The sequence below is a fragment of the Lacinutrix mariniflava genome (assembly GCF_001418015.1).
Taxonomy (GTDB): domain Bacteria; phylum Bacteroidota; class Bacteroidia; order Flavobacteriales; family Flavobacteriaceae; genus Lacinutrix; species Lacinutrix mariniflava.
Window position 1 is genome coordinate 1 of record NZ_LIQG01000016.1, and the last position, 57,671, is coordinate 57,671.

General features: G+C 31.0%; 47 protein-coding genes. 27 read left to right on the plus strand and 20 right to left on the minus strand.

The window, feature by feature from the left end:
* Positions 1-21: 21 nt before the first annotated feature.
* Together ASC44_RS01190 and ASC44_RS01195 are read right to left on the minus strand one after the other, a co-directional pair.
* Positions 22-237, minus strand: coding sequence for a hypothetical protein (locus ASC44_RS01190; protein WP_055445801.1), 216 nt, complete (start codon positions 235-237; stop codon positions 22-24).
* Positions 238-279: 42 nt separating this feature from the next.
* A complete protein-coding gene (locus ASC44_RS01195) occupies positions 280-1,059 on the minus strand; it encodes an MBL fold metallo-hydrolase (protein WP_055445802.1) in 780 nt (259 codons plus the stop codon).
* Positions 1,060-1,237: 178 nt separating this feature from the next.
* On the opposite strand from ASC44_RS01195, the gene ASC44_RS01200 reads away from it, so the two are divergent.
* From ASC44_RS01200 to ASC44_RS01245, 10 genes are all read left to right on the plus strand, one after another.
* A complete protein-coding gene (locus tag ASC44_RS01200) occupies positions 1,238-2,581 on the plus strand; it encodes a coiled-coil domain-containing protein (protein ID WP_055445803.1) in 1,344 nt (447 codons plus the stop codon).
* 284 nt (positions 2,582-2,865) lie between these two features.
* Positions 2,866-3,927 (plus strand): hypothetical protein, encoded by a 1,062-nt coding sequence (locus ASC44_RS01205; protein WP_055445804.1) that lies wholly within the window; start codon positions 2,866-2,868, stop codon positions 3,925-3,927.
* A gap of 62 nt (positions 3,928-3,989) precedes the next feature.
* A complete protein-coding gene (locus ASC44_RS01210; protein ID WP_055445805.1) occupies positions 3,990-5,000 on the plus strand; it encodes a hypothetical protein in 1,011 nt (336 codons plus the stop codon).
* Positions 4,997-7,354: a hypothetical protein gene (locus ASC44_RS01215; RefSeq protein WP_055445806.1), complete on the plus strand. Its 2,358-nt coding sequence runs from the start codon at positions 4,997-4,999 to the stop codon at positions 7,352-7,354. Before ASC44_RS01210 ends, ASC44_RS01215 begins: the two co-directional genes overlap by 4 nt.
* 34 nt (positions 7,355-7,388) lie before the next feature.
* Positions 7,389-9,347, plus strand: coding sequence for an AAA family ATPase (locus tag ASC44_RS01220; protein WP_055445807.1), 1,959 nt, complete (start codon positions 7,389-7,391; stop codon positions 9,345-9,347).
* Positions 9,348-9,364: 17 nt separating this feature from the next.
* Positions 9,365-9,943: an NUDIX domain-containing protein gene (locus ASC44_RS01225; protein WP_055445808.1), complete on the plus strand. Its 579-nt coding sequence runs from the start codon at positions 9,365-9,367 to the stop codon at positions 9,941-9,943.
* A 78-nt stretch (positions 9,944-10,021) separates the two neighbouring features.
* Positions 10,022-11,257 carry a DUF6638 family protein gene (locus ASC44_RS01230; RefSeq protein WP_055445809.1) on the plus strand — a complete coding sequence of 412 codons (1,236 nt, stop codon included), beginning with the start codon at positions 10,022-10,024 and terminating at the stop codon, positions 11,255-11,257.
* 129 nt (positions 11,258-11,386) lie between these two features.
* Entirely contained in the window at positions 11,387-11,908 is a 522-nt protein-coding gene (locus ASC44_RS01235) for a hypothetical protein (protein WP_055445810.1), read from the plus strand.
* A gap of 244 nt (positions 11,909-12,152) precedes the next feature.
* Positions 12,153-13,895, plus strand: coding sequence for a hypothetical protein (locus ASC44_RS01240; protein ID WP_055445811.1), 1,743 nt, complete (start codon positions 12,153-12,155; stop codon positions 13,893-13,895).
* 94 nt (positions 13,896-13,989) lie between these two features.
* The gene (locus ASC44_RS01245; protein ID WP_083476216.1) at positions 13,990-15,042 is read left to right on the plus strand and encodes a T9SS type A sorting domain-containing protein; all 1,053 of its coding nucleotides are present in this window, start codon (positions 13,990-13,992) and stop codon (positions 15,040-15,042) included.
* A 383-nt stretch (positions 15,043-15,425) separates the two neighbouring features.
* Here ASC44_RS01245 and ASC44_RS01250 read toward each other — a convergent pair whose 3' ends face one another.
* From ASC44_RS01250 to ASC44_RS01260, 3 genes are read right to left on the minus strand one after another with little or no spacing between them, the layout of a single operon-like run.
* On the minus strand, positions 15,426-15,893 hold the full coding sequence (locus ASC44_RS01250) for a GNAT family N-acetyltransferase (protein ID WP_055445813.1): 468 nt from the start codon (positions 15,891-15,893) through the stop codon (positions 15,426-15,428).
* Position 15,894: 1 nt separating this feature from the next.
* Complete coding sequence (locus ASC44_RS01255; protein WP_055445814.1) at positions 15,895-16,188, minus strand: hypothetical protein; 294 nt, start codon at positions 16,186-16,188, stop codon at positions 15,895-15,897.
* Between the two features lie 2 nt (positions 16,189-16,190).
* The gene (locus tag ASC44_RS01260; protein ID WP_241491386.1) at positions 16,191-17,195 is read right to left on the minus strand and encodes a formimidoylglutamase; all 1,005 of its coding nucleotides are present in this window, start codon (positions 17,193-17,195) and stop codon (positions 16,191-16,193) included.
* 125 nt (positions 17,196-17,320) lie between these two features.
* On the opposite strand from ASC44_RS01260, the gene ASC44_RS01265 reads away from it, so the two are divergent.
* Complete coding sequence (locus ASC44_RS01265) at positions 17,321-18,208, plus strand: coiled-coil domain-containing protein (protein WP_055445816.1); 888 nt, start codon at positions 17,321-17,323, stop codon at positions 18,206-18,208.
* 188 nt (positions 18,209-18,396) lie between these two features.
* Here ASC44_RS01265 and hutI read toward each other — a convergent pair whose 3' ends face one another.
* Both hutI and ASC44_RS01275 read right to left on the minus strand, forming a co-directional pair.
* Positions 18,397-19,632, minus strand: a complete 1,236-nt coding sequence (gene hutI, locus ASC44_RS01270; protein ID WP_055445817.1) for an imidazolonepropionase — start codon at positions 19,630-19,632, stop codon at positions 18,397-18,399.
* Between the two features lies 1 nt (position 19,633).
* Positions 19,634-19,918 carry a hypothetical protein gene (locus ASC44_RS01275; protein ID WP_055445818.1) on the minus strand — a complete coding sequence of 95 codons (285 nt, stop codon included), beginning with the start codon at positions 19,916-19,918 and terminating at the stop codon, positions 19,634-19,636.
* Positions 19,919-20,095: 177 nt separating this feature from the next.
* On the opposite strand from ASC44_RS01275, the gene ASC44_RS01280 reads away from it, so the two are divergent.
* Complete coding sequence (locus ASC44_RS01280; RefSeq protein ID WP_055445819.1) at positions 20,096-20,674, plus strand: Crp/Fnr family transcriptional regulator; 579 nt, start codon at positions 20,096-20,098, stop codon at positions 20,672-20,674.
* A 153-nt stretch (positions 20,675-20,827) separates the two neighbouring features.
* Here ASC44_RS01280 and fumC read toward each other — a convergent pair whose 3' ends face one another.
* Positions 20,828-22,225, minus strand: coding sequence for a class II fumarate hydratase (gene fumC / locus ASC44_RS01285; protein WP_055445820.1), 1,398 nt, complete (start codon positions 22,223-22,225; stop codon positions 20,828-20,830).
* A gap of 166 nt (positions 22,226-22,391) precedes the next feature.
* Here fumC and ASC44_RS01290 point away from each other — a divergent pair, with 166 nt between their 5' ends.
* Positions 22,392-22,811 carry a hypothetical protein gene (locus ASC44_RS01290; RefSeq protein WP_055445821.1) on the plus strand — a complete coding sequence of 140 codons (420 nt, stop codon included), beginning with the start codon at positions 22,392-22,394 and terminating at the stop codon, positions 22,809-22,811.
* Positions 22,812-22,939: 128 nt separating this feature from the next.
* On the opposite strand, the gene ASC44_RS01295 is transcribed toward ASC44_RS01290, so the two are convergent.
* The gene (locus ASC44_RS01295; RefSeq protein WP_055445822.1) at positions 22,940-23,899 is read right to left on the minus strand and encodes a lipid A deacylase LpxR family protein; all 960 of its coding nucleotides are present in this window, start codon (positions 23,897-23,899) and stop codon (positions 22,940-22,942) included.
* Positions 23,900-24,071: 172 nt separating this feature from the next.
* On the opposite strand from ASC44_RS01295, the gene ASC44_RS18145 reads away from it, so the two are divergent.
* The gene (locus tag ASC44_RS18145; protein ID WP_169787483.1) at positions 24,072-24,245 is read left to right on the plus strand and encodes a hypothetical protein; all 174 of its coding nucleotides are present in this window, start codon (positions 24,072-24,074) and stop codon (positions 24,243-24,245) included.
* 59 nt (positions 24,246-24,304) lie between these two features.
* Here ASC44_RS18145 and ASC44_RS01300 read toward each other — a convergent pair whose 3' ends face one another.
* The 4 genes from ASC44_RS01300 to prfB all read right to left on the minus strand — a co-directional run bounded on the left by ASC44_RS01300 (position 24,305) and on the right by prfB (position 28,668).
* Positions 24,305-24,559 carry a DUF3781 domain-containing protein gene (locus ASC44_RS01300; RefSeq protein ID WP_206542775.1) on the minus strand — a complete coding sequence of 85 codons (255 nt, stop codon included), beginning with the start codon at positions 24,557-24,559 and terminating at the stop codon, positions 24,305-24,307.
* A gap of 49 nt (positions 24,560-24,608) precedes the next feature.
* Positions 24,609-27,014 (minus strand): TonB-dependent receptor, encoded by a 2,406-nt coding sequence (locus ASC44_RS01305; RefSeq protein WP_055445823.1) that lies wholly within the window; start codon positions 27,012-27,014, stop codon positions 24,609-24,611.
* 109 nt (positions 27,015-27,123) lie between these two features.
* Positions 27,124-27,465 (minus strand): arsenate reductase (glutaredoxin), encoded by a 342-nt coding sequence (gene arsC, locus ASC44_RS01310; protein ID WP_055445824.1) that lies wholly within the window; start codon positions 27,463-27,465, stop codon positions 27,124-27,126.
* 92 nt (positions 27,466-27,557) lie between these two features.
* Positions 27,558-28,668, minus strand: a protein-coding gene (prfB, locus tag ASC44_RS01315) for a peptide chain release factor 2 (RefSeq protein WP_152973246.1) whose coding sequence is annotated in 2 segments (ribosomal slippage) — positions 27,558-28,604 and positions 28,606-28,668 — 1,110 coding nt in all. Because the reading frame shifts where the segments join, the coding sequence is not laid out codon by codon here.
* Positions 28,669-28,850: 182 nt separating this feature from the next.
* Here prfB and ASC44_RS01320 point away from each other — a divergent pair.
* Both ASC44_RS01320 and ASC44_RS01325 read left to right on the plus strand, forming a co-directional pair.
* Positions 28,851-29,870 carry a threonine aldolase family protein gene (locus ASC44_RS01320; RefSeq protein WP_055445826.1) on the plus strand — a complete coding sequence of 340 codons (1,020 nt, stop codon included), beginning with the start codon at positions 28,851-28,853 and terminating at the stop codon, positions 29,868-29,870.
* A 206-nt stretch (positions 29,871-30,076) separates the two neighbouring features.
* Entirely contained in the window at positions 30,077-32,308 is a 2,232-nt protein-coding gene (locus ASC44_RS01325) for an OmpA family protein (protein WP_055445853.1), read from the plus strand.
* 223 nt (positions 32,309-32,531) lie between these two features.
* Here ASC44_RS01325 and ASC44_RS01330 read toward each other — a convergent pair whose 3' ends face one another.
* A complete protein-coding gene (locus ASC44_RS01330; protein WP_055445827.1) occupies positions 32,532-32,855 on the minus strand; it encodes a YbaB/EbfC family nucleoid-associated protein in 324 nt (107 codons plus the stop codon).
* Between the two features lie 170 nt (positions 32,856-33,025).
* On the opposite strand from ASC44_RS01330, the gene ASC44_RS01335 reads away from it, so the two are divergent.
* The 4 genes from ASC44_RS01335 to ASC44_RS01350 all read left to right on the plus strand — a co-directional run bounded on the left by ASC44_RS01335 (position 33,026) and on the right by ASC44_RS01350 (position 41,295).
* Positions 33,026-35,095, plus strand: a complete 2,070-nt coding sequence (locus tag ASC44_RS01335; protein WP_055445828.1) for a S9 family peptidase — start codon at positions 33,026-33,028, stop codon at positions 35,093-35,095.
* Between the two features lie 70 nt (positions 35,096-35,165).
* On the plus strand, positions 35,166-36,206 hold the full coding sequence (gene capA, locus ASC44_RS01340; RefSeq protein ID WP_055445829.1) for a cysteate synthase: 1,041 nt from the start codon (positions 35,166-35,168) through the stop codon (positions 36,204-36,206).
* Positions 36,207-36,349: 143 nt separating this feature from the next.
* Positions 36,350-37,609 (plus strand): cysteate-C-fatty acyltransferase, encoded by a 1,260-nt coding sequence (gene capB / locus ASC44_RS01345; RefSeq protein ID WP_055445830.1) that lies wholly within the window; start codon positions 36,350-36,352, stop codon positions 37,607-37,609.
* A 281-nt stretch (positions 37,610-37,890) separates the two neighbouring features.
* Positions 37,891-41,295, plus strand: a complete 3,405-nt coding sequence (locus ASC44_RS01350; RefSeq protein WP_055445831.1) for a DUF7619 domain-containing protein — start codon at positions 37,891-37,893, stop codon at positions 41,293-41,295.
* Positions 41,296-41,367: 72 nt separating this feature from the next.
* Here ASC44_RS01350 and ASC44_RS01355 read toward each other — a convergent pair whose 3' ends face one another.
* Both ASC44_RS01355 and ASC44_RS01360 read right to left on the minus strand, forming a co-directional pair.
* A complete protein-coding gene (locus ASC44_RS01355; RefSeq protein WP_055445854.1) occupies positions 41,368-42,489 on the minus strand; it encodes a GNAT family N-acetyltransferase in 1,122 nt (373 codons plus the stop codon).
* Positions 42,490-42,511: 22 nt separating this feature from the next.
* The gene (locus tag ASC44_RS01360; RefSeq protein WP_241491387.1) at positions 42,512-43,522 is read right to left on the minus strand and encodes a transporter; all 1,011 of its coding nucleotides are present in this window, start codon (positions 43,520-43,522) and stop codon (positions 42,512-42,514) included.
* 118 nt (positions 43,523-43,640) lie between these two features.
* Here ASC44_RS01360 and ASC44_RS01365 point away from each other — a divergent pair, with 118 nt between their 5' ends.
* The 4 genes from ASC44_RS01365 (at position 43,641) to ASC44_RS01380 (ending at position 49,290) form a co-directional block, all read left to right on the plus strand.
* The gene (locus tag ASC44_RS01365; protein ID WP_055445832.1) at positions 43,641-43,904 is read left to right on the plus strand and encodes a DUF4834 family protein; all 264 of its coding nucleotides are present in this window, start codon (positions 43,641-43,643) and stop codon (positions 43,902-43,904) included.
* A 30-nt stretch (positions 43,905-43,934) separates the two neighbouring features.
* A complete protein-coding gene (locus ASC44_RS01370; RefSeq protein ID WP_055445833.1) occupies positions 43,935-46,406 on the plus strand; it encodes a YfhO family protein in 2,472 nt (823 codons plus the stop codon).
* 103 nt (positions 46,407-46,509) lie between these two features.
* Positions 46,510-47,796 (plus strand): glycosyltransferase, encoded by a 1,287-nt coding sequence (locus ASC44_RS01375; RefSeq protein ID WP_055445834.1) that lies wholly within the window; start codon positions 46,510-46,512, stop codon positions 47,794-47,796.
* 30 nt (positions 47,797-47,826) lie between these two features.
* On the plus strand, positions 47,827-49,290 hold the full coding sequence (locus ASC44_RS01380) for a lipopolysaccharide biosynthesis protein (RefSeq protein WP_055445835.1): 1,464 nt from the start codon (positions 47,827-47,829) through the stop codon (positions 49,288-49,290).
* A 75-nt stretch (positions 49,291-49,365) separates the two neighbouring features.
* Here the strand turns inward: ASC44_RS01380 and ASC44_RS01385 are convergent, their stop codons facing one another.
* Positions 49,366-50,436: a hypothetical protein gene (locus ASC44_RS01385; protein WP_055445855.1), complete on the minus strand. Its 1,071-nt coding sequence runs from the start codon at positions 50,434-50,436 to the stop codon at positions 49,366-49,368.
* A 127-nt stretch (positions 50,437-50,563) separates the two neighbouring features.
* Here ASC44_RS01385 and ASC44_RS01390 point away from each other — a divergent pair, with 127 nt between their 5' ends.
* Positions 50,564-51,175: a DEAD/DEAH box helicase gene (locus tag ASC44_RS01390; RefSeq protein WP_055445836.1), complete on the plus strand. Its 612-nt coding sequence runs from the start codon at positions 50,564-50,566 to the stop codon at positions 51,173-51,175.
* A gap of 107 nt (positions 51,176-51,282) precedes the next feature.
* On the opposite strand, the gene ASC44_RS01395 is transcribed toward ASC44_RS01390, so the two are convergent.
* Positions 51,283-52,017: a hypothetical protein gene (locus tag ASC44_RS01395; RefSeq protein ID WP_055445837.1), complete on the minus strand. Its 735-nt coding sequence runs from the start codon at positions 52,015-52,017 to the stop codon at positions 51,283-51,285.
* Between the two features lie 217 nt (positions 52,018-52,234).
* Here ASC44_RS01395 and ASC44_RS01400 point away from each other — a divergent pair, with 217 nt between their 5' ends.
* Positions 52,235-53,302 (plus strand): DUF3667 domain-containing protein, encoded by a 1,068-nt coding sequence (locus ASC44_RS01400; protein WP_055445838.1) that lies wholly within the window; start codon positions 52,235-52,237, stop codon positions 53,300-53,302.
* Here the strand turns inward: ASC44_RS01400 and ASC44_RS01405 are convergent.
* Positions 53,289-53,876, minus strand: coding sequence for a hypothetical protein (locus ASC44_RS01405; protein ID WP_055445839.1), 588 nt, complete (start codon positions 53,874-53,876; stop codon positions 53,289-53,291). The two genes, ASC44_RS01400 and ASC44_RS01405, sit on opposite strands and share 14 nt — an antisense overlap.
* 1 nt (position 53,877) lies before the next feature.
* Entirely contained in the window at positions 53,878-56,664 is a 2,787-nt protein-coding gene (uvrA, locus tag ASC44_RS01410) for an excinuclease ABC subunit UvrA (RefSeq protein ID WP_055445840.1), read from the minus strand.
* 233 nt (positions 56,665-56,897) lie between these two features.
* Between uvrA and ASC44_RS01415 the strand changes: the two genes are divergently transcribed.
* Positions 56,898-57,482, plus strand: coding sequence for an RNA polymerase sigma factor (locus ASC44_RS01415; protein WP_055445856.1), 585 nt, complete (start codon positions 56,898-56,900; stop codon positions 57,480-57,482).
* The last annotated feature ends 189 nt before the right edge of the window (positions 57,483-57,671 follow it).

A 57,671-nucleotide genomic window follows, 5' to 3' on the forward strand; every position in this document is an offset into this window, starting at 1 on the left:
CTTTTTTTATGCTTTTAAAATTTATTTTTGATACAAATGTCCATCGGTAAAATCGTTATACTCAACGTTGTTCTTTTGTTTATCATCCATTTCTTGTATCTTTTTATCTTGAGCCTCAAGAGCTTTTAAACCTTTAAAAAACTTAATTTCTTGCTTAAAAAGAGGGACGAAAAAAATAATAGCGACTACGACAACAAGTAAAATTATAGGAAATACTTCAATTAATGTTGTTGTCATGATTATTTTTCGCTTGATAATATCAAATATATAAATTACTAATTACTTTTTGCTAATATTTGGATACCAATTTAATTCGGTAACCTCAATAGCTTTTGAGTTCTCATTAATAATAGACTTAAATTTTTCAATATCACTATAGCCTTCAGTACCACGGTAATGATATGGGTAAACTTGCTTTGGTTTAAAATCTAGAACTGCTTTAGCTGCATTTTCAACTGTCATAGTATACGGTAAATTCATACAAATAAAAGCTTTGTCTATATTTTTAAGTTCACGCATTTCCGAAATGTCTTCAGTATCACCAGAAATATAAACACGTTCTTTTCCAAAAGTCAAAACATAACCATTTCCTCTGCCTTTAGGATGGTATTTTAAAGCTTCATCTCGTAAGTTATACATAGGTATAGCTTCCACAGAAAAAACATCATAATCCACTTTGCTACCATTAATCATAGCATTTGTATGCTTTCTAAAGTCTTTTGGAAGTAATTCGTAAACAGCCTCTGGCGCAATAATTTGAGCATTGTTTAAGCTTAAACCCTCTAAAGTCTTTAGGTGCATATGGTCACTATGTATATCTGTAATTAATACATAGTCGGCTTTTGGAAAACCTTCAAAAGCTTCTTTTCCACCTGTTGGATCTACATAAATAGTTTTTCCGTTATACTCTAAAACCATCGTAGCGTGCTCAATAGGTGTAATCTTTAATTGAGAAATAACAGATTCGTTATCAGGTGTGTTATCTAATATCGTTGTTTGTGTATCGTTTTTACAAGCTGAAATGCAGATGATTAAAGCAATAATAAGGTAGTGTTTCATTTCTATTTTAATTAAATTATAATTTTGGTTAAAGGTAATTTCTTTATTTCGTATAATAAAATTGTAACATTTAAATAAAAGTTACCACATATAAGTAGGTAATTTATTTTAAAAGTTAGATTTTTTAACGAAATTGCTTATTCAAAATAACGTACAACTTTAAAACACGATATATCCAATGGCTGATGATTTTGACTTATTAGAAACGAATTCTCAAGAGAAAACCGAAAAAGTAGATGTTAATTGGGGAAAAGCAATAGATACCATGAAATCTAAGCTAGCCCAAGAAGACGATCCCGAAAGTCGCCAGAAAATCCTTAACGCAACTTTAGACGATGTTGTGGATATGGCCGAAAAAGACAGATCAACACTTTTGGATGCGATTAAAGATTTAACAGACTATCAAGACGAAGTTGGTATTCTTTTCGAACGTTTTTCTTCACTTAACGAAAAGGAACAAAAAGTTATTGACGATGCTCAAAAAGCATTAGAACGTAAAAAAATAGAATTAGAAGATGCTCTAAACAAACCAGACACTTGGTGGAATAACCTTTGGGGAAGAAAAAGCAAAATTAAAGCAGCAGAAACGTCTCTAAAAGAAGCCGAGAAAGTACGTGCAGGTGCAGATAATAAAGCCAAGGCAATGTTTCAGGAACGTATTGAAAGTGCAGATATTCAAACACTTTTAAGCGAATTATCATACAAATCTCAAGCAGCTGTAACACGTTTAAAAAACCGTGAAGTAGAAATAAAAGAAGTAGAAGAGAAACTTAAAGATGCTATTGTAGAGGCTTCTAAAAACCATACAAAAGCATTAGAGAAAAAGAAAGAGACAGAAGATAAGCTAGAAGAGCAATACGCTTTACTAAAACAAGCGCGTCAAGCACTAGAAGATGTTTCAGATAAGCAATCAGCAGAATATTCAGAAGCTTTATCTAAAGTAACAACATTAGAGCAAAAAGTAGAAGAATTAGAAGGTCTTAAAAATGCTTATACAACATTAGCAGCCTCAAAAGATAGTTTCGTACACAAGCATAACTTAACTATTAAAGTATTAACATCTTTACGTTCAAACTTACAAACGCATCGTGCAAAATTAAAGAGTGATACAGACGAGCGTCTTAAATATTACGACGGTTATGTTGTGGCATTAAAAGCAAGAACAGATCAAGAATTTGCTGCTATTTTAGAACATTTAGGTGTTAAAACCGATGAGCATATTGGTGCAACATTAGCGTCTATGCATACTGCAAGTGCTAAAGCAAGACAAGAAATGATGGATAATATTCCAGTTCACGAAAAAGTTATGCAAGGCGTTTATGGTAGTTACGCAGAGGCTTTACAAGAGATTAGAGCAAAAGATAGCGACATCCAAAAGAACTTTGCAGAGCGTTACGGTATCGACATGAAAGAAATGTTCGAAGACTATTACGCGGCAGATGCAAACGCACCTTCTGGTGAAGGTGATGCCGCTCCAGCTCCAAAAAAAGAAGAGTCTAGCGACGACGATTTATTAGGGTAATTGTCACGTCGAGTGATTTTTGAGGCACAAAAAAAATGTATCGAGAAGCATTATGACGTTTCCTACTTTTGCTTACAATAGCAAAAGTAGGTCAGGCTTTCCGCTATATCTTTTTGTAGAAAAAACAAAAAGGATGCCGCTACAATCCTTAACGCACGCACTCAAGTAAAACAATTATAAGAGTAAGTCATCCGTGAAAATCTGTAAAAATCCGTGTCTTTAAGTCAGGGATAATCACATAAAGAGTAGTTTAAATTAGTGTAATTCGTGTCAAAAGAAAAGAAATGTCATTAAATCACATAGTAACACCATTAGATTCTGCTGTTTTAGACAGTAAAGAACAATACGTGTTCTATCATAAAAAAGTAGATTTTGCCTTAAAAGAACTCATTACAAGTGTACAATTTAATAAGCTGTGTACAGAACATGAGATGACCTATTTTAAGCAATATTGCGATTTGCTGTTGTATTCCATAGAAGCCATGCGTGTAAAATACATGTACGACGAAGAGGATAACATGAAAATTGATGTAACAGAATCTGGTTTTCCAAATTATTTAGAGTTTCGTTATCTATATAACGACTTGTCATTAAGAGATAATTATTTAGACAAGTTAAAAGACGTTTCCGAATTACAAGAAGAATTCCTAACGCAGTTAATGCATAAAAAAGAGCCTATAAGACGCGATAAACTTTTTCAAGCAGCATCAATTGTTTACTATACATCTGTAGAACAAAAGTATATTTTTAATCGTTTTGTACAAGGTAAAATTATACAAGCAGCAGCAGGAAGCCAAGCAGAATATATGGTAAGTTGGAGCTTTTACGATGTGTCTTTAAACAGACCATTTGTGTGCTTTATGTATTTCTATTTCGACGGGAAAAATCCTGAAGACCAAAAAGAAGAAATTTACGAGGTTCTAAAAACCGTAGCAGATAGAAAAATGGCACTAGACACTATGGCTTATGGTATAGACAGACGCTTAAAAAACTTAAAACCAAAACACATAAAACGTATAGATTTAGGGCCATTTCATAATATTTTTGCCAAAGACGAAAACATTTTAACACACAGTATTTTAGAAAGTATTGCTAAAAAAGAGGTGCCTTTAGAATCTTATGCGCTATCCTTTAAAATAGACGAAGTATTTTCTGGTAGCGAATTTACCGAAGGTGGTTATTTTTCTAAACAAACATTACAAAAATGGAGCGATGTTGTAAAACAAAATTATGTATTTGCACCACATCGCATCATTCAATTATTATACAATAAGAATCCTGAAATTATGAACAAGCTGGCAAAACCACCTTTTCAAGTCGCAGATTTAAAAATGAAAAATATATAAAAAGTAGAGTAAATAAATCGATATGTATAAAATAAAAAACAGATAAGAATAGATAAAATTATATGAAAACAAAGACAACTTTTTCTATTTTATTTTTGTTTGTATTGTTTTTTTCTTGTCAAGAAAAAGCATCAAAAAAAGCGTCCTTTTACCATTGGAAAACAAAAGCAGTTTTTTCAAAACAATATGAAACAGCAATAAATATAGCACAATCCAATGCTATTTACTTACATTATTTTGATATAGAATCGACCCAAAAATCTAACTGGCAAAGCGATGGTGTTTTCCCAACATACGTTTTACAAGACGTTGCAAAACAGTATAAAGATTTTAAAATTATTCCTGTTGTTTTTATTTCAAATAAAATATTTAAAACTAAAGACTTAAATATCAATAGTTTGTCAAACAGAATTAAAACACTTATAAATCAAATAAGTCAAAAGCATTTTAATAAAAAAATAACAGAAATTCAAATAGATTGCGATTGGACAGAAAGCAGTAAAAACGCTTATTTTAAACTTTTAGAATCATTAAATACAGAGTATAGCATTAACGCAACCATTAGATTGCATCAAATAAAATTTAAAGATAAAACAGGAGTTCCGCCAGTACAAAGTGGTACGTTAATGGTCTACAATATTGGAGATTTAAAAGACCAAAAACAAAATTCAATTTTAGAAAACAACATAGTCAAACAGTATATTAATCCAGAATCAACTTACCCTTTAAAATTAAATATTGCTTTACCATTGTTTTCGCAAACGGTTGTGTTTAATAACGATAACCAAATAAAGCTAATTAAAGATTCAGATCGTTCAGTTTTAGAATCAGATTTTCATTTTAAAAAAGTAGATAAAACTAATTTTCAGGTTGTTAAAGACACACTTTATAAGGGTTTTTATTTAAGTAAAGGTTATAACTTGAAAATTGAAGAGTTAAATGAAACAGAAGTAATAAATTCATATAAAACAATTAAAGACAGTAAACTTGATGTTAATGAGCTAATTATTTATCATTTAGATCAAAACTCATTATCAAACATTAATCTAAAGTCAATGTTAAAACAATTATGAAAAGCACATTAAAATATCTTTTTGTACTAATTTCATTTAGTTTATTTGCTAAAATAGATAAAGGGAATGAAAACATGTTTTACTGTGGAGGTGGAGAATGGTATGACTGGATGCAATTTTATAACCTATTTGAGCAAACAAATATTTCTGCAGAAGCCTATTATCCTTTTTTAAGAGATGAAGATGATACTTTTTATGGAGAAGAAGACACATACTATAATGAAGATAGAACAATTGTTTACCCAAAAGGAAATATAAGCTTATGGAATACAATTTTAAAAGGCTGGACTAATCAAGAGGTAACAGATGCTATTTATAAATCGGACCATTTTGATTGGAGTAGTAAGACTACAGAATTAGAAAAAAGAGCAAAATTATATATTGATTTTGCTAAAAAATGTAGTACCAGTTTTAACTATAGAAACAATAGTAACTCATGGGATTACGATGTAATTTTAAAAGATAAAAGTATTGATAAAACGGAATTATTAACCGAATTAAATACACTACTTAAAACAGAAAAAAACCAACAGTTAAAAGCAAGATATTATTATCAGATTATTAGAATTCTCCATTACTCTAAATCATGGAATGAGGCTGTGCAATTTTATGAGTCAACTATTGAAGGTAAGTTACCTAAAAACGAAATTTACTATTATATAGTAGATCAAGTAGCAGGTTGTTACTATTCTATTAAAAAATATGATAAAGCTGCCTATTTGTTTACTAAAGTACTTAATAATAGTATTGATAGAAAAAAATCTGCGTACCTAAGTTTTAACTTTTGTTCTAATAAAAGTGCAGAAGGAAAATCTTTTTTTAAAAATATTGAAGACGAAAAAGATTTGTTACTTATTAAAAGTCTAAGAGGGTTTTCTGACGAAATTAATAATATAAATAAATTTATCAAACTTGATAATAATGATAATAGAGTAGAGTTATTGTTTATGCGTGCTTTAAGCAATGTAGAGCGTAATGTTTGGCCAAAACATATTGGTTTAGATAATAAAACACTTCCATATTTAGAAGAAGATAAAAAACGAGACAAACTATTGCTAATAGCAGAACAGCAAGCAAATGCAGCTAATATTAAAAACAAAGATTTTTGGAAAATATCAAGTTCTTATTTGTCTTTTATAAACAAGGATTTAGAAAAGGCAAAAATTAAATTAGCAGAAGTTAATTCGTTTTCCAATCAAAAAAAGGTACTGTCAATAATTTATGAGGTTTTTAGTTGGGATAGTATTAAGTCAAAGGATGAGGATTATATTTATAAAGTACTTAAAGACTACCCTATAAATGATACTAATGACTGGGTAAATGATTCAGAAAATGATGATTTCAGAAATTTTATTTTAGATAAAATTGCACATACTTATTATAAAAATGGTGAATTAGCAAAAGCTTTTTTGGTTCATAATAATTTAGATGTACTTGTTAATACAAGTTCATTACAACTTTTAAATGCCTTAAATGATTTTTATTATAAGCAAAACAAAAGCGCTTTTGAAACCCAATTACTAAACCAAGCTTCAGAGAACACAAATTTTATAGATTATATAAATGTTCAGAAAGGGATTTATTACTTATATAACGCAAACCCAGAACAAGCTGTAGTTTACTTTAATAAAAGTAGTAGCTATTTAAGTAATGCTTATATTCCGGATACTATTTTTAGTAATAATATTAAGGAATGTTTTGATTGTGAAGAGGAAAAAGTTATGGTCGATAAAGTGTATAAAGCCAAACTGTTTTCTTTTATAAAACCTAGCTTTACTAAAAAACAATTGGCAAGTAATTTACTAGAATTAATACAGTTAACTAAAGGCACTAAACAAAGCGAAGCTAAATTAGCAAACTATTTACTAGCAAACTACTATTATAACATCTCAAATACTGGCTATTACAGAGGTTTAATATCAGGTAGAAATTCTAATTGTTGTGATTATAATTATATAAGTTATGCAGATGATAATTATAGAGAAACTAAAGTAGGATCTGATGTAATACAAAAGCAATCGGGTTACAATTTGTATAATCTTACTAATTACGGAAAGCTTTATTTTGAGACTAGTAAAACAGCACACAAATATTATCAACAAACAATTGACATGTCTAACGATAATGAGTTAAATGCAAGATGTAGCTATTTAATTGCAAAATGCGAATTAAATAAATATTATAATGAAGGATCAAATGATGTTTACACAATGACGATAAGTAAATATTCTGACATAGAATTACCTAAAAGTAAAGGCTTTAAATTGCTTAAAGAAAATTATTCTGACACAGAATTTCATAAATTAATTATTAAAGAATGTAGCTATTATAAATATTATAGTTCAACATTTTAAATCAAGATATAGTAATATAGAATACTAAAAAAACATGGAACACAACTCAACTTTCCCAATAAAAAAGAATGAACTAGACATGCTTCGCGACGAAGCAAGTGGTTATCTTAAAAGTATACAATGGGAACAAGGAGCAAGAGCCAAAAATAAAGATAAAGACGCAAAAGACGAATCTATTTTATTGTATTTGTCAAGAGCAAATAATGGAAGTGGAGCTACAGAAATTACTTCGGTTTCTAAAACAATTTTAGCTTTAAAAAAGCGATTATTACCAGATTCTATCGCTATTCCTGTGCATTTAAACCAAACGCTTTTTGCTGTGCAAGAAGGTATTGCTTTAGGTATTTGGGTAAAAGATAGTTATTATGATGGTTCAGGATTATCAAACTTAAATGAGCGTAAATCTAGTTTAGATTCTAACGGAAAACGAGAATATGAAAGTAAGATGCATACCTCTACAGCATTTATGTTGTTTGCTATGGCTTACAATATTCTTCATAATTTAAAACCATTGGCATCAGACGATTTATCTGTTATGAAACAGAAATTCGCTGGCTTACCAGAAGTCTCTTTTATTACGCCTCTAAAAGGAATTGCTTGTAGTTTGTTTTATTACGATAAATATTTAGGGCATCCAGATATTGTAAAAACAGATAAAGACGTCATTGACTTTACGGTAGTATATTATGAAGCTTTAATAGCCGAAATTCAACTACGTAAAAGTAGCTTAGAATACACCGAAACTATTATAGATAGAACCTATAAACTAGAAAATAGTGAGTTTGCAATTTCAGGTTGGGATAATGTGTTTTCTGGAACTGCAAAAAGCATTGAATTTAATAAAATTAAGTTCGAGCAAATTGTAGGTAACAGAGATGCAAAACACTTTGCAAGACGTTTAACTGAGCGTATGCTGAGTTACGATTTCGAGGTAAAAAAGAATCCATTTCAAGAACTTGGTGGTTTCATGCCAGTTTTCATGGGTTATGGTATTCCAGGTACAGGAAAAAGTATGTTAATTGCAGCAATCGCTACACGATTAAAAGAACATGCAGATAATTTAGATATTCCGTTTTTATTTCATCCAATGCCAGATACTTTAATTAGTACCTTTCAAGGTGGATCTGCCGAAAAAATGGTAGAATGGATGAAGCCAATGCAAGATCCTTCAAAATTAATTTTTGCACCTATTGATGATGCAGAGAATAATTTACAAGAACGTACAGCACAAGGTGTATCAGCTGGTGTAAAAGAGGTTATAGGTGTTTTTCTTCGTTACACAGAAGGAGCTTACGCAGTAAATTATGGTAATAGTTCTATTGGATTATTTACCAATTTGCCAGAAATGTTAGATAAAGCGATAATCTCTCGCGTGCAAGGTCGTTTTAAAATTGATGGAGCACGAACAGAGCACGATTTCTTAGATCAAGATCATTTATGGTGGAGAAAATTGGAGAAAACAATGCCAGATTTCGTAAATATGTCAAGTCCAAAAGATTACGAATATCTAAAAGATCAAGGCTTAGCTAAAAACATGGGAGATATTTTGAATAGTGTCGAAAAACCAAGTGAAGTGAGAGTTTTAGAAGCTTATGACAAGGCCGAAAAATTGCATAGTACAAACGATCATTTATTCTACGCAGGCTTATATAAAGAGATTCAAAAAATATTTCCATTCTTCTCTTCTAGAGATGTTAGAAACATTCAATCTGCAATTTCGTTACGTTTAACAGATTTCGATTTAGAACAAGATTGGTTCGATAAACCTGAGGTTTACTTTAAGCAGAATTACGAAACAAAATTTAATATGCTTCAAGAACTAATGAAAGGAAATATGAAAGGTTTAAACTTTTCAGAGATTAGAAGACAAGAAGTTGTACGTTACTTAGATAACGTGGCAACCATTGCAGATACAGACTTTAAACGTAAAGTTGATGCAAAAGTAAACCAAATGAATATTGATTTAAAGGCAAGAGAAACGTTTGGTAATTAGAAAAAACTAAAATAGAAGTGACAAATAGAATAAAAAATATAGTAGACGAAACGTTGCATAAAGGATGGGCAAAGTTAAGTGAAATCGCATTCGATTATAAAATGAGCGCAGGTAATTGGGTTCATAAAAAAAGAGAATCTTACAATCGCGGTGATGGTGCTACAATTCTATTATATAATAAAAAAAAGAAGACGGTAATTTTAGTAAAACAATTTAGAATTTCTGCTTTTTTAAATGGTTGTAAACCAGGTTTTGTTATAGAATCATGTGCTGGAATGTTAGATGTAGATAGTCCTGAAAAGTGCATTATTAGGGAAACTGAAGAAGAAACGGGTTATAGAATAAAAGAAGTAAAGAAAATTTATGAAGCCTACTCTTCACCCGGAGCTTTAACCGAAAAACTATACTATTTTGTCGCAGAGTATACCGATGAAATGAAAGTAAGTAAAGGTGGTGGTTTAGAAAGTGAACAGGAAGATATTGAAGTTTTAGAAATGCCATTTAAAGAGGCATTTCAAAAAATTGAAACTGGAGAAATTATTGATGCAAAAACCATAATATTATTACAATATGCACAGATTAATAATTTAGTATAATTAATATTCTATTCTCAGTTTAAGGACTAAGAATCTCAATGAAATAAAATTAAAGATTACCGCTTTTGCGGAAACAAGATGCAAAAACTAAAAGAAGCAAATCTATACAGAAGCGAACTTATTCCAATTAGTGGAAAATTAGTAGAACGTTATAATAAATGCTTAGTAAAGCTTGGATTTATGCCAACTAAACTAAAAATATTTTCTATAGATGGAAAGGGATGGAGTCCAGAGATTGCTGAAGAAAAAAAGACTTTACATTATTTAAATAATGGTGAAGCAAATCCGCATGCTATAATAATTTCTCCTTTACAAAAAGGGAAACCTGTATATGTTCCGTTTCATACTTTCGATCGTGAAATGATGCAATATATTTTTAAAACTCACGAAGCAAAGATTAATAATATTACACGAGATAGCGCCATTTGCATAGATTTCGACCAAAATATTGATGCGTTTTACGAGCCTTTAGATGTTTTAAAATACGATACAGTAAATATTAGTTTTCATTTAATTGATAACTTAGATAATGTTAGAAAAGAACAATTAGATCTTATTCATAAATTTAAACAAGGCAATAATTTTATAGATGAAACATTACATGCTCAACTATTAAAATCGGCTATAACTTATGGCGATTTAAGGCATAGAGATTTAGAATTGCACGAACTTCAGTATACTACCAATTCCTTTTATACAAAGGCATTTGGAGGTGTTTATGTGCTAAGAGATTTTATAAAAGAAATTGTAGTTTTCGAGGATAAAAAATGGCATAAAGAAGCCATAAAAGATACAACGCACGACGTGTTGATTTATCATATTTTACAACCAGAATTAATGGATAAGTTAAGAGATCATGTTATTATAGAATGTGATCTTGAAGTTGAAGTAAAAACAGAACGATACGAGCGTATTAAAAAGTTTGTTTTTGCAGAGACTATAAAAAATCCGCAACATTCATTTATAGCTATTTTAAATGATAAAGTATTAACTAAGAGTTATTTAAATAAGTTGCCAATTGAAGATAGAAAACGAGTAATGAGTGTTGAGCGTTATCTTGAAAAACTTGAAGTTAGTAACGAATATAAAATTTCTGATATTGTAGATTTAAAGTTTTTTGAAGCGCTGCATAAACCACATTCGTCGTTAGACGCAAAACATCAAGATTTAATTTGGAAGCTATTAATTAATGTTTCTGCCAAAGATGTTTTATTTTTATACTGGTATGATAAAGAACAGTTTTATAAAACGTACGATACTTGGAATACTTCATTAAAGGAGTGGGTAATCCAGGAGATTAGTAATAATATCTAAATTTATTATAAAATAAATGTAGTTTTCAAATCCTTTGAAGTCAGGAATAAAAAACAGCAAATTAAAGATTAACTAGCAAGAGTATGAAACTTATAATTTCTAACTTGAAGCTTCAAACAAAGCAAAACTATGACAATAGAGATAATAATATTTATAGCCTCAATTCTTTTCGGAATTGTATTGTATTGGAGAGAATCTAAATCTAATAAAGTATATAGTTTTTTTAATAAATTATTTTATTCAAAAGAACTTCAAATTAAGACAGGAAGTAAAAAAGGCTTTCTATACCAGCAATCATTCTTAATGCGTTTGGTTTATATTGGTGTTTTGTTTTTATTAGGAATAATAATACTTAGGTTTATTATACCAATAGATGTTTATACAATACAATTATTTGTAGCAAGTATTTCGGGTACTTTAGTTGGAACTTATTTAGCAAATTTCGTCTTTAAATCGTCTGAAGTATTAGACGAAAAAGGAGACTCTTTAGTAGATGCTGTAAAAGATACTGTAGAAAAAGGAAAAGATTTTATAAAAGATCTAGAAACAAAAGATACTGAAGCGATACAAGAAGCAAAAAAAGAAATTAAAGAACCAGAAGCACCAAAGAAGAGTGCTAGACAAAGGTTAAAGGATAAAGGGCATTTGTAGATTAGTTAAAAGAGAGAAGAATTAAGAGTGAAGAGTGAAGAGTAAGTTGAACATTAGCAATTAAATTCGTAAAATAATAGTAGCAACCAACACATGAGTAATCACGAACAATCTGTGAAAATCAGTGTAATCTGTGTCAAAGAAAACAAGAGTAATCACGTAAGATAAGTGAAAATTTGTGTCATTCGTGGAAAAAAAATATAAGTTTAATTAAAAAGAGATTCCTGCCTACGCAGGAAATGTTATGATAAAAAATTACTGGAATAAAGGAGGGAAACAAAAGCGAATAGTAATTGTTTTAAGTTTAATAATAATTGGATTATTATTTTTTATGCGAGATGATTACCAACCAGCTTTACTGTTTGTAAGAAAATTTATATTCATAATATTACTTTGTGTTATAGTACTTTTCTTTGGGTTAAGAACTTTTAGAAAGCAAGCGTCTACAGGGAAACGTATTTTTATGCTTGCAATTATGGGAGTGTTTTTTGGAGCCTTATATTTTGTGGGATGGAAAATGGAATTATACGACTATATGAAAACGTATAATGTCTTCAACGATTTAAATAAGGTTAATATTTCTGAATTACCATTAACACAAAATGAACGCATTCAGCCATTAAAAAATATTCATTCTATGGGAAATGAAAGTGTTGGTGAAACAAAAGATGTTTCATTACCACATTTAGTTCGCGTAGATGGAGAAAATAAATGGACAATGGCAATTCAACCTACCGAAAAATATTATTGGCAAGGAATGCGAGATAATACCGAAGAGGTGTTTTCTGTATCGAGTACAACGCCATTTCCACGCTTTTCTAACGAGAATAGAATTCCTGTAACATTCTCCATTGGTGAGTCTCTAAAATTTAGTAGAAACACATACAATGCGGTTGTACAACGTTTTAATCCTTGGATGCTTGTTAATTACGAACCAAGCGATACGTTTTACATGAAAAATGATACAGGACAATGGGTAGAAGTAGTTAGTTTAATAAAATGGAAAGGGTTCTTTTTTCCTTATCCTTCTTTTGGAGGTGTTATGCTTATAGAAAATGGTGAACACGATGCTAACGATTATTTAGAACGTATTACTATTGGAAAAGGAAAATATATAGCTCCAGACGAAATGAAAAACTTTCCTTTTCTAACCAAGCAAAATACATTAGCAGAAAAAATATCGCGCTTACAGGCAGAATCTTTAAAGTTCTTAGGTGGGTTTAGCGATCCATTACCTTGGAATATGGAGACAGCTGTTAAGATTCCAGATTTAGCAGATGACCAAAACCAACAACCATTCGTAACCGATTTTAATTTTGAAGATACAAAAATAGGTGCTTACAGTGGTTTATACCATTGGTTTGGTTTAGAACCAGTAGGAGATGAGCGCACAAGTTTAACGTATAGTGTTTTTGTACCTGCAGATGGAACAGATAAATTATATTACTACGATCATGCAGCAAAAAAACAAGGTTATGCGGGCGTTTCTGCAATGCCTTTAAAAGTAATAGAATCTCGTAAAGAATTCGATTGGTCTGTAAATAAGCCTGTAGAGTTTAGACCATATATAAAGGATATTGCGGGACGTAGAAGACTCTTTTTTATAGGAACAATTTCTGCAATAAGAGAAGGTTCAGATAACTTTGATGGTGCTGCAACTCCAGATTTAGCTATAATTGATAGCGAATATAGAGATGTAGTTTGGATAGATGTTAAACACCCAAGTGGTTGGGAAAAAGAGATTTATAACCAATTAAGCGAAGCTTGGCGTTCTAGCGAAGGTATTGGAGATTATTTTGTCGAGGATACAAAAATTATTGATGTAGTTGGAGATAGCTTAAACGGAATAAACATTAAACCTTTTGAAGAAAAAACAGATGATGACCTATCTATAGAAACACTACAGCATAAAATAGATTCAATTAAAAAACTTGAAGAAATTAAACATTTAAAACGTGAGTTAGACTCGTTGAAGCGTTTGAAATAAAGACTTCAATTTAAATATATTAGATAAAGTAATAATAATTAACTAGTTTTGCATTCGCTATTTACTAAATTATTACCAAATCTAACTTACTATTATGAAATCTACTTTTACTTTTGCATCGATTTTGATGCTTTTTGTTATGTCTTTAACTGCGCAAACAACTGTTGTAACAACAGGTACTGCAGATCCATACAGATTAGCACTTTCAGGAGATAATTTATTTGTATCAGAATTTAATAACGGACTAATATCTGTTATAGATGTTACAGCTCCATTTCCAACAACTAAGTCTAACGTTATTTTTGGATTAACTAACCCAATGGGTTTAGCTATTAAAGATAATTTTCTATACATAGCTGAATCTGGTGCTAACAAAATTTCTAAATTTGATATTACGTTGTCTTCACCTGTATTAATAGATGTTGTTACAGGTTTAAATCAACCTTCAGGTTTAACATTTGTTGGAAATGATTTATACTTTGCCGAATTAGGAGTAAATAGTATTTCTAAATTAGATGTAACTATGGTTTCTCCAACAGTATCTTTAGTTAAATCAGGACTTTCTGCTCCATTCGATATAGAGCGTGTTGCAAATGAGTTGTTTATAGCAGAGTCTGGTGCTAATAAAGTGTCTAAAATAGATATTTCTACTCCTGCTTATGTAAAGACAGATGTAGTTACTACAGGCTTAAATTATCCAGTAGCTTTATCTTTAAATGGAAACAATTTATATATTGCTGAATACATTGGAGATGAAATTTCAAAAATAGATATTTCTAGTGGGAGTCCAGAAGCTACTGTTGTAACTGCAGTAACTACACCAAACGGCTTGGTAGCAAGTGTGAGTGGTTTATATATAGCTGAATTTGATACTAACAGAATTTCAAAATATGAATTTCCAACTTTAGCTACAAGTAGCTTTAATCTTCAATCAAGTTTTAGAGTGTATCCAAATCCTTCACGTGATTTTATTAGCGTTTCTGGATTAATTAACACAACAAACTATGCTATTTATAATAGTTTGGGTGCAGAAATATTGAAAGGGAAAATTTCTAAAAATGAAAAAATAGATGTTAAAAATCTAAGTAGCGATCTGTATTTTTTGAGTTTAAATAGTGGTCATTCCTTTAAATTTTTAAAGCAATAAGCTAAAATAAATTATATAAAAAAAGCACTAAAGTTCTCTTTAGTGCTTTTTTTTTACCAATAATATTAGTTAAAACAGCCTTGTCTATAAAGCAGTATTATGAATGTTTACATGGGTTTTGGTATGTAAAGTTGAATTTATAAGTATAAAAAAGAAGCCTTTTCTAAACACATAAAAGTGTTAATACATTAGGCATTGAGCTTATTTGCTAGAGTATATAAATTGTAGCTATCTTTAAAGAATAATAAAAACCAAATACAGTTTTAATATGGTTTGTTACACTCTTTTTTCTAATTCTAGGTGTTCTTACTTTTAATAAGATTTTAAATATAACTAACTTGGTAAGAATGTTTTTGTGAGAATAGCGGCTTTAGGTTTATAACTTACCTAAAAAAATACTCCATCTTTATATCGCAACGTTGGTAAAGACAATTATCCTCAACATCAATTTCTACAAACCCGAATTTTCTATATAAATAGATTGCATTTTCGAGCTTCGTACTAGAATAGAGTAGTAGTCTGTTAAATTCTTTTCTTTTTGCAAAAGCTATACAATGTTCCAGCAATTGCTGACCAATTTTTAATCCTCTATGCTCTGGTGAAACTGCCATTTTTGTTAGTTCGTAAGCGTTTTGTTTAGGCAATGGCATTAAAGCGTAAGTGCCAACTATAGTATTGTTTAATTTAGCAAAAAAGATGAATCCTCCTGTATTAATAATGTACTTTTCTGGATTAGAAAGCACTTCTTCATCATAAGGTTCTACATAAAAAAAGGTTTTTAGCCATTCTATATTTAGGTTGTAAAAATCTTGAGAATACTTATTGTTGTATGGGATAATTTCTAAACTCATTTTAGCTAGAATAAGAATTTGCAATTAATAGCATCGCCATTGTTATTAAGGATATAAATAGGGTTAAAATGTAAGTAGATTGATTGTTGTTTTTCTTTCGCAAGCTATCGATAAATGCCCAAATTGGTATAAAAACAAGTCCTAACAGTGCAGGAATAGTTAGTAATTGACCAATGACCATAATAAATTGGTATTCTAATTTAAAATAGTAAGCTAAAAGTATTAAACAGAAATATAGGAATATTACAATAGTTACAATAAGCCTAATTTTTTCTAATTTGAGTCTATTTTCCATAATTAATTACTATTAGCTCTAATAAAATCTGTTATTAAATATGTAATAAATTTACCTACTTGAGAGGCTGTCTTTTTTGTTGGTGCAGCTTCACAAATATGAAGATATTGTACGGATGGATTACTACCAAAAAAGTGAACGAATTGTCGTGCTTGATTTACTGAAAAGCCAGAAGGCGTTTGTGCGCTACTTGGTATATTTGCAATAGCATCGCAATCTATCTCTATACCAAAAGTACCTTTAGAAATATATCTTAAGGCTTCTTTCATTTCATACTTAAATTCTAAGGTTTTTTCAACTTCAATAGCTTCAAATGTATTATATTTTATGCTGTTGTCAGCGTTTAAGGTGTCGTTTAAAATACTCTGTGACGTGTAGTTTTTATGAATTCCGAAGATAAAATAGCGATTCAGGAATCCTTCCGCGAAAGCGTAACTAAAACCATTTCCACTATGCCTGCCTTCGAGTGCTCGAAAATCTGTATGGGCGTCTAAATTAACAACGTTTATTTTCTTGTTTAAAGCTAAGGATGTTCCTTTTATATTACCGTAAGCGTTGTTGTGTCCTCCTCCAATTACAATTGGAATTTTACCTGCTTTAACAATATTGTAAATTAGATTACTTACCTCTTTATCTATCTCAGAGACTAAGGCTCTAGCTTTTTTTATGTGTTTTACATTGTTTTGATCCCATTTTGATAGCTGTTCTTGTTCTTCGGAAAAGTCTAAATGACCTAATACACACAATTGTGTTGCTTGATTTAGCGTGCTATTTTGTGTATTTAACAAAACTTTAATGGTTGCATCCCAAGCATTGCAAGCTCCTGATTTACCGTGATTTGCAAAAACGCCAACATCTTCAGGTAAACCAATTAATACATACTTAACGTCTAAATTTATTAAGTCGTCGTATATATTTGTAATTGATGGTAGTACAATTATTTGTTCTCCAAACTTAGACTCACCAGAGCGTGTAACAACACTTTCTTCGATTTTAGATTTGGACATTAAAACAAGTTTACTCATAACATATAAATGCGTTTAAAAAACTAAAATTAATGTTTTAAAAGTAAATAAAATGTATTCTAGCAAATAAAAAGAAATATATTTGAACCCTTAAAAACAAAACAATTATGGCAAACAACACAGTAAGCACAGGTTTAAAAGTTGCTTTAGGAATCGCACTCGCTTTATTTATTGGATTAGGCGTATTTTCATCTTCTTTATATAAAGAGAAGCAAGAAAATGAAAAAGTTTTAATTAGTGAAAAAACGAAAGTTTTAAACGAATTAAACCAAATGGCAACGCAGTATGATGTTGCAATGAGTGAAAATAGTGTTGTTAATCAGAATTTAGTAGATGCTAAAGAACGCATTGGAGGTTTAATAGAATCTTTAGAAGCGTCTGAAACTAATTTAAAGAGCCTATGGAAATACAAAAAGAAGTATTTAGCATTGCAAGATGAAATGAATTATATTTTATCTGAGAATGATAAACTTAAAGTTGAAAACCAAATGCTTGCTACAACTTTAGATAGTACTAAAGTTCAATTGGTAGAGCGTGTTATGTTTACAGACTCGCTTTTAGTACAAAATACTGCTTTAGCAGATGTTGTTGAGAGTGCCGCAATATTATCGGCAAATAGTATGAAGGCTTTTGGTGTTTTAGAACGTTCTTCTGGAAAACAAATACCAATGGAAAAGGCGAGCCGTAGTGATAAAATTAAAATATGTTTTACAGTAGCTAAAAATAAATTAGTAGAATCTGGAGATAAAGAATTGTTTGTTCAAGTTATCGATCCTAAAAACAATATTTTAGGTTCTAACGAACAGGTTATGTTTGGTGAGGAAGCTTTAAATTATAGTTTAATTAGTAAGTTTAATTACGAAAACCAAAGCTTACCAATTTGTGAGTATATTGCGAAGAAAGATAAGAAGGATGATTTTGAAAAAGGAACGTATAAAGTTAATGTTTTTAACGGTAAAGAGTTAATTACAAGTACGCAGTTCTCAATGAGATAAGATTAACTATTTAGAATATAAAAAAAAGCTTGAAAATTTAAATTTTCAGGCTTTTTTATGTGTTTAATTCAGTAATATAAAGTTCTTGTAATTTATTTAAATAGTATTTCTAGTAATTTTTAATGTTGTTAGAAAGTGAATTAGCTTTATAAATTGTGGCGCATTACAAGTTACCTTCAGTATTAAAATTAAATTTGGGCGCCGTTAATTATTACTTGATCAATATTGTTTTCTCCAAATGCATAAGGTAAGTAGTTGTAACTAGGCACATTTTTAGTGATGATTATATTTGCTTTTTTACCTTTTGTAATGCTGCCATATTGATTGCTAATTCCCATGGCATAAGCGCCATTTAATGTTGCCGCGTTTATGGCTTCCTCTGGTGTTAATTTCATTTTTATACAAGCAGTACTTACTACAAAGTTCATGTTTCCAGATGGCGTAGAGCCAGGATTATAGTCTGTTGCTAGGGCTAAAGGTAGGCCTGCATCAATAATTTGTCTTCCTGGTGTATATGGAATACTTAAAAAGTAAGAACAAGATGGTAGAGCCACTGGCATTGTATCGCTACCTTTTAGAGCATTAATATCGTCTGGGCTTAATTGTTCTAAATGATCTACACTTATGGCCTTATGTTTTACAGCTAAAGCAACGCCTCCAAAAGCATTAAATTGATTAACATGTATTTTAGGTGTTAAATGATACTCTTTTGCGGCTTCAAGAATTTGCTCGGTATCCTCTAAAGAAAAGTAACCTTTTTCGCAAAAAACATCTACGTAATCTGCTAAATTATCTTTTGCAATTTTAGGTATCATGTCTTTGATAATAAGATCTAAGTAGCCTTGTTTATTATCCTTAAATTCTTTTGGGAAAGCATGTGCACCAAGAAAGGTTGCTTTTATCTTTATAGGAAACTCCTTTTTTATGCGTTTTATAACACGAAGCATTTTTATTTCGGATGCTGTAGTTAAGCCGTATCCAGACTTTATTTCTAAAGCTCCAGAACCTAATTGCATTACTTTTTTAACGCGAGCAATAGATTGTTGATATAAATCTTCTTCGGTAGTGTTTTTAAGCGTTTTTGCGCTATTTAAAATACCACCACCTCTGTTCGCTATCTCTTCGTAAGATAATCCGTTAATTCTATCTACAAACTCTTGTTCTCGATTTCCAGCGTACACAATGTGTGTGTGTGAATCACACCAGGTTGGTAGCACTATTTTTCCAGTAGCATCAATAACTTTATCTACATTTTCATATTTGCAGTTTTCCATAATACCAAAATCTACAATAGTATCATGCTCGATAAATACATATGCGTTTTTAAGAGAAGGAAGTGTTTTCATTTCTTGCCCAGAAACTTTTAAAACATCATGTGCTCTAATTTGTAATAATTCTTTTATGTTTTTTATTAATAAAGACATGTTAAAGTGTTTGTGAGTAATCGGTTATATAAAGATTATAAGCAGCAATGCACATAAATACTATACCAAGGAGGCTAATAATCCAATTGTACCTTTTTATAAATAGACGTGATATAAAATAGAGTAGAAGCGTGGTAATACCAATAAAAGCAGGAACCCATTTTAGTATAATTGATGCTATTCCAGTACCGGAATAATTTGCTGTAAACGAAATAGATAGTGTAATTATTTCAACAATAATTATGGCTATAATGTTGTTTTTAGGATTGTTTAAAAGCTTAATCATAATTCAAATATAGATAAAATGGATAAGGTTGAACAATAAAGTTCTGTTAGTTTTATATCGTTTAATGTGCAATTTATAGCGAAAATATAGTTTTAGTTTCTTAATAATTAATTACATTCCCAAAGTAAATGTGTAATTGAAATATAGTGTGCTACTTATATTTCGTAAAAAATATGTATGAAACCATACTATAAAGAAGCTTTTGATTTTATCAATACATTTCAGCCTGTACCTAAACCGGTATATGATACTTTGTATAAAATAGCAAGTTATAAAGAAATTAAGCAAGGTGAAAAACTTCTTGATTTAGGCGTAGTGCCGCAAAAAATTTATTTTATAGCTAGCGGTGTTATTCGTTCTTATATTTTGCTTACTAGTGGAAAAGAAGTCACCACAGCTTTATATAATCCATTAATGTTTTTTGCTTCTTTTAGAGCTTTGTTAAAAAAAGAACCTACTAATTTAATTTTTGAGGCATTAACAGATTGTCATGTTTTTGAAATTGATTTCGGTGTGTTTTATAATTTATGTAAAAAGGATATTAATTTAATGACACTTTATAGTAAGTTTTTAGGATACTTAATTTTAAGAAGTGAAGCACGATTTATAGAAATGTCTTCGAATGATGCAAAAGAGCGATACCTTTTACTAAGAGAACGTATTCCTAATTTAGATAATACTATTGCACAGTATCAAATTGCTTCAAGTTTGGGTATTACACCAGTGCAATTAAGTAGGATAAGGGCAAAACTTTAACGTTATTAACCTATGTTAATGGTTGTTATGATTCATTGTTTTAAACTTGCATCAGATTAAAATATTTCCCTATATAATAACTAACTAGCTACAAAGCAAAAAACCGATTAGTATAACACTAATCGGTTTTTTCGATTTTATTAAGTTTAGAAATTATTTTAAACCTCCAACCATATTCTCTGGTTTTACCCAAGCATCATAATCTTCGGCAGTAACATAGCCTAAATTAACAGCTTCTGTTTTTAAGGTTGTTCCGTTTTTATGAGCAGTATTTGCTATTTCGGCGGCTTTATAATAACCAATTTTAGTATTTAATGCAGTAACTAACATTAAAGAGTTGTTTAATAACTCTTTAATAACATCGTGATTTGGTTCTATACCAGCAGCACAATTTTCTTCGAAACTTACACAAGCATCACCAATTAATTGAGCACTTTGTAAAATGTTTGCAGCCATCATTGGTTTAAAAACATTAAGCTCGTAATGACCTTGAGTTCCACCTACAGTTATAGCAACATCATTACCCATAACTTGAGCACAAACCATGGTTAATGCCTCACATTGTGTTGGGTTTACTTTTCCAGGCATAATAGAACTTCCTGGTTCGTTTGCAGGAATAATAATTTCTCCAATTCCAGAACGTGGTCCAGAAGCCATCATACGTATATCGTTAGCTATTTTGTTTAAAGAAACAGCAAGTTGCTTTAAAGCGCCATGAGATTCTACGATAGCGTCGTGCGCAGCTAAAGCTTCAAATTTATTTTCTGCAGTTATAAAAGGTAAGTTTGTAAATTTAGCAATGTATTGTGCAACTAAAACATCGTATCCTTTTGGTGTATTTAAACCGGTACCAACAGCTGTTCCACCAAGTGCTAATTCAGATAAATGTGGTAATGTGTTTTGTAACGCTTTTAAGCCATGATCTAATTGTGATACATAACCAGAAAACTCTTGACCTAATGTTAAAGGTGTAGCATCCATAAGGTGTGTACGACCTATTTTCACAACATCTTTAAAGTCTTGAACTTTATCGTTAAGTGTATTTCTAAGTTTAATTACTCCTGGAATAGTGTTTTCTACAATCTTTTTATAGGCTGCAATATGCATTCCTGTTGGAAACGTATCGTTAGAAGATTGCGATTTGTTTACATCATCGTTAGGTGCAATTGCTTTTTCACCTTCTCCTACAATTCTACCTGCTAATTGTTGTGCTCTATTTGCAACAACTTCATTAACATTCATGTTAGATTGTGTTCCAGAACCTGTTTGCCAGATTACTAAAGGAAATTGGTCGTCATGTTTACCTTCTAAAATCTCGTCGCAAGCCGCAGCTATTAAATCTCTTTTATCTTCTGGTAAAACACCTAATTCGCAGTTAGTGTATGCTGCTGCTTTTTTTAAGTATGCAAAGCCGTAAACAACTTCTAAAGGCATAGAAGCTGCTGCGCCAATTTTAAAATTATTTCTTGAACGCTCAGTTTGTGCTCCCCAAAGTTTATCTGAAGGTACTTTTACTTCGCCCATTGTGTCTTTTTCTATTCTAAATTCCATCTGTTATTTGGTTTGTTTTAGGTTTGCTAAAATACGAAATTTTGTGTGATATTTTTGATTGGGTTGTTATATGTTTTTTAATTGAAATGATTTGATTCGGAATTTTATAAAAAGTAACTTAACTTAAGATTTTTTTCGCAATAAAGTGTAACTAATAATTTAAAACATGGCTAGACAGAGTAAAGCAATTACTAAAGGATTTATTATTTCTGGATTAATGAATGCATCAGTTTTAATCTTTTCAAGATTGTTCTCTAATGATACCATTCCTGAATTCGATCCAATAGTAATGTCTAATTTTGGGTTGTTAATGATTCTTATTTGGGGATTAGCTTACATAGCTATTGCACAAAACTATGAAAAAGTAAAATGGCTTGTTGCTGTTTTCGCTATAGAGAAACTTGTTTATGGTTGTATTTGGGTAAATTGGATTTTAAATAATAATGTTTTAGATGTTTATGAAAAAGATGTAATGGCAGGTGTGTTTTATTCAATTTACGGAATAAATGATTGGGTGTTCTTTATCTTCTTTATTCTAGTATTCTTTCGCATAAATAAATTGAAGAATAATGGTTTGGCTCGATAATAAAAGTTAATTATAGTGAAGATTGATTAATAAGGTTTTACTAACCAAGTGCTCTAACACCGTTTTTTAATAAGCTGAAATTTTGTATGATATAAATGAAAATAATTTAGGCTAACTTCTAAATTCACCTAAAAAGTAAACCCAATTTTAATACCTCCATATTTTGCAGAACTTCCAGATTTAAATTCGCGTGTTATGGCAGAACGAGAATATTCAAAATAGAGTGTTTTTGTCTTTAAAACCAATCCATAATTGTATTGTGCAGTTATTCGTTCTATATTATTGGAGCTAATAGTATATGGGCTCTTATTGTTAAAAACACCTCCTTGTAAAGTAGCATCGTATCCAATAATATTTAGCGTAGGTTGTACGTATGCGTACAATTTAAAGCGCTTTGTGTTTTCGGGTTTAGAAAAAGGTGTATCTATAATTCCAATTACAGTATTTAAACCAACAGCTGCATTAGTAAAAAGTGTACCAAATTTAAGATTACTATGCGCTTGAATAGCTATGAGTTTATTATAACGAAATAATTGTTTTTCGTAACCAACTTCGTAATTAATGACGAAGTCGTTTTTTATTTGATTTTTCCATCCTTTTGGTATTTTATTTCCTGTAGCTTCATGAATACCAACTTGCATTTCTTCACCAAAAGCTCCAGGTCCAATAATACCTAGGCTAAAAGAAGACGTAAAGCGTGTTTTTTTTGCAAAGTTAGTAGAGATAACGAAACTTTTAAGCATTATTGCTGCGGAAAAAGGTCGATCTCCAATTTGAATGTCTTCACTAACATAATCGTTAGGAGTAAAACCAATATGCTCTATCGCTAAGCCATATTTTGTAGTTGAAGATTCCGTTTTTAAAAAAAGTTTATTAATTGGGTTCTTTTCTAGACTTTTTAAAACGAGTTCAAAATTATAACCTTGTGTATAATTCTCGTCGGTAGCAGCGAAGTAGTCGTTGTCGTAATTATACCTAAAATATGAGGTGCTGTTTATATCTCGAAAAGAAGCTGAATTATCTATTTTTTGAGCATTTGATAATATGCTAATTAATAAAAATATTAAGAGTGTAAGTTGCTTGTTCATAAAAGCACTTACGTTTTATATGTAATATCGGTTTGATAAAATTTGAATTAGTTTAAAAGATGTAAAAAAGTAAAAGTGTTAACAAAGCTGTTAATAATTACAAACTTTATTTTGTATAAAAAAAGAGTTTAACTTATATTTGCTTTATATTTAAAATAAGACACAATCAATTATGTTCGAATTCGATCAATACTTAGGCTTTTTAGCATTTTTAACAATATTAACTATAGGTTTCTGGTTAATGATATTTTTAGTTTCATTTGTTATTCCTTACTGGATTGGCGGAAGTATATTAGAACGTCTTAACGAAATTAAAGAAGAAAAGAAAGCTAAGCGTAACGCTTAACAACTTTTGTTATAATATTAAAAAGGGAAACTTATTTATAAGTTTCCCTTTTTTTGTTTTTAAATTTTGTCTACCGTAATTATTCTAAATGTATTAGAATTAACGGTGATTCTAATAGTATTGACTTCGTTTGTTATATAGTAGTTTTTTCCGATTTTTGTATAGAAAGAAATTTCTGTTGCTTTTAAAACTTTTAATAGATAAGCTTCAATTTCACTTTTAGAAAGTTCTAATTTTAATTTTTTATTTATCCTAGCATAAACAAGTTCTGTATAACAAATGTTATCTATTATCTTTTGTTTGTTTATTTTCAAATTAAATCGGCTTTAAGTTATAAAGAAGAAGCACAGTATTGCAGGTAATTTATCCTTCAAAACTGTCATCTCCACCATAATCTCCACGTTGTTCACGTTTCTTTTGTTGGTTAAACCTGTATGTAAAAGATAGGTTAAAGCTGCGTTCTCTCCATTGGAATTCACTTTCGGCATCAAAAGTTGGAGTAGTGGTGGTTTGTATTCGTTTTCTACTATTAAATAAATCGTTTACGTTAAAGGCAATAGATGCTTTTTCTTGAAATAAATCTTTACTAAAAGCCATTGTTGTACTAAAAATTCCTTGTCTTGTATTTTGTGCATCTTCACTAGGTCCATTATAATTTAAATTAGTTTGCCAATCTATATTTGCTGGTAATGTAAATTTATTACTTACACGAGCAAACCAACTCTTATTAGTGTTATCTAAAGATAAACCGTTTGGTGTGGTCCCTTTTGTCTCATTTTGGAAAAAATTAAAATTACCATTAACACGCCATTTTCTAGACGGATTATAAGTTAAGGTAAACTCAAAACCATAGCGATCTTCGGTAGCTAAATTTATAGGTGTACGTTTTATAATTGGTAACTCTTCGCCATTTACATTGGCTGTTTCTCCTGTATCGAAACTAATATAGCTAAAGCCATCTGTAGCATGAGCATAATAAGCTGAAGTATTAAAGGTGAATTTTCCAAAACGTTTTAAATAACCTAAATCAAATTGTCCCGAGTAACTAGGGTTTAAATCTGGATTTCCTTGAAAAAAGTTAGTAACACTATTTCTAGAAGGAAAAGGGTTTAAAAAATAACCTCTTGGTCTTCTTAAACGTCTTGCATAACCTAAAGTAAGGTTCTCTTTTTCGTTAAATTCGTAACTTAAATTAACTGTTGGAAACAAGCCTGTAAAATTCTTTTTGCTTAGTTCTCCTGTTGTAGGTTGGTCTATAGTAAATCTTGTATTCTCTAATCTTAATCCTAATAAAAATGAAAATTTATTAAATTTACTACCATATTGCGAGTAGACTGCATTAACATATTGCTTGAAATTTAATACGTTTGTTAGGTCTGAATTATTCTCGAAACTATTTGTATCTGTATTAAAATTAGAAACATTAAAATCTGTTATTGTAGTATCAAAATTACCTCTATAACCGGCTTCAAATTGACTATTCTCTCCAATAGGTAACACGTAATCTGTTTGCAATAGTATCTGACTTTGATCCTCTAAAGTAGCTACATTTTCCACAGCGACATTGTCTACAGAAATGAGAGAGTTTTCATTCTCTTGGCTGTCTTCATATTGAAAATCAAAGGTTAGAGTATGTCCACTGTCCTCATAATTTTTTTGAAAATTTAAAGCATATTGTACTGTTTTATCTTCTTCGGTTTCTGGGTCTAAACGAGTTGTTGTCGATAATAGGTTTCTATTACTATCAAATTGATTAAGAATATTGGTGTTTAAATCGTTATCCTTACTATCTCTATACAAAATAGAAGTGGTTAATGAAGCTGAATCGTCTACGTACCATTCTACACCAAGGTTAGTAGTTAGTCCTTTTTGTTGTCTATCGTACGTGTTATTTTCATCTAAATAATTACCACTAGACTTGTAAAGAGTAGAAGAAGATGAATTTCCGGGAGCTTCTCTATAGCTATAACCAGTTGTGTTAAAAATATTGACGTTTCCTGTTCTATAGTTTATGTTTCCATTAATACCTGCTGAAGGATTGTAACCAACATTTGTAGTAATTGCTCCATTTAAACCTTGTAGCTTACTACGACGTAGAATAATATTTATGATGCCTCCTGTTCCTTCGGCATCATATCTTGCTGAAGGAGATGTAATAACTTCAACTTTTTCTATAGACTCAGCAGGAAGCTGACGTAAAGCATCTGTAGAGTTTAAACCTACTAGACCTGATGGTTTTCCGTTAATTAAAATACGTACGTTATCATTTCCGCGTAGCGCAACATTTCCTTCAACATCCACAGAAACTGAAGGGACATTATCTAAAACATCGCTAACGGTTCCTCCTCTAACAGTTAAATCTTTACCAACATTATAGATTTTTTTATCGAGTTTAATTTCAACTGTTGTTTTTTCGGCAATCAATTCTACTTCTTCTAAAGTTGTAGCATCTTCTTTAAGGTATATGGTTCCAAAAGAGAAATCTTTATCAATTACCTTATTACTTATGGTAACTTTTTCGAAGCTAATAAACTCAAAAGACACATTATAAGTTCCTGTATTAACAGTAAAATTAAATTCACCTTTTTCGTTAGCTGTGCCACCAGACACTATTTTTCCATCTGTATTATAGACTACTACAGTAGCCCATTCTAAAGGGATATTAGTATCTTTTTCTGAAATTTTTCCTGTAACATTTACTTCTTGTTGAGCAGTAGCAAAAAACGATAGGAAAAGACTTAAAATAATGGTAATGGTAGCTTTGTACATATCTTATATTTTTATGAAATAAGATTACAAAAATAGCTAAGGTTTAACCGTCTTTGGTTAAAGGTTTGTTAAATAAAAAAGCCTTGTAATTTACAAGGCTTAATTTTTATTAAATAATATCTAAAATAAGTTCAGGAGGCCTACCTATAACAGCTTTATTTCCATTAATTACAATTGGTCTTTCAATAAGTTTTGGGTATGCAAGCATTGCATTAATAATGTCATCACCGGAAAGGTCTTTTCCTTTAAAATTAGATTTCCAAATAGCTTCGTTTTTTCTAACCAAATTTATAGGCTGAATATTAAGCATTTTAATAAGGTCGATTAACTCTTTTTTAGTTGGTACATTTTCTAAGTATTTAATAACTTCAAAGTCTTTACCAGATTTTTCTAAAATTTCTAGCCCACAGCGTGATTTAGTACAGCGGTTGTTATGGTATATTTTAATCATATTTATTTTCCGAGAAAGCGGGAATCTTATTTTTTTATTTCCGTACTTCGACTGCGCTCAGCATAAACTACGAAAAATTTTAATTACTGTTTTTACAATTGATTAGACTCCGTTGTCTGTTGTCCCATCATCATTAAATACGCTTTTAAAAACGGAGTAATCTCTCCATCCATAACAGCATCTACATTTCCGGTTTCGTGTGCAGATCTTACATCTTTTACTAATTTATATGGATGCATTACGTAGTTTCTAATTTGGCTTCCCCATTCAATTTTCATTTTACCAGCTTCAATGTCTTGACGTTGTGCTAATTGTTTTTGTAATTCGATTTCGTATAACTGTGATTTTAACATTTGCATAGCCCGTGATCTATTATCGTGCTGCGACCGCGTCTCACTACAAGAAATTTGTATTCCTGAAGGCTTGTGTGTTAGTTGTACTTTTGTTTCTACTTTATTTACATTTTGACCACCAGCTCCACTAGAGCGAGCCGTTACAATCTCTATGTCTGCAGGATTTATTTCAATTTCTATAGAATCGTCCACCAACGGATAAACATAAACCGAAGCAAAACTGGTATGTCGTTTGGCATTACTATCAAAAGGAGAGATACGAACTAATCTATGCACACCGTTTTCGCCTTTTAGCCAACCAAAAGCATAATCACCTTCAATTTCTACAGTAACCGTTTTAATTCCAGCAACATCTCCTGCTTGAAAGTTAAGTTCTTTAACTTTAAAGCCATTTTTTTCGGCATACATTAAGTACATACGCATAAGCATTTCTGCCCAATCGCAACTCTCAGTTCCACCAGCTCCAGCCGTAATTTGAAGTACAGCACTTAGACTATCGCCTTCTTCAGAAAGCATGTTTTTAAACTCTAAATCTTCAATTAAAGTTTGTGCTTTTGAGAATCGGTTTTCGACATCCTTAGCAGTAGCTTCATCTTCTTTAAAGAATTCGTAAATAACTTCTAAATCTTCAATAAGCGTATTAGCAGCATTATAATCTTCAACCCATCTTTTCTTTACACGAAGAGATTTCATTATTATTTCTGCAGCCTTAGAGTCGTTCCAGAAATCTGGAGAAAAGGTTTGTTCCTCTTCATTGCTAATTTCTATAAGTTTAGCATCTATGTCAAAGATATTGCCTTAACTTAGTCAGGCGTTGTGAGAGATCTTTAATTTGATCTTGAGTTATCATAATATTTATGTTTAAAACAAAAATAGAATTTATAGCATGATAAATAAATTATTACCCACTTATTTTATAATTTTATACTTAAAAATATGAGATAAGAATTAAGGCTCTCTAGAGAATATTTCGAACTGAAATATTTAAGAACAAATTCCATCAAAAAAATATAAAAAAATAAAAGAACATAAATGAAAATTGATTTAAGAAGCGATACTGTTACAAAGCCATCTGAAGGCATGTTAAAAGCAATGATGAATGCCAAAGTTGGAGACGATGTATATAAGGAGGATGAAACTGTTAACGAGCTTGAAGCTAGAGTTGCAAAATTATTTGGAAAATCTCATGCCATGTTTTTTCCAAGCGGAACAATGGCAAACCAAACAGCTATAAAGTTACATACTAATCCGGGAGATCAGGTAATTTGCGACAAGTATGCACATATTTATAATTACGAAGGAGGTGGAGCGTCCTTTAATAGTGGAGTGTCTTGTAAACTTATTGATGGAGAAAGAGGCATGTTCACTGCAAAACAAGTAGAAGAAGCTATAAATCTTCCAGATTTTTATCATAGTCCATTAACAACATTAGTTGAAATAGAAAATACAACAAATAAAGGAGGAGGAGCATGTTGGGATTTTAACGAGCTGAAAAAGATTAAAAAAGTATGTACCTCTAATAATTTAGGATTTCATTTAGATGGCGCACGATTATGGAATGCTTTAATGGTTAAGAAAGAAACAGCACTAGATTATGGAGAGTTATTCGATACCATTTCTGTATGTTTTAGTAAAGGTTTAGGCTGCCCAATTGGGTCTGTGTTGGTAGGAGATGAACATTTAATGAAAAACGCCATAAGAATTAGAAAAATTTTAGGAGGTGGTATGCGTCAAGTTGGATTTCTTGCAGCAGCAGGGTTATATGCTTTAGACCATAATTTAGAGGCATTAGTTGAAGATCATAAAAAAGCGAGAGAGATAGCTTCCGTTTTAAAGAAAACTTCATATGTAGAGAAAGTAGAGCAGGTAGAGACTAATATTGTGATTTTTAAATTAAATAATAAGTATGACGATCAAATGTTTTTAGATTTATTAGAAAAGAAGGATATACACATAAGTAATATGGGACAACGCAAGCTAAGAATAGTTACCCATTTAGACTATACTTCTAGTATGCATGAAACAGTATTAAATGAACTAAATTCTTTATAAAACTGTAAACGTCTGATTACTAGAACGAAAATATGTTAAGCAAATGTTAAACGGTATTTTTATACACTTTATCGAATTGTCTTAGAAATTTAGTGATTTTATGTGTTAATAGTTTGTTAACACATAATTTTACACGAAATTAGAGTATGACTGAATTTTGTTTTAGTCTATTTAACCTTAAAATAACCATTAAAATTATTAAAAAAATGAAAAAAGCATTACTAACAATTTTATCTTTTGTTGTCTGTACAGTAGCATTAGCACAAGATTTACCAACAAATCCTGAACCAGGAAAATGTTACGTACGTTGTGTAACACCGGATGTATGGGTAAATCAAGATGTGACTATTCAAGTTGCACCAGCATACAAGAAGTTAAAAGTAGTACCTGCACAGTACAGAACAGAGAATGAAGAAGTTGTTGTTCAGTCTGCTGGTCAAGAATTAGCTGTTGTACCTGCACAGTACGAAACACAAACTTTCGAAGTAACTGTTCAAGGACCTGCTCAAAGACTTGAGAAGGTTGCTGGATCTACAGATACATCGACTGAAGAAATGGTTATCCAACCAGGATACCAAGAATTAGCAGTAATACCTGCTAAGTATGAAACGCAATCTTTTGATGTTACTACATCTGAAGGAGGTCAAACTTTATCTGTTGTACCTGCTAAATTAGGAACTGAAACTTTTGAAGTTGTGGTTCAAGAAGCTGGACAGAGATTAGAATTAGTTCCTGCACAATATGAAACAAGAACAGAAACTGTTATTGTTCAACAAGCTTACCAAAAATTACAAACAGTGCCTGCTCAATATGAGACAAGAACTGAAACTGTAGTGGTAACAAATGCTGGACAACGTATGGAAGTTGTTCCTGCTAAATGGGGAACTGAAAATGTAGAAGTTGTTGTTCAACCTGCATCTTCTAGATTAGAAATTGTACCTGCTCAATACGGTTCAGAAACTGAAACTGTTACAGTTAATAATGGAGGACAAAGATTAGAAGTAATTCCTGCTGTTTGGGGAACTGAAACTTTATCTTATAAGAAAAGAGAATTTGGAAACACTTTAAAAGTTGTTCCTGCTAGTTTTTCTACAGATTACCAAGTTATCGAAACTAAGCCTGCAACTGCTAAATGGGGAATGAGTGATACTCCTGCTGCTGATTGTGCTTCTAGTGATCCTAACGATTGTAGATACTGGTGTTACAAAAATGTACCAGCTCAAAATATTACTGTAAACACAACTACTTTATCTAACGATGCATCGATTATTACAACTCCTGGTTGTGATACTGCAAATGCTAACGATTCAGATTGTGGTATGGGAACTTATACAAGAAGAGTTGTACAAACACCTGCAACAACAAGAGTAATTGATATTCCTGCTGTAACTAAAGAAGTTAAGCGTACTGTAATGACTCAGCCTTCTACAACTAGAACGATTCCTATTCCTGCTGTAACTAAAACTATCAAGAAGACAGTATTAGTTTCTCCAGCAACTACAAAAGTTATTGATATTCCTCAAGTTACTAAAGAAGTTACTAGACAAGTAATGGTTACACCTCCAACAACAAGAGCTATCGATGTTCCTGCTGTAACAAAAGAGGTTAAGCGTACTGTAATGGTAACACCTCCAACAACAAGAGTTATAGCTATTCCTGCAGTAACTAAAACTATGAAGCGTACTACTTTAGTAACGCCAGCTACAACAAGAGTAACAGAAATTCCTGCTACTACTAAAGCTATGACGCGTACTGTAATGGCAACGCCTCCTACAACAAGAGCTATCGATATTCCTTCTAAATCTACAACAATTAGAAAAACAGTAATAACTCCAGAAACTACAAGATCTATTGATATTGCTGCTGTAACTAAAACAATGAAGCGTACTGTAATGTCTACACCTCCTACAACAAGAGTTATTGATGTAGCACAAAAAACAGCTTCTTTAAAGAGAACTGTTTTAGCTAATGATGCTAGAGTTGATGAAGTAACTATTCCTGCTGTTAACAAAACAGTTACTAAAGAAGTTTTACAGAAAAAAGGTGGTTTAACTACTTGGACAGAGGTTGATTGTAAAATCGTTGATTATAACAGTCTTAACATAAACTGGAACTTAGGCTCTTCTACATTAACTCCAGTTGCTAAAGCTGAAATTGATAAAGTATTAGTGCCAGTTCTTGCTAATGGTGTTTCTGTTGAAATTGCTTCTCACACAGATTCAAGAGGTTCTGCTTCATCTAACAAATCATTGTCTGAAAGAAGAGCTCAAGCTGTAACTAACTACTTAATTTCTAAAGGAATCAATTCTTCAAGAATTGTTTCTAATGGATATGGAGAATCTAGATTAGATAACAGATGTTCTGATGGTGTTTCTTGTACAGAAAGAGAACACTTAGCAAACAGAAGAACTCAATTTAGAGTTATCAACGCTAACTAAGATGTAATTCTTATTTCATTTATATATAAAAAGAGGCCTTCGGGCTTCTTTTTTTTGCTTAATACTAAAGCATCCGTTATAAGTTTAATTATTAAAATTAAGTGTGTAGAATATATTTTATTATCAATGTTATATTAAAGAAATAAAAAAAACCTCATTCAGCTACATGCTGAATGAGGTTTTTTATAATGTAACTTTCTGTAATTTAAACGAACGTTGATACTTATTTAAACATATCCATACCTGGAATATTTGGCATGCCATCTTGAGCTACTGCAGCTAATTCGGCTTCGTTTATTTTAGTTGCTTTTTCAATAGCTTTGTTTAATGTAAGTATTAAATAGTCTTCTAATTGCTCCTTATCCTCTAAAAGAGAATCATCTATAGTAATTGCTTTTATTGTTCTATTTGCTGTTAAAGTTACTTTTAATAAACCATCATTACTTTGTTCGTCTACTAAAACAGTGTTTAATCTTATTTTTGTGTCTTCTACTTTTTGTTGAGTTTCTTTTAATTTACCCATCATCCCTGCTAAATCTCCAAACATAATTTTTATTTTGTGTTATTATAATTGCAAAGCTATAAAATTCGATAGTTAATAACCAATATAATATCTATTGAAAAATCCTATACTTTTATTGGCTATAAGTTTTACTTTTGTAGTATGTTAAATCCTTTATATAGAATATAACATAATCCTGTAAACAAAACCAGAACATGTCAGAATCAATAAAAGCAACTAATCCTCCAGTTGCAAAAAAAATAGCGAAGTCTTTAGAAAAACATAACGATATACGTATTGATAATTATTTTTGGATGAACGATAGAGAAGATCAAAGTGTTATAGATCATCTTAATGCGGAGAATACCTATACTAAATCTGTTTTAAAGCATACAGAATCCTTTCAGAAAGACCTCTTCGAGGAAATGAAAGGTAGAATAAAAGAAGATGACAGCTCTGTGCCATACAAGCTAAATGGCTATTGGTATGTTACTAAATTCGAAAAAGGAAAGGATTATCCTATTTATACAAGGAAAAAGGGCACTTTAGACGCAATAGAAGAAATTATTTTCGATTGTAATGAAATGGCCAAAGATCATGCTTATTTTAAATTAGGAGGAATTTCTATAAGTCCAGATAATACTATGGCAAGTTTTGCTGTAGATACAGTTAGTAGAAGACAGTATATACTTCAGATAAAAAATTTAAAGACTGGTGAAATATTTTCTGATAAAATAGAAAATACCACAGGTAGTTCTACATGGGCAAACGATAATGAGACTTTGTTTTATACACAGAAAGATGAAGTAACCTTGCGTTCAGATAAAATTTTCAAGCATAAATTATATACAGAAGCATCACAAGATGTTTTAGTGTTTAATGAAACTGACGATACATTTAATTCATTTGTATACAAAACAAAATCAAAAAAATATATTGTTATTGGCTCATCGAGTACGTTAACATCAGAATATCGCTTCTTAGATGCAAATACTCCTGATGGTGAATTTAAAGTATTCCAGGAAAGAGAGCGCGAATTAGAATATTCAATTGCACATTATAAGGATAGCTTTTATATTATTACTAATAAAGACGATGCAACTAATTTTAAGCTTCAAAAAACACCTGATACTAATACTTCTAAAGAAAATTGGAAAGATGTTTTACCACATAGAAATGCCGTTTTATTAGAAGATATCGAGATTTTTAAAGACTATTTAGTGGTAAGTGAGCGCGAAAATGGACTTAATAAAATAAGAATTATTAGTTGGAATGGAGAAGAGGATTATTATATAGCATTCGATAACGAGACATATACTGCAGGTTTAGGTAATAATCCAGATTTTGATAGTAACGAGTTGCGCTATGGATATAATGCATTAACAACACCAAGCTCTGTAATCGATTATAATTTTAAAACTAAGGTAAAAACAGTAAGGAAAGAGCAAGAAGTTTTAGGTGGAAAATTTAATAAAGATAATTACGAATCTAAACGCATTTGGGCTACAGCTAGAGATGGTGTAAAAGTACCAATGTCTATAGTTTATAAAAAAGGAATAGAGTTAAATGGAGAAAATCCTGTACTGCAATATTCTTATGGTTCATATGGCTCTACAATAGATCCATATTTTTCGACCATTAGATTAAGTTTGTTAGATAGAGGTTTTATTTATGTTATTTCACATATAAGAGGAGGAGAGTATTTAGGAAGACAATGGTACGAAAATGGTAAATTACTTACTAAAATGAATACTTTTACAGACTTTATAGACTGTTCTAAGTTTTTAATTGAAGAAAAATACACATCTCCTAAGCATTTATATGCCATGGGAGGAAGCGCTGGAGGATTATTAATGGGAACAGTAATTAATTTAAATCCAGAATTATATAATGGAGTAATTGCTGCAGTACCATTTGTAGATGTTGTAACTACAATGTTAGATGATACTATTCCATTAACAACAGGAGAGTATGATGAATGGGGAAACCCAAACGATAAAAAGTATTACGATTACATGAAATCGTATTCACCTTACGATAACGTGAAGTCTAAAATATACCCAAATCTTTTAGTAACAACAGGTTTACACGATTCCCAAGTGCAATATTTCGAACCTGCAAAATGGGTAGCAAAATTAAGAGAATTAAAAACAGATGCTAATAAATTATTATTTCATATTGATATGGAAGCGGGACATGGAGGAGCTTCTGGACGTTTTGAAAGTTTAAAAGAAGTAGCATTAGAATATGCGTTTTTACTTGATTTAGAGGAGATTAACGATTAAAAAAAAAGTCTTATTTTTGCAAGGTTTTAAGTTGCATTTCTAACTAAAAGTAACTGATCAAATATTGTTTATGACACACGACAAACAGGTTTTTGATAATGTATTGGACTTAATTGGCAATACACCAATGATAAAACTAAAAAAAATGACTTCTGAATTTAAAGGTAACTTTTTAGCTAAGGTTGAGGCTTTTAATCCAGGGCATTCTTCAAAAGATAGAATAGCATTATATATTATTGAACAAGCAGAGAAGCAGGGCATACTGAAACCTGGTGACACAATTATTGAAACTACTTCTGGTAATACAGGATTTAGTATTGCAATGGTAAGTGTTATCAAAGGTTACGATTGTATTCTTGCGGTGAGCTCAAAATCTTCGGCAGATAAAATAGATATGCTGAAGAATATGGGAGCTAAAGTTTATGTTTGTCCAGCAAATGTAAGTGCAGACGATCCAAGGTCTTATTACCAAGTAGCAAAACGTTTACATGATGAAATGAAAGGTTCGGTTTATATTAACCAATATTTCAATCAGTTAAATATAGATGCACATTACGCTTCTACTGGACCAGAAATTTGGAATCAAACGGATGGTAAAATAACCCATTTAGTAGCTTGTAGTGGTACGGGAGGAACTATTTCAGGTACTGCGAAGTATTTAAAAGAGCAAAATCCAAATATAAAAATCATTGGTGTAGATGCTTTTGGTTCTGTATTAAAAAAATACCATGAAACTAGAGAGTTCGACGATAAAGAGATTTATCCTTATCGTATTGAAGGTTTAGGGAAGAATTTAATTCCAACAGCGACAGATTTTGATGTTATTGACAAGTTTGTCAAAGTTACAGATGAAGAAAGTGCACACACAGCAAGAGAAATTGCTAAAACAGAAGGCCTTTTTGTAGGTTATACCTCTGGAGCAGCAATGCAAGCTATAAAACAATTAAGTGCTTCTGGAGAGTTTAAATCAACAGATAATATAGTTGTTATTTTTCCTGATCATGGATCTCGTTATATGAGTAAAGTGTATAGCGACAAATGGATGAGTGAACAAGGCTTTTTTGATAGCGTAAATGCTGAAGCAGCACAAAGTATTCAATATATAAAATAAAATGAATGTTATAACGCATAATCAAACTGATATCTTAAAAAAGGTATCAGTTTTTTTTATATGTTATTAATTGAATGTAAAAAAAATTATGCAAAAATAGTAGAATTGCTTAATTTTGTATATTCTAAATTAACAAAGTACAGATGAAAGATTTATTCGCAAAAATTTATAAAGATAAAGGACCATTAGGAAAATGGGCTGAGCAGGCTGAAGGTTATTTTGTTTTTCCAAAGTTGGAAGGCCAAATTTCTAACCGAATGAAGTTCCAGGGTAAAGATGTTATTACATGGAGTATTAACGATTACCTAGGTTTAGCAAACCATCCTGAAGTACGTAAGGTTGATGCTGAAGCTGCCGCCGCATATGGCTCTGCTTATCCAATGGGAGCGAGAATGATGTCTGGTCATACCGAATTACATGAGCAACTTCAAAATGAATTAGCTGCCTTTGTTGACAAAGAAGCAGCATATTTATTAAATTTTGGTTACCAAGGTATGGTGTCTACAGTAGACGCTTTAGTTGCTAAAGATGATGTTATTGTTTACGATGTAGATGCACATGCATGTATTATTGATGGTGTAAGATTACACCATGGTAAACGCTTTACTTACAGGCACAATGATATTGAAAGTTTAGAGAAAAACTTAGAGCGTGCTACAAAAATGGCAGAAACAACTGGAGGAGGAATTTTAGTGATTTCTGAAGGTGTTTTTGGTATGAGAGGAGAACAAGGACGTTTAAAAGAAATAGTAGAATTAAAAAAGAAATTTAATTTTAGATTTTTTGTAGATGATGCTCATGGTTTTGGAACACTTGGTAAAACAGGAGCAGGAGCAGGAGAAGAGCAAGGTGTGCAAGATGGAATTGACGTTTATTTTGCAACTTTTGCAAAATCGATGGCTAGTACTGGTGCATTTATTGCTGCAGATAAAGAAATTATAGATTATTTAAAGTACAACTTACGTTCTCAAATGTTTGCAAAATCACTGCAAATGCAATTGGTTGTTGGTGCTTTAAAGCGTTTAGATATGTTACGTACAATGCCTGAGTTAAAAGAAAACTTATGGAAAATTGTTGATGCATTACAATCTGGGTTAAAAGAAAGAGGATTCGATATTGGTACAACACAAAGTTGTGTTACACCTGTTTACTTAAAAGGTAGTATTCCTGAAGCAATGGCTTTAGTAAGAGATTTACGTGAGAATTATGGTATTTTCTGTTCTATAGTTGTATATCCTGTAATACCTAAAGGATTAATATTATTACGTATGATTCCTACAGCAACACATACAATTCAAGATGTGAATGAAACTTTGGATGCTTTTGATGCTATTAGAACACGTTTAGAGAACGGAACTTATAAAAGAATGTCTGCCGCTTTAATAAAAGCAATGGGAGAATAGTTTGTATTTAATATATAAACAATAAAAAAATCAAGCATTAGTAATGAGTATTTTTTTTTGTTAAAGAAACAGAATGTATCAGTTTTAAAGTCAATTTTTATAATTAAAAATAATTTACTTTACTACGCAACCTTTTGTGTTTTTTTACATCTATTAAGTAATAGCTTATCAAAATCAAATTCTAAGTAAAACTGCTCGAATTCTAATTTAAAGGTTTTTCACTAAAAGTTTCTGTCATATTTGATTAGCAATAAAATCGTAAACTTTTAAAGACTAAAACTATGACCAACTACTTCAAAATTCAGTGCTTTTTTACTTTTGCCTTTCTATTTTTATGTAGTGTATTACAGGCGCAATCTACAGTTTATATATCTGGAACAGCAAATAGTTACAGTGTAATAGAAGGAGATACCTATTCGTTTAATATTAACTTATATAGTGTTAGTTCAACTCCTATTGTCGTTGATGTATCTATTACATCTGGAACAGCAGATGCTACAGACTATACGCCAATTACTACAACGGTTACAATCCCAGCTGGGCAATTGTTTTTAAGCACACCATTAAATCTAATAACAAATAATGATGCTATAATTGAACCTAATGAGAATTTTATAATTCAGGCAGATATTACTTCTGGAAATACTACAAATACATCCACAAATCGATATATTCAAATTATAGATAACGATACACCACCAACAGTTTCTGCATCTTCTAATACAAGTATAACAGAAGGAAACTCGAGATTTATAAACTATGGCTTATCAAATCCTTACAGTTCAGATATTATACTAAATATAGCTACAAGTAATGGATCTGCTGATAATTCTGATTATAATACTGTAAACACTACAGTAACATTTGTAGCAGGTGAAACAAGTAAATCTCAATCTTTTTTGGCTATAGATGATACACTTGTTGAGACAGATGAGACCTTTATTATTACAGGCTCAATTACTTCTGGAAACACTAATAACGCGACTGTTGTAACTACTGCAACCATTAGGGATAATGACACTACACCAATGTTAAGTATAGGAACACCATACGATAGAACAGAAGGGCAAAACGTTGTGTTTTCTGGCAGGTTAGATAGAGTTTTTAATGCAGATGTAACAATACAGTTTACAACAAGTAATGGTACAGCAGGAACAAGTGATTATAATACAACAACAATAGTAGAAACAATTCCCGCAGGAAATATCTCTAAAACTATTACAGTACCTACTATAGATGATAACCTTGATGAACCGCAAGAAACATTCACATTAACAGGTATAGTTACTTCAGGTAATACAACCAATGCCTCAGCTTCTGCAACAGCTACAATTGTAGATAATGACGGTTTACCAGATTTCAGGATTTCTTATAGCTCAAATTTTCAAGGAGAAATAAATGAAGGAGAAGATGCAAGATTTAGTGTCTCGTTAACTCATGTAAGTTCAACCGATACATCAATCCAACTTTTAACAACAGCAGGAACAGCTGGATCTTTAGATTATTTAGCTTTAAATACAACTATAGTTATTCCTGCAGGTCAAACATACTATAATGCAACTAATTTAATTGTGCCGACGGTTCTAGATCAATTACAAGAAGCAGACGAAACATTTGTTGTAAATGCTGTTGCAACTTCTGGAAATACATTTAATACAAGCGAATCATTAGTTTTTACAATTTTAGATGATTATAATGTGAATGCACATAGTGATACTTTTTATCCAGTAATGGAAGTTGGTGGTAGTTTTCAAGTACTAACTAATGATACTTTACATGGTTTAGCATTAAATGCTTTAGATGTAACCATTACTTTAGAAGCCAATACTATTGGAGCAACACTTGATGCTTCGGGTATTTTAACAATACCCAATACAGTTTCAGGATATCAGAATCAATTAGAATATACAATTTGTGAAACAGCTAATCCTAGTATATGTGATACTGCAACGATTTACATTTATATAGTTTCACCATTAGAAATAAAATATACACCAACATATTCAGATTATAATGGAGATGGTTTTACAAGTGTTGGAGATATAATAACCTATCAATTTAGTGTTACAAATAATGGTAATACGCCAATTACAATTATTGATTCTGATAATCAATATTCTAATTTAAATGTAATTGGAGGACCAATAGCTTCTTTAGCTCCGGCTCAAACAGACTCTGTAACGTTCTCTGCAACTCATATTATAACTCAAAATGAAATTAATTCTGGTTATTTTACGGGAGAATTAATTGAACATTTTTTTACAGGAATGTATTATGGGTATGAAGTTTATGGTCTTGTTGAACTTGAAACACCATTAAGTTTATCTTTTTCTGATGGAATAGAGTTCAATGCCTTTGTAGATACTAATACAAACGGTATTCAGGATAATGCTGAAATAGATTTTCCTTTAGGTCATTTTGAATATGAAATTAATAATGATGGCGTTATTCATAACCTCCTTACAACTCCATTTTATTTATATGAATCTAATCCTACAACTAGCTATAATTTAAACTATGTTGTAGATAGTGAGTATGCTGGAAACAATGTGTGTACAGTTAATTATTCAGGTGTAACTGTGGCTTCAGGTTCTGGCATTACTACTTATAATTTTCCAGTTACTGTAACACCTTACGAAGATTTATCTGTAAGTTTAAATAATTACAATGCACCGCCAAGACCAGGTTTTAGTTATATAAATTATATTACTTATACAAATAACTCTAATCAAACTGTAACTTCAGGTACTGTGGATTTTGTATTAGATAGTGATTTGTCTATTCTAGAGGCCTCAGATGGTGCTGTGATTACTAGTACAGGACTTACTTATGCTTTTACAAATTTGGAGCCATATCAAACAAGATATATTTGGATAAAAATGAATGTTCCAACAATACCAACAGTTGCCTTAGGAGATTTAGTAAATAATTCGGCTTCAATAAATGTGCCTACTGGAGATATTTTACCGCTAAATAATACATCTAGTTTAATACAAACTATTATAGGAGCATACGATCCAAATATAAAAACTGAAAAGCACGATGGACAAATTGTGCATTCTACTTTTACAGATGACGATTTTTTAACCTATACCATTCAATTTGAAAATACAGGAACAGCCAATGCTATTAATGTTAAAGTTGAAGACTTTCTTGATGATAAATTAGATGAAACAACATTAAGAATGGTTGATGCTAGCGCAACTTATGCTCTTGAAAGAGTTAATAATCATTTAATTTGGAATTTTTATGGTATTAATTTACCTCCATCTGTAGAAGACACAGATATTGGTCATGGTTATTTCACATTTAAAATCAAGCCAAAAACCGGGTATTTACTTGGAGATATTATACCAAATGTTGCAGAAATATATTTTGATTTTAATCCTGCAATTATAACAGATGTTTGTAATACTGAATTTGTGGAAACATTATTAAGTGTAGACGATTTTACTTTTTCAGATTTCAATTATTATCCAAATCCTGTAAAAAACACATTGTTTATTTCAAACACTTCAAAAATTGAAACAATTGAAATTACAGATATTTTAGGAAAAGTAGTGAGCTCTAAAAAGATGAATGCAATGCAAACAACTCTAGATTTGTCTTCATTTGCTAACGGAGTTTATTTTGCTAAAATAGAATCCGGAAGGCAAACAAAAACAATTAAGATTTTAAAAGAATAATACTAATAATGGTAGTAGCAAAAAAAATCCGATTCATTTGAATCGGATTTTTTGTTTATCTTCTTTTAAAGATTATTCTATATTTTTTCTATAAGTCTTTCTACGTTTAACGACAACAGTTTCAATATGCTTCCATATTTTGTGAATAGCTTCATTGTCTTCTAATTCAGGAGTTCTATAGCAATTAATGATTCCTTTTTGTCTGAAGGTTTCGTAATATTCATTAAAAATTACAGCATGAATACCTTTGTTTTGATATTCTGGATGTACACCAATTAGGTAGAAAACAACATCTTTACTGTGTTTCTTAGCCTTTAATAATTTTGCAAAACCAAACGGGAATAGTTTACCATTCATTTCCTGTAAAGCAGATGCAAATCTTGGCATTACAATGGCAAAGGCAACCATGTCATCGTTTTCATCTACCACAAATTTTATATATTCTGGATTTACAAATGAAATAAATTTCTTTTTAAAATAAGCTTTTTGTATATCTGTTATTTCAACAAAAGAAGATAAACTTTCATAGGAAGCATTGAACAAATCGAACATTTTATCAACATAAGGCATTACCTCAGATGTTTTTGTAAGTTGTAAAGCTGTAAGTTTATAACGTCTTTTTATAAGTTCTTGTGCTTTTTTAAAGTTTTCAGGTTTTACATTTACAAAAGGAAACTTACTTTCGGAGTAGCTTTTTTCAACAGTATAGCCTAGTGCTTCATAATGTTTTACATAATATTCATGGTTATACCAAGTTATCATATTACTAATCTGGTCAAAACCTTCAGTCATTAGCCCAACTTTATCTAAATTAGAAAAACCAACCGGACCTTCTGTATATTCTAGATTATGTTGTTTTCCAATTTTATTGACTTCATCTATAAGCACTTTAGAGACTTCTAAATCGTCTATAAAATCAAACCATCCAAAACGCATTTTAAGATGTTTTTGGTTATTTATTTCTAACCAATTAATTATCGCAGCTACACGGCCAACAAGTTGGTCTCCTTTATAAGCAAGAATTAATGTGGCTTCGGCATCATTAAAAATAGGATTCTTGTCTTTATTAAAAGTTTCCATTTCTTGGCTAATAATAGGAGGGACCCAATATTTGGAATCCTTATATAGCGAAAACGGGAATTTTACAAAGGTTTTTAAGTCCTTTTTGGTCGTTACTAGTTTAGTTGTAATCATAGGCATTACTCATCATCAAAATCTATATCCTGAGTTTCTTTTTTACGTTTGTTATCTCCATCAGGAGAAGCGTCGTCACCTTTCTTCTTATTTTTTTCTTACGCTTTTTATTAGCTTTACGTTCTGCTTCTTCTTCGGCAGATGTTCCATTATCCATTCCTGGATCTTTATGGAAGTCTAAACGGTAAGAGACACCAAGATTTAGGCTAAATACAGAAGGAGTGTCTTTAGTGTTAAATGTTACAGCAGTATCTAATTGAAAGTCTTTACTCCATAAATAAGCACCTCCAAATCTAAAAAGGTTATCAGCATAAAAATCGCTATGTATTCCTTGTGTTTCTCCAAACAAAACCCATTGTTCGTTAATGGCTTTGGTTAAAGTAAGTATGTACTGGAAATCTGAAAAATCTGTTCCTATTCTATCCTTAGACAGGTTCATTACAAATACCCAACCGCTAGCAAAATTATTTTGTGTAGCAATCATTACTTTAGGGCTGAAACCTTCTACTCCAGGAGCTGTATAAGGATTATCTGAAGAATCAAAATTAGCACCAACATAAACAGCAACAGCAGGAATTAAACTACTCCATTTAAAACGTTTATTGGCGTGATAGCTAAAAATGTTGGGTTTTTCTTCTTCTGCATTTTTATAAGGATCGTAAACAAGATACTTAGCACCAAGTGTTAAATTCTTAAAATTAGAACGTTTTAGGTCTGAAGGGATTGTAGAACGGTAATCTGTTTGTGTATCATTTTGATAAATACCTTCAATATTTATTTCTAACTGTGGTAAAAGTAAACCATAGCGTGCAGCAAAATCAACTCCAAAACCGGAAACATCGTATTTTAGTGGTGTGTGCTCTTCTTTTACTGTGTAAGGACCAGCTTCAAACTGTACTACATTTGTACCAACAGAAAAAGCAGACCTGGAAACTCCAGGACGATTAGAATTAATAACTTCGGTGTATTGTGCATGCGCTGTTAAACCAGCTATACATAAGACTATTGTTAAATAGGTTTTATTTAAAAACATAAGTTTTAGGTTTAGCTTCAAATATAGAGATTTTATATATTTTTTAAGTAAATAAATCTGAAATTACTCAACAAGAGTTGTATTTTTGTATTACAACTTTTAATATTTGGATTTTTCTATGGGATTAATAAAGACCATACTTATTATATTATTATTTTATTATGGATTCAAAATCTTATCCAGACTTTTTGGGCCATTTATACTAAAATATTTCACCAAAAAAGCAGTAGAGCGTTTTGGTGGTCAATTTAATGATGCTAAAAAGCAAAGACAGCAGCAACAACCGGAAAAGGAAGGTGAAATATCTATAGATAAGATGCCTGAAAATAAAACTTCAAACAAAACGGTTGGTGAATATGTAGATTACGAGGAAATTGATTAATTTTCGGTTTTAAGAATCATTCTATTATTTATGCAATCAACTTTAAAAAAAATCTTGCCACATATACTTGTGTTTGTAGGATTTATTATACTCTCATTAGCCTATTTTAGTCCTGTCCTACAAGGAAAACAAATACTGCAAAGTGATATTTTGCAATATAATGGCATGGCTAAACAGCAACGCGATTTTAAAGCAAACACAGGCGAAGAAGCATATTGGACGAACAGTGCTTTTGGAGGTATGCCAACTTATCAATTAGGAGCAAGATATCCATATACTTACATTAAAAGTTTAGATTTAGGACTTCGTTTTTTGCCACGTCCTGCAGATTATCTTTTCTTATATTTAGTTAGTTTTTACATATTATTATTGTGTTTAAAAGTAGATTATAAACTTGCAGCACTTGGAGCATTGGCTTTTGGTTTTTCTACCTATTTAATAATTATTCTAGGAGTAGGACATAATAGTAAGGCACACGCTATTGCCTATATGCCTTTAGTTTTAAGCGGAATAGTTCTTACTTTTAGAAAGAAATATGTAATTGGTTTTGTAGTTACTGCCATTGCTATGGGATTAGAATTGGTAGCCAATCATTTTCAAATGACGTATTATTTAATGCTATTGGTTATCGTGCTTGGTATTGTGTATTTAATAGATGCTTACAAGAAAAAAATATTGCCACATTTCTTTAAATCTGTCGGCATATTGTTAACAGCAGTTGTCCTTGCTATTGGCTTAAATGCTGCTAATATTATGGCAACACAAGAATATGCCAAAGAAAGCACGCGTAGTAAGACTGAATTAACAACAAATGCTGATGGCTCCCCTAAAAAAGACATTAGTTCTGGTTTAGCAAAAGAAAAAATAACAGAATACAGTTATGGTTATCTTGAAACGTTTAACCTTTTTATCCCTAGGTTTTTAGGTGGTGGAATGGGTGAGGACTTGGGTAAAGAATCTGAATTTTACAAATTTTATAGAAGTCAAGGTGCTCCGCCTTTAGATGCAGCAGATGCCGCAAAATCTGTGCCTACGTATTGGGGAAACCAACCAATTGTAGAAGCACCAGCTTATGTTGGAGCCGTTGTATTATTCCTTTTTGTTTTCGCTCTATTTCTTGTAAAAGGCAAATTAAAATGGTGGTTGGTATCAGGATCAATTTTAGCATTATTATTATCTTACGGAAAAAATCTAGGTTTTTTAACTGACTTTTTTATCAATTTTGTGCCGTTTTACGACAAGTTTAGAGCAGTAACGTCAATACAAGTACTATTAGAACTTTGTATTCCTGTATTAGCAATTTTTGGATTGGTTAAATTATTTAACGCTTATAATAAGGAGGAAGATAAACTTAAAGCATTAAAATTTTCAACAATTATTACAGCAGGATTATGTGTAATATTCTTATTATTTAGATATGCAGGAATTGTTTTAGATTTTGAAGGAATAAGAGATGCAGGTTGGGCTCAAGGAGGAGGACAACCATTTGTAGATGCTATTGTAGCAGATAGAAAATCAATTTTTACAAAAGATACGTTACGTACTTTATTGCTTGTGTTACTTTCAGCAGGAGCAATTTATATGTTTTTAAAACAGAAGCTTTCCGAAGGTAAAGTTGTTATTGTTTTTGCCGTCTTAATTCTTTTCGATTTGGTAGGTGTTGATAGGCGTTATGTAAATACCGAAAACTTTGTATCGAGTAGAGAAGTGCAAACACCATTTAAACAAAACAATGCAGATAAGAAGATACTAAGCGAATCTGGTAATTTTAGAGTTTACGATGTAAGTTCTGGAGCAGGAAGAGCAATTTCTCAAAAAGTCGATGCTATGGCTACAGGTTCTACATCTGCACCATATTTTCACAATACTATTAACGGTTATCATGCTGCAAAGTTAAAACGCTTTGACGAGCTTTCTGATTTCTTTCCGTTTGCAAGGCATCCAGAAATGCTTAATATGTTTAATGTTAAGTATATTATAAGTGAAGACGAAAGTAAGCAGCCTTATCCATATTTAAATACAGATGCTAATGGCAATGCTTGGTTTGTAGAGAAAATAAAGCAGGTTAATTCGGCAGATGAGGAAATGTTATCTTTATTAGATTTGGATACTAAAAAAGAAGCTATAAGTACAAATTTTGCAACTTCAGACATAGAAATAAACCAATTTAAAGTAGATTCTATTGCTTCTATTAAGGTTCAAGATTACCAACCTAACTACATAAAATACGAAGCGAATAACATAAACGATGGTTACGCAGTGTTTTCAGAAATGTATTATAAAAATGGATGGAATGCTTATATTGATAATACTAAATCTAATTACAATCGTGTAAATTACCTTTTAAGAGGTATGAAAATACCTAAAGGAAAGCACATTATCGAGTTTAAGTTTGAACCACAAGTTGTAAAAACAGGAGGGTCTATTGCTTTGATAAGTTCTATTTTGTTGGCTTTAATAATTGTAGGCGGATTATTTTTTCAGTTTAAAAAGAAACAATAATTTCCATTCTTATACTTTTAAGAGATTTAATTTTTCAGCGTAAGCGATAAACCATAACAAGCAAGTTAATATTTTAAATTCTTGTTTTATAGGAAAGATAGAGATGGAAAAAAAGAAAGTTTTAATCATTACTTACTATTGGCCACCAGCTGGAGGACCAGGAGTACAACGTTGGTTGAAATTTGTAAAATACTTACCACAGTTTGGTGTTGAACCTATTGTTTATTGTCCGTCAAACCCTATTTATCCTCAAACAGACGATAGTTTATTAGACGAAGTGCCAAGCGGAGTATCAATATTAAAACAGCCTATTAACGAGCCTTATAAACTTGCAGGATTCTTTTCTAAAGACTCTAAAACGATAAGTAAAGGCATTATTCCAGAAGAAAAGAAGCAAAGTTTTGTTCAAAAAGCAATGCTCTTTGTTCGTGGTAACTTTTTTATTCCTGATGCCCGAAAAAACTGGATAAAACCTTCTGTACGATATCTATCAACCTACATTAAGGACTTTGGTATAGATACCATAATTACAACAGGTCCACCGCATAGCCTCCATATTATTGGTTTAAAACTGAAAGAACAATTAGGTGTTAATTGGATTGCCGATTTTCGAGATCCTTGGACAACCATTGGTTATCACAAACAATTAAAGCTAACGCAAGCTGCAAAAAAAAAGCATAAAGAATTAGAGCGAGAAGTGCTTAATTCAGCAGATACTATTATCGTTACAAGTGCTGTAACCAAAATAGAATTTAAAGCCTTAACTAATAAACCGATAGAAGTTATCACTAATGGATATGATGTTTCGAAAAGTAAAGTTGAAACACTAGATCTACATTTTACATTAGCACATATTGGATCATTTTTATCTAAACGAAATCCCAAAATTTTATGGCAAGCTTTAGAAGAATTAGTAACAGAGAATCAAGATTTTGCTAAACAATTTAAACTTAATTTAGTGGGATTGGTAGGCGAAGAGATTCTAAAAAGTATAAAAAAGTATAATTTAACTAATTATTTAAACAATATAGGTTATGTTTCTCATATTGAATCTGTTGGTTTTCAAAAAAAAACACAAGTTTTGCTTTTAATTGAAATAGATTCTGAAGATACAAAAGCAATTATTCCAGGAAAACTATTTGAGTACATGGTATCTAATAGACCAATAATAGCTATTGGTCCAACTGGTTCGGATGTAGAAAAAATAATAAAAGAAACAAACACCGGAGATTATTTTTATTATGATGCTTTAGTTGAATTAAAAACCAAAATTCTTAATCATTTTGAAGCCTTTAAGTCGGGAAATTTAAAAGTGAATCCAGTAGGAGTTAATCAATATAGTAGAGAAAATCTAACTAAAAAATTATCTGAAGTTATTCTTAAAGAGTAAATTTTTATAATTTTTAATTTTTTGGAATACATGGGAATTGTAATAAAGCAGTCTATTCAAAACACTATCACGACCTATTTAGGTTTTGCAATAGGTGCTGTAAATACATTATTTCTTTATACTAAATTTTTAACTCCAGAATATTTTGGGTTAATTGGTTTCTTGCTTTCTACGGCTAATGTAATGATGCCCTTTTTTATGTTTGGTGTTAGTAATACATTGGTAAAATTCTACTCTTCTTTTAAAACTAAAAAACAACAAAATAGTTTTCTTACCTTAATGTTGTTTTTGCCTTTACTGGCTATTGTTCCTATTGGTTTTGTTGGTATTTTGTGTTACCAGTCTATAAGCAATTGGTTAGCTTCAGAAAACACTATTATTAAAGATTACACCTATTTAATTTATATTATTGCTATCGCAATGGCTTATTTTGAAGTATTCTTTGCTTGGAGTAAAATTCACTACAAAAGTGTATTTGGAAATATTATGAAAGAGATATTTCATCGTATTTGTATTTTTGTATTACTCATAACATTGCATTATAATTTAATTACGGTCGAGCAGTTTATAATCGGTATAGCTATAATTTATATTGTAAGAATGGTGATTATGAAAATCTATGCTTTTAGTCTTAGATTTCCTAAGATAGATTTTAAATTTGGATTCGAAGTTTCTTCAGTATTAAAATATAGTGTCTTAATTATTATAGCTGGCTCTGTTGCAATGTTCATGTTGGATTTAGATAAGTTTATGCTAGGTAAACTTATTGATATTGAGAATATTGCATATTATAATGTTGCAATATTTGTAGCTACAGTAATTGCTGTTCCGGCTAGAGCTATGCATCAAATTACATATCCTTTAACTGCCAAGTATTTAAACGAGAATGATAAAGCTTCATTAGCAAGTTTGTATAAAAAATCGTCTTTAAATCTTCTTATTGTAAGTGGACTTATTTTTATTTTAATTATTGTTAATATCAATGAGCTATATATTATGTTGGCTCCAGAATATAGCCAAGCTCTATTTGTGGTAATAATTATCGCTCTTGTTAAATTAATAGATAATCTTTTAGGTATTAATAACTCTATAATATTTAATTCTAATTACTACAGAATTATCCTTTTTTTTGGTGTTTTAATAATTGTATTGGCGGTTATTCTAAACTACATGCTAATACCAATTTACGACATTAATGGAGCAGCAATAGCTACCTTTTTATCTATGCTATTATATGGTTGTTTAAAAGTTTGGTACGTAAATAAGAAGTTTAAAATACATCCGTTTTCAGTAAATACATTATTTTCATTATTACTAATTCTGGTATTATCAACTTCCTTTTATTTGTGGGAATTTAGTTTTCAACCACTATTAAATATTGTCTTAAAATCGGTGTTAGTCTCTGTTATTTATGGATTGGTAGTGTATTTCTTTAATCTTTCAGAAGATATAACTATCATCCTGAATAAAATTTTGAAAAGGAATAACCACTAATTTTTCAATAAAAAAAACTGCTACTTGCTTTGGGTAGACAAGTAACAGCTTTGGTAAAATAGTGTATAATTAATTTTATCTACGATTACTACTACTTCTAGTCGATGTACGTTTTGAACTTGATGCAGCTTTAGTCGATCTTGATTGTGTGTTTCTGTTTGTAGATACCACTCTTGTTTGACTTCTTTTTGTACTACTTTTTTGAGTAGTTCTATTTGCTCTAGGAGCTGAAGTCGTGCTATTACTTCTAGTTCTAGGAGTTGAAGCAGTACTATTACCTCTAGTTCTAGGAGTAGAAGTAGTTCTATTACCTCTAGTTCTAGGAGTTGAAGCAGTGCTATTACCTCTAGTTCTAGGAGTAGAAGTAGCGCGGTTACCTCTTGTTCTAGGAGTAGAAGTAGCGCGGTTACCTCTTGTTCTAGGTGTAGAAACTATACAAGTTCTTCCGTCTGTTCTAGATGCATAACTTCTATTTCTTGTTACCGTATTACCTCTTCGGCCTGCCACAGCAGTACCACGTCTGTAGTTATTTACATAAGGTCTATTATAGCTATAACGAATAGGTGTATAATGTTGTCTATAAGGTCTGTTAAAAACAACACAGTAGTTAAAACTTGGTACAGCATAGTATCTGTGCCATGGTCTGTAAACATAAGATCTATTGTAAGCGTTTATAAAACCTGTGTAATGATCGAAAACATTGTATCTATTATAATGAATATATAATCCACCAACACGAGTTACGTAACCTCGGCTATTATAGTTTACGTGCACATCACCAGCTTGGCTTATTCTACCATAATAGTCGTAGTAGATAGGTGTGTTTTCAATTTGAATGATTGCTCCATATTCATCGTATTGTACATAAGCACCATAATCGTAACCAGAATTAAAACTTATATTTACATTGGGAGAACCAATAGAAACATTGACATTAGGACCATAATTTGGCATGTAAAAGTCAAATTGACCATCAGCATAAATTGAAAATTCGATGCCTTGTTCATTAAATATAAAAGATTTGCCGTAGTCTCTGTAAGAAGTAGAATTGTTAGATTCTAAAGTATTTGATGTATTTGTTTCGTCTGCATTAACAGTAAAACTCGTAAGGAGCATAGCTGAAAATAAATAGATTAAGTGTCTCATAATATTCATTTTTAAGATTGAATATTAACTAAAAAGCAAGCATCGTGCCAAAAACTAAAAGCATGTAGTTTTGTAAACCGAAGAATAACACGTAGTTTCGCATTATACTTAATATTAGCAAGCATTTATGTCTTTTAAAAAATTAAACCCAGAAATTTTAGAAGCTTTAGAAATTAATAATTTTGAAGCTCCAACGCCATTGCAAAAAAAAGCATTACCTGTTATAAAAGGAGGTGCAAACGTATTCTGTATTGGTAGTAAAGGTTGCGGAAAAACGACTACTATTATTATTAGTGTGCTACAAAAATTAAAGTGTCAAGCAGAAGGAGATGCACCTAGAGCTTTAATTTTAGTTGAAACCAAAGCGCAAGCTCTTAAGCTTAAAGAAGAATTCGAGAAATTTATAAAACCAAGAACACTTAGAGTATACACGGCTTACGACGAGCAAACATTAGATCAACAGCGTGAGGAGATTTATTATGGACAAGATATTTTAATTGCAACTCCAAAGCGATTAAATAAACTTTATTTAATGAATAGTTTAGATTTAAGTCAATTAAAACTATACATTATAGAAGATGCGGAATTTGCAGAAAAAGGACTTTATTTTGCAGCGATTAATCGTATTCCTGAAAGTATAGATAAATGTCAATACCTTGTTTTTTCTGAAAAATTAAGCCCAAGATTAAAGCGTTTTGAAGAAACTTTTATGTTTCGTGCTCAGGTTGTTAAGGTTTAATGCTGTTATTTAACTGAAGACAGTTTGTATATTATCATTATTTTTTTTGTTTATAAAAAAACTCCCACAAAACTAAATTCGTGGGAGTTTTTACATTTATAATTATTTTACTTACTAGTTTTTAGTTTTTTCTGCTTAACAACTTTTCCATCTTTTTTATAGTAGAAATGGTCATTATCGTTATTCCAACTATTATCCCAATCGTTATTTTGTTGAGAAGAATTAGGAAAATGATTTGTAGAGCAAGACGATCCTCCACAGATACCACAACCTTGATTATGGTAATTAACTTGACCAACCAATTTAATTAATTGTCCTTGCCTGTTGTATTTTAACTGTAAGCCTCCAACTTGCGTTAAAGTACCTCCTCGAGTGTATCTCATATAAACACTACCTAATCGTTTTACTTGTCCAATGCGGTTGTAGTTTACAAACACATTACCAATACGTCTAACTTTTCCGCTAGCATCGTGAGTAATTATAGTTCCTCTACTTTTTGGAGCCGAATATTGTACACGAGTTCCTGGAGCACCATAAGTAGTGTTTATAGAGCGCCTTCGAGTATTTGATCTTCTGTAATATTCATTATCATAACCATTGTCATATGTATTATTTTCAATAGGCGTATTAAAATCGAAGGTTCCATCTGGAAATATTAAAAACTCTACACCACGTTCTGTAAATTGGATTGGTTGTGCGTAATTATTGTAGCGATTGTTTGTTAAATCTTTAGCTGCAATATCAAGACCTTGCGTCTGGAATGCAGATTCAACTTTTTCTGCTGCCGTTACAGTTGTTAATCCTATTAACAAACCTGTAAATAATAGTAGTTGTTTTTTCATAGTATTAAGGTTTTAGATTTTGTGAGAAATTCCAAACGATTTGGAATGGTTTTTAACCTTCACAATATGTTTAAGTAGTTCCAATTCGCGTGCCAAACTTGTTAGACGTTGATTTTACTGATGTCTATAGGATATTCGTAATGATCATTTTAGTCAATTTAGAAGGTGAAAATTCAATTTTAATATTATATTTACAGAGAGTAACCACCACTATTCTATGTCAATTCAATACAAAACATGTAAAAATTGTGAAAGCGATTTTAGAAGTAACTTCGATTTCTGTCCTCATTGCGGAATGAAAGAAAAAGAAGAATTAACTTTAACAGTATTGTTTTATAATACAATAGGTAATTACTTCTCTTTCGATGCTCGTTTTTTTAAGAGTTTTATTCCATTATTAGTGAAACCGGGTTATCTAGCTGCAAAATTTGTATCGGGAAAACGTTTGTTGTATTTACATCCTGGACAAATGTACCTTTTTGCAGCTGTTTTGTTTTTCTTTCTATTTTCTTTTAGTGCAAAAAAAGGAGCAAGAGCATTCGATGAAGGCTTGTCCGAATCGTTTATAAGAAACACAAAAGTAGATTCATTTTCAGCAGAAGCGTTAGAAATTAGGAGAAAGACAGATTCAACTTTAAGGGAAGAAGCGCGTTCAACACTCAAAAATAATTCGGTTTATACAGGAATGACAGCACATGAAGTAGATTCTATAGTTGATAGTGAAAGCTTTAATACTAATAAGAATAATATTAGCTTTACGAGTAAAAAAACAGATTCCTTAATAAAAATTGAAGCTCCTGATACAGAGATTTTAAAAGAAATGGGTTTAGAAGAGGAGGATAGTGCTTTTACAAAACGATTGTATAGTCAGGCATTAAAGTTTCTTAAATCTAAACAAGGAGGAGGTATTCTATTAGCATTTTTAGATGCTGCACCAATTGCAATGTTTTTTATATTACCAATTTTTGCTTTAATATTGAAATTATTTTATAGAAAACGTGGCCGTTATGCGCATCATTTGGTGTTTAGTTTTTACTATTTTGCCTTTTTATTTACTGTTTTTAGCCTTCTAGTTGGTGTTAACTATATTACAGATATTTCAGGTTCTTTAAATTTCTTAATTATTTTATCTGTTTTTATTTATCTAATAATAGCACTTAAAAAGTTTTACAAGCAAGGTTGGTTTAAAAGTTTTTTAAAAGGAAGTTTAGTTACAATGTTCTTTTTTCCTATTTTACTTATAGTGTCTCTATTCGTGTTGTTTTTTGCGATTATGTTTTATTAGATTTTGCATGCCAAATAGGAATATTTAAGAATTCGCTTAAAATTTCGGCGTCGTCTATTATTTTGTCTAAATTCCCATGATCTACAACGTTTATTCTTGAAGCATCATTTAACACTAAATTAATTTCAAAACTTTTATAATGGCCATCATCATCTTCAATAGTTTCTCCAATAATTTGAAGCGCTATAATGTTATTCAAAGGTATGTTGCTTTTGGAATGCCTATTATCTTTATTTCCAAAACCTTTATAAAACCTGTTTGTGTTTTTATTAAATACTCTTGGCTTAAAAAAATGAAATAAAAAATAAAATCCAGCAGCAGAAAACACCGAGCCTACTAGAATTTGCATTAGATATTTAAAATATTCATTGTTAATAATTAAATAATAACAACCTCCAACGAGTAATGAGATACCTACAATTATGAATATTAAAGTAAATAAGATTGCACCAATTGAAGCTTTAAATGCATAGCCTCTGCTAGTTTTAGCTAAATAATGTGTTTTAAAGTTTGCTCCACCATCAAAACATGGTTTTGTAGATACATTTTGTTTTATGGTTTTAATATCTAGCATTTTAAATCTTATCCTTCAAATACTTTCCAGTTTCTGACGCTTTAACTTTTACAATTTCTTCGGGAGTTCCAAAAGCAACCAATTGTCCGCCATATTCTCCACCTGTTGGACCTAAATCTATAATGTGATCTGCACACTTAATAAGTTCTAAATTATGCTCTACAACAATAATAGAGTGGCCTTTTTCAATTAAAGCATTAAGCGATTTTAATAGCTTTTGAATATCATGAAAGTGCAATCCTGTTGTAGGTTCATCAAAAATAAATAAAGCCGTTTCTTTAGTGTTTCCTTTTCCTAAAAACGAAGCTAATTTAATACGTTGTGCTTCTCCTCCAGAAAGTGTAGAAGAGCTTTGCCCAAGTGTTACATAACCTAAACCAACATCTTGTAAAGGCTGTAGTTTATTTTTAATTTTAGTAACATGATTATCCTCAAAAAATGCAATGGCATCGTCGATAGTCATGTTTAAAATGTCGTCTATATTTTTATCTGCAAAGGTCACTTCAAGTACTTCTTTCTTAAAACGCTTGCCTTTACAGGTTTCACATTCTAAATGCACATCGGCCATAAACTGCATTTCTATAGTTACTTGTCCTTCACCTTTACAAGTTTCGCAACGTCCACCATCTACATTAAAACTAAAATGCTTTGCAGCGTAATTTCTAATACTACTTAGTTTTTGTTTACTATAAAGGGCACGAATATCGTCATAAGCTTTTATGTAGGTTACAGGATTTGAGCGAGACGAGCGACCAATAGGATTCTGGTCTACAAACTCAATATGTTTTACATTACTATAGTTTCCTTTTAATTCTGAAAACTGTCCTGGTTTATCTCCAAAGCCAGTCAATTGTTTTTGTATTGCAGGAAATAATATTTTCTTTACTAATGTACTTTTTCCACTTCCAGAAACACCAGTAATAACAGTTAACATGCCTAAAGGAAAACTAACGTCTATATTTTTTAAATTGTTTTCTCTAGCACCTTTTATGTCAATACTGTACTTGGAAGTACGTCGTTTCTTTGGAACTTCAATTTTAAGTGTTTCATTTAAATATTGAGCAGTTAAGGATTCTGAAGCTAAAATAGCTGCAAAGTTTCCTGTGGCAACCACATGGCCGCCTAATGTTCCTGCTTCCGGTCCAATATCAATAATTTCGTCTGCTTCTTTCATGATGTCTTCATCATGCTCAACAACAATTACTGTGTTTCCTAAATCGCGTAAAGCTTTTAATACTAAAATTAACCTTTCCGTATCTTTTGGGTGTAATCCAATACTTGGTTCATCTAAAATATACATAGAGCCTACCAAACTACTACCCAATGAGGTGGCTAAATTTATTCGTTGACTTTCTCCACCAGATAGCGTATTAGATTTTCTATTTAACGTTAAATAATTCAATCCTACGTTAGTTAAAAAATCTAAGCGATTTTCAATTTCTTTTAAAAGGCGTTTTGCAATTGTTGTATCATGCTCATTTAACTCTAATTCTTTAAAGAATACAGTTAATTTATCTAAAGGCATCTCAACCAAATCGGTTAAAGTAGCACCGGCTATTTTTACATAATTTGCTTCTGGTCTTAAACGCTTACCATTACAAATCTTACATTTTGTTTTTCCTCTGTAACGTGAAAGCATTACTCGGTTTTGTATTTTATAGGCTTTGCTTTCAAGTTCTGCAAAGAAGGTCTTTAAACCTTCAAAATACTTATTACCAGTCCAAATTAAATCTTTGTCTTTTTGTTTTAATTCAAAGTATGGCTTATGAATAGGGAATTCGAAATGATGAGAATTATTAACTAATTGATCACGATACCAGCTCATACTTTCTCCTCTCCACGGAAATATAGCATTTTCGTAAACAGATAAAGCTGTATTTGGGATTACTAAATCGTCGTCAATACCAATTACATCTCCATAACCTTCACATTTAGGGCAAGCGCCATAAGGGTTATTAAAACTAAATAAATGTACGTTGGGTTCTAAAAAAGTAATACCATCTAATTCAAATTTATTAGAAAACTGTCTGGTAGTATTATCAGTCAATTGTTCTATAAAACATTCACCTTTACCTTCAAAAAAGGCAGTTTGTATAGCATCTGCTAATCTATTATAAAAATCCTCATCATCTTTGGTTACAATACGATCGACAACTAAAAAAAGGTCTTTAGTTTTTTCTGTAATACCATCAGCTTTATCCAAACGGAGTACTTCTCCATTAGCTTTTATTCTGGCATAACCTTGTGCATTTAAAGCTTTTAGTTTGTCGCTCATTTCACGGCCTTCTTCTAAATGAATAGGAGCGAGGAGTAGGAGTTTTTCACCTTGTGCTATTGCTTTTATGTAATTTAAAACATCTGTAACACTATCTTTTTTTACTTCTTGTCCAGAAACAGGAGAAATAGTTTTACCAATTCTAGCGAATAACAATTTAAAATAATCGTAAATCTCTGTAGTTGTACCAACTGTAGAACGTGGGTTTGTAGAATTTACTTTTTGTTCAATAGCAATGGCAGGTGCAATACCTTTTATATAATCTACTTTTGGTTTATTTAAACGCCCTAAAAATTGTCTAGCATAACTAGAAAGGCTTTCTACATAGCGTCTTTGACCTTCGGCATATAAAGTATCGAAGGCTAAACTCGACTTTCCAGAACCAGATAAGCCAGTAATTACTACTAATTTATTTCTAGGTATAACGACATCAATATTTTTTAAGTTGTGCAATCTAGCACCTTTTATAATGATGTTATGTTTAGGGTTTACTTCGGAAAGCTTAGTGTTCATAGGTGTTTTTGTCTATAAGAAGAGCAAAGATAACACTTAAATAGGAGCTTATAAAACACATTATTGCACAATAAAATGTTAAAAATTTAAATTTTTATTGTTTTTTCGGAATGATTGTTGTTATATTTACCTCAATATTAATAAACTAATTGTCAAGCCTATAACATAACATTACTTTTTAAATTAATTAACCCAAGCCGAAGCCCTAACTTCTGCTATTAAAAGTAATGATTATGCGTAAAGAACTTATCTCAGATGCTACACTAGTTAGTAGTTATATTGAAGGCGACGAATCTTCTCTAGAAATTTTAATTAAAAGACATAAACAACGTATTTACAGTTTTATCTATTCGAAAGTTTACGATAGGGATGTAGCAGAAGATGTTTTTCAAGACACTTTTATAAAAGTCATTCGTACATTAAAATTAGGGAAATATAATGAAGAAGGTAAGTTTTTACCGTGGGTAATGCGTATAGCTCATAATTTAGTTATAGATCATTTTAGGAAGAATAATCGCATGCCTAAATTTCAAAATAGTGGTGATTTTAGTATTTTTTCTGTTTTAAGTGATTCGAGCTTAAATGCAGAAAAGGCAATTATCAAGGAACAGGTAGAAGAGGATGTTAGGCGTTTAATTGAAGAATTACCAGAGGATCAAAAAGAGGTTTTGGTAATGCGCATGTATCAAGATATGAGTTTTAAAGAGATCTCAGAACGTACTGGTGTTAGCATCAATACGGCATTAGGGCGTATGCGATATGCGTTAATTAATATGCGTAAGGTTATTGAGAAGCATAATATTATTTTAACTAATTAGGGTTTATACAATATTAGAATAAATTTGCCGTTATCTATTTGAAAAAAACAAACAAATACATGGCGAAAATTTACTCTGAAAATTCTAAAATGAACAAAAAAATGATTCCTAAAGATGAGACCATTAATTTCGTTCTTAATTATTCCAAGGCTTTAAGTGTTATAAGTTATAAAAACCTGAAGTTTGAAG

Bases quoted from the DNA above. Each gene is read 5' to 3' on its own strand.
- ASC44_RS01265 (WP_055445816.1), top strand. From the start codon at position 17,321: ATGGCAAACAACACAGTAAGCACAGGTTTAAAAGTTGCTTTAGGAATC.
- ASC44_RS01370 (WP_055445833.1), top strand. From the start codon at position 43,935: ATGCAATCAACTTTAAAAAAAATCTTGCCACATATACTTGTGTTTGTA.
- uvrA (WP_055445840.1), bottom strand. From the start codon at position 56,664: ATGAACACTAAGCTTTCCGAAGTAAACCCTAAACATAACATCATTATA.
- ASC44_RS01320 (WP_055445826.1), top strand. From the start codon at position 28,851: ATGAAAATTGATTTAAGAAGCGATACTGTTACAAAGCCATCTGAAGGC.
- ASC44_RS01335 (WP_055445828.1), top strand. From the start codon at position 33,026: ATGTCAGAATCAATAAAAGCAACTAATCCTCCAGTTGCAAAAAAAATA.
- ASC44_RS01390 (WP_055445836.1), top strand. From the start codon at position 50,564: ATGTCTTTTAAAAAATTAAACCCAGAAATTTTAGAAGCTTTAGAAATT.
- ASC44_RS01275 (WP_055445818.1), bottom strand. From the start codon at position 19,918: ATGATTAAGCTTTTAAACAATCCTAAAAACAACATTATAGCCATAATT.
- capA (WP_055445829.1), top strand. From the start codon at position 35,166: ATGACACACGACAAACAGGTTTTTGATAATGTATTGGACTTAATTGGC.
- ASC44_RS01240 (WP_055445811.1), top strand. From the start codon at position 12,153: ATGATAAAAAATTACTGGAATAAAGGAGGGAAACAAAAGCGAATAGTA.
- ASC44_RS01220 (WP_055445807.1), top strand. From the start codon at position 7,389: ATGGAACACAACTCAACTTTCCCAATAAAAAAGAATGAACTAGACATG.
- ASC44_RS01195 (WP_055445802.1), bottom strand. From the start codon at position 1,059: ATGAAACACTACCTTATTATTGCTTTAATCATCTGCATTTCAGCTTGT.
- fumC (WP_055445820.1), bottom strand. From the start codon at position 22,225: ATGGAATTTAGAATAGAAAAAGACACAATGGGCGAAGTAAAAGTACCT.
- ASC44_RS01365 (WP_055445832.1), top strand. From the start codon at position 43,641: ATGGGATTAATAAAGACCATACTTATTATATTATTATTTTATTATGGA.
- ASC44_RS01205 (WP_055445804.1), top strand. From the start codon at position 2,866: ATGTCATTAAATCACATAGTAACACCATTAGATTCTGCTGTTTTAGAC.
- ASC44_RS01280 (WP_055445819.1), top strand. From the start codon at position 20,096: ATGAAACCATACTATAAAGAAGCTTTTGATTTTATCAATACATTTCAG.
- ASC44_RS01380 (WP_055445835.1), top strand. From the start codon at position 47,827: ATGGGAATTGTAATAAAGCAGTCTATTCAAAACACTATCACGACCTAT.
- capB (WP_055445830.1), top strand. From the start codon at position 36,350: ATGAAAGATTTATTCGCAAAAATTTATAAAGATAAAGGACCATTAGGA.
- ASC44_RS01260 (WP_241491386.1), bottom strand. From the start codon at position 17,195: ATGTCCAAATCTAAAATCGAAGAAAGTGTTGTTACACGCTCTGGTGAG.
- ASC44_RS01295 (WP_055445822.1), bottom strand. From the start codon at position 23,899: ATGAACAAGCAACTTACACTCTTAATATTTTTATTAATTAGCATATTA.
- hutI (WP_055445817.1), bottom strand. From the start codon at position 19,632: ATGTCTTTATTAATAAAAAACATAAAAGAATTATTACAAATTAGAGCA.
- ASC44_RS01230 (WP_055445809.1), top strand. From the start codon at position 10,022: ATGCAAAAACTAAAAGAAGCAAATCTATACAGAAGCGAACTTATTCCA.
- ASC44_RS01360 (WP_241491387.1), bottom strand. From the start codon at position 43,522: ATGTTTTTAAATAAAACCTATTTAACAATAGTCTTATGTATAGCTGGT.
- ASC44_RS01200 (WP_055445803.1), top strand. From the start codon at position 1,238: ATGGCTGATGATTTTGACTTATTAGAAACGAATTCTCAAGAGAAAACC.
- ASC44_RS01415 (WP_055445856.1), top strand. From the start codon at position 56,898: ATGCGTAAAGAACTTATCTCAGATGCTACACTAGTTAGTAGTTATATT.
- ASC44_RS01385 (WP_055445855.1), bottom strand. From the start codon at position 50,436: ATGAGACACTTAATCTATTTATTTTCAGCTATGCTCCTTACGAGTTTT.
- ASC44_RS01325 (WP_055445853.1), top strand. From the start codon at position 30,077: ATGAAAAAAGCATTACTAACAATTTTATCTTTTGTTGTCTGTACAGTA.
- ASC44_RS01395 (WP_055445837.1), bottom strand. From the start codon at position 52,017: ATGAAAAAACAACTACTATTATTTACAGGTTTGTTAATAGGATTAACA.
- ASC44_RS01235 (WP_055445810.1), top strand. From the start codon at position 11,387: ATGACAATAGAGATAATAATATTTATAGCCTCAATTCTTTTCGGAATT.
- ASC44_RS01400 (WP_055445838.1), top strand. From the start codon at position 52,235: ATGTCAATTCAATACAAAACATGTAAAAATTGTGAAAGCGATTTTAGA.
- ASC44_RS01255 (WP_055445814.1), bottom strand. From the start codon at position 16,188: ATGGAAAATAGACTCAAATTAGAAAAAATTAGGCTTATTGTAACTATT.
- ASC44_RS01290 (WP_055445821.1), top strand. From the start codon at position 22,392: ATGGCTAGACAGAGTAAAGCAATTACTAAAGGATTTATTATTTCTGGA.
- ASC44_RS01245 (WP_083476216.1), top strand. From the start codon at position 13,990: ATGAAATCTACTTTTACTTTTGCATCGATTTTGATGCTTTTTGTTATG.
- ASC44_RS01210 (WP_055445805.1), top strand. From the start codon at position 3,990: ATGAAAACAAAGACAACTTTTTCTATTTTATTTTTGTTTGTATTGTTT.
- ASC44_RS01375 (WP_055445834.1), top strand. From the start codon at position 46,510: ATGGAAAAAAAGAAAGTTTTAATCATTACTTACTATTGGCCACCAGCT.
- ASC44_RS01355 (WP_055445854.1), bottom strand. From the start codon at position 42,489: ATGATTACAACTAAACTAGTAACGACCAAAAAGGACTTAAAAACCTTT.
- ASC44_RS01405 (WP_055445839.1), bottom strand. From the start codon at position 53,876: ATGCTAGATATTAAAACCATAAAACAAAATGTATCTACAAAACCATGT.
- arsC (WP_055445824.1), bottom strand. From the start codon at position 27,465: ATGATTAAAATATACCATAACAACCGCTGTACTAAATCACGCTGTGGG.
- ASC44_RS01330 (WP_055445827.1), bottom strand. From the start codon at position 32,855: ATGTTTGGAGATTTAGCAGGGATGATGGGTAAATTAAAAGAAACTCAA.
- ASC44_RS01215 (WP_055445806.1), top strand. From the start codon at position 4,997: ATGAAAAGCACATTAAAATATCTTTTTGTACTAATTTCATTTAGTTTA.
- ASC44_RS18145 (WP_169787483.1), top strand. From the start codon at position 24,072: ATGTTCGAATTCGATCAATACTTAGGCTTTTTAGCATTTTTAACAATA.
- ASC44_RS01350 (WP_055445831.1), top strand. From the start codon at position 37,891: ATGACCAACTACTTCAAAATTCAGTGCTTTTTTACTTTTGCCTTTCTA.
- ASC44_RS01190 (WP_055445801.1), bottom strand. From the start codon at position 237: ATGACAACAACATTAATTGAAGTATTTCCTATAATTTTACTTGTTGTC.
- ASC44_RS01250 (WP_055445813.1), bottom strand. From the start codon at position 15,893: ATGAGTTTAGAAATTATCCCATACAACAATAAGTATTCTCAAGATTTT.
- ASC44_RS01305 (WP_055445823.1), bottom strand. From the start codon at position 27,014: ATGTACAAAGCTACCATTACCATTATTTTAAGTCTTTTCCTATCGTTT.